The 57,671-nt window shown below is 66.3% G+C and carries 49 protein-coding genes (2 of these 49 only partly in view); 23 read left to right on the forward strand and 26 right to left on the reverse strand.

Annotated features, from left to right (window positions below; translation table 11 throughout):
• The 5 genes in view from AC5P65_RS07470 to AC5P65_RS07490 are tightly spaced (at most 25 nt apart) and all read right to left on the reverse strand, a layout consistent with a single transcriptional unit that may run on beyond the window.
• On the reverse strand, positions 1–842 hold the 5' portion of the coding sequence (locus tag AC5P65_RS07470) for a DUF4097 family beta strand repeat-containing protein (protein WP_111099345.1). The gene continues 46 nt to the left of window position 1, outside the view; only the first 842 of its 888 coding nucleotides appear in the window; its start codon is at positions 840–842; its stop codon lies off the left edge, out of view.
• Positions 843–867: 25 nt separating this feature from the next.
• Positions 868–1,896 (reverse strand): ABC-2 transporter permease, encoded by a 1,029-nt coding sequence (locus AC5P65_RS07475; protein WP_019660402.1) that lies wholly within the window; start codon positions 1,894–1,896, stop codon positions 868–870.
• Positions 1,893–2,768, reverse strand: coding sequence for an ABC transporter ATP-binding protein (locus AC5P65_RS07480; RefSeq protein WP_019660401.1), 876 nt, complete (start codon positions 2,766–2,768; stop codon positions 1,893–1,895). The genes AC5P65_RS07475 and AC5P65_RS07480 overlap by 4 nt, the downstream gene beginning before the upstream one ends.
• The gene (locus AC5P65_RS07485) at positions 2,768–3,127 is read right to left on the reverse strand and encodes a GntR family transcriptional regulator (RefSeq protein ID WP_006453095.1); all 360 of its coding nucleotides are present in this window, start codon (positions 3,125–3,127) and stop codon (positions 2,768–2,770) included. Before AC5P65_RS07485 ends, AC5P65_RS07480 begins: the two co-directional genes overlap by 1 nt.
• 2 nt (positions 3,128–3,129) lie before the next feature.
• Positions 3,130–3,375, reverse strand: coding sequence for a hypothetical protein (locus tag AC5P65_RS07490; protein WP_032955307.1), 246 nt, complete (start codon positions 3,373–3,375; stop codon positions 3,130–3,132).
• 364 nt (positions 3,376–3,739) lie between these two features.
• On the opposite strand from AC5P65_RS07490, the gene AC5P65_RS07495 reads away from it, so the two are divergent.
• The 5 genes from AC5P65_RS07495 (at position 3,740) to AC5P65_RS07515 (ending at position 7,703) form a co-directional block, all read left to right on the forward strand.
• Complete coding sequence (locus AC5P65_RS07495) at positions 3,740–4,327, forward strand: glutathione peroxidase (RefSeq protein WP_019660400.1); 588 nt, start codon at positions 3,740–3,742, stop codon at positions 4,325–4,327.
• A 96-nt stretch (positions 4,328–4,423) separates the two neighbouring features.
• Complete coding sequence (locus tag AC5P65_RS07500) at positions 4,424–5,401, forward strand: FKBP-type peptidyl-prolyl cis-trans isomerase (protein WP_019660399.1); 978 nt, start codon at positions 4,424–4,426, stop codon at positions 5,399–5,401.
• Between the two features lie 23 nt (positions 5,402–5,424).
• On the forward strand, positions 5,425–6,774 hold the full coding sequence (locus tag AC5P65_RS07505; RefSeq protein ID WP_019660398.1) for a UDP-glucose dehydrogenase family protein: 1,350 nt from the start codon (positions 5,425–5,427) through the stop codon (positions 6,772–6,774).
• Positions 6,767–7,006 carry a SlyX family protein gene (locus AC5P65_RS07510; RefSeq protein ID WP_019660397.1) on the forward strand — a complete coding sequence of 80 codons (240 nt, stop codon included), beginning with the start codon at positions 6,767–6,769 and terminating at the stop codon, positions 7,004–7,006. Before AC5P65_RS07505 ends, AC5P65_RS07510 begins: the two co-directional genes overlap by 8 nt.
• A gap of 10 nt (positions 7,007–7,016) precedes the next feature.
• Positions 7,017–7,703, forward strand: coding sequence for a DUF2058 domain-containing protein (locus AC5P65_RS07515; protein ID WP_495215480.1), 687 nt, complete (start codon positions 7,017–7,019; stop codon positions 7,701–7,703).
• Between the two features lie 48 nt (positions 7,704–7,751).
• Here the strand turns inward: AC5P65_RS07515 and AC5P65_RS07520 are convergent, their stop codons facing one another.
• From AC5P65_RS07520 to AC5P65_RS07535, 4 genes are all read right to left on the reverse strand, one after another.
• Entirely contained in the window at positions 7,752–8,939 is a 1,188-nt protein-coding gene (locus tag AC5P65_RS07520; protein ID WP_180832396.1) for an MFS transporter, read from the reverse strand.
• A gap of 79 nt (positions 8,940–9,018) precedes the next feature.
• Entirely contained in the window at positions 9,019–11,700 is a 2,682-nt protein-coding gene (gene metH, locus AC5P65_RS07525) for a methionine synthase (protein ID WP_180832397.1), read from the reverse strand.
• The gene (locus AC5P65_RS07530; RefSeq protein WP_180832398.1) at positions 11,697–12,791 is read right to left on the reverse strand and encodes a homocysteine S-methyltransferase family protein; all 1,095 of its coding nucleotides are present in this window, start codon (positions 12,789–12,791) and stop codon (positions 11,697–11,699) included. The genes metH and AC5P65_RS07530 overlap by 4 nt, the downstream gene beginning before the upstream one ends.
• Positions 12,792–12,804: 13 nt before the next feature.
• Positions 12,805–13,734 carry an ArsR/SmtB family transcription factor gene (locus AC5P65_RS07535; RefSeq protein ID WP_019660391.1) on the reverse strand — a complete coding sequence of 310 codons (930 nt, stop codon included), beginning with the start codon at positions 13,732–13,734 and terminating at the stop codon, positions 12,805–12,807.
• A 153-nt stretch (positions 13,735–13,887) separates the two neighbouring features.
• Here AC5P65_RS07535 and AC5P65_RS07540 point away from each other — a divergent pair, with 153 nt between their 5' ends.
• Positions 13,888–15,036, forward strand: a complete 1,149-nt coding sequence (locus AC5P65_RS07540) for an acyl-CoA dehydrogenase family protein (RefSeq protein ID WP_180832399.1) — start codon at positions 13,888–13,890, stop codon at positions 15,034–15,036.
• A 45-nt stretch (positions 15,037–15,081) separates the two neighbouring features.
• Here the strand turns inward: AC5P65_RS07540 and AC5P65_RS07545 are convergent, their stop codons facing one another.
• Positions 15,082–15,999 carry a hypothetical protein gene (locus AC5P65_RS07545; RefSeq protein WP_180832401.1) on the reverse strand — a complete coding sequence of 306 codons (918 nt, stop codon included), beginning with the start codon at positions 15,997–15,999 and terminating at the stop codon, positions 15,082–15,084.
• Between the two features lie 151 nt (positions 16,000–16,150).
• On the opposite strand from AC5P65_RS07545, the gene AC5P65_RS07550 reads away from it, so the two are divergent.
• Entirely contained in the window at positions 16,151–16,582 is a 432-nt protein-coding gene (locus tag AC5P65_RS07550) for a hypothetical protein (RefSeq protein ID WP_241744937.1), read from the forward strand.
• 152 nt (positions 16,583–16,734) lie between these two features.
• On the opposite strand, the gene AC5P65_RS07555 is transcribed toward AC5P65_RS07550, so the two are convergent.
• Genes AC5P65_RS07555 through AC5P65_RS07565 form a run of 3 tightly spaced genes read right to left on the reverse strand, consistent with a single transcriptional unit; the run spans position 16,735 to position 21,848 of the window.
• Positions 16,735–19,908, reverse strand: a complete 3,174-nt coding sequence (locus AC5P65_RS07555; RefSeq protein ID WP_019660387.1) for a multidrug efflux RND transporter permease subunit — start codon at positions 19,906–19,908, stop codon at positions 16,735–16,737.
• A gap of 15 nt (positions 19,909–19,923) precedes the next feature.
• Positions 19,924–21,192 (reverse strand): efflux RND transporter periplasmic adaptor subunit, encoded by a 1,269-nt coding sequence (locus AC5P65_RS07560; protein ID WP_111098205.1) that lies wholly within the window; start codon positions 21,190–21,192, stop codon positions 19,924–19,926.
• Positions 21,192–21,848, reverse strand: a complete 657-nt coding sequence (locus AC5P65_RS07565; protein ID WP_019660385.1) for a TetR/AcrR family transcriptional regulator — start codon at positions 21,846–21,848, stop codon at positions 21,192–21,194. The genes AC5P65_RS07560 and AC5P65_RS07565 overlap by 1 nt, the downstream gene beginning before the upstream one ends.
• A 250-nt stretch (positions 21,849–22,098) precedes the next feature.
• On the opposite strand from AC5P65_RS07565, the gene AC5P65_RS07570 reads away from it, so the two are divergent.
• The 3 genes from AC5P65_RS07570 (at position 22,099) to AC5P65_RS07580 (ending at position 29,035) form a co-directional block, all read left to right on the forward strand.
• On the forward strand, positions 22,099–27,075 hold the full coding sequence (locus tag AC5P65_RS07570; RefSeq protein WP_111098203.1) for an NAD-glutamate dehydrogenase: 4,977 nt from the start codon (positions 22,099–22,101) through the stop codon (positions 27,073–27,075).
• Positions 27,076–27,269: 194 nt separating this feature from the next.
• Complete coding sequence (locus tag AC5P65_RS07575) at positions 27,270–28,043, forward strand: NAD kinase (protein WP_021202724.1); 774 nt, start codon at positions 27,270–27,272, stop codon at positions 28,041–28,043.
• Between the two features lie 47 nt (positions 28,044–28,090).
• Positions 28,091–29,035 carry a 5'-nucleotidase gene (locus AC5P65_RS07580; protein ID WP_021202725.1) on the forward strand — a complete coding sequence of 315 codons (945 nt, stop codon included), beginning with the start codon at positions 28,091–28,093 and terminating at the stop codon, positions 29,033–29,035.
• A gap of 61 nt (positions 29,036–29,096) precedes the next feature.
• Here the strand turns inward: AC5P65_RS07580 and AC5P65_RS07585 are convergent, their stop codons facing one another.
• The 12 genes from AC5P65_RS07585 to asnS form a co-directional block, all read right to left on the reverse strand.
• Positions 29,097–29,648 carry a DUF2939 domain-containing protein gene (locus AC5P65_RS07585; RefSeq protein WP_111098202.1) on the reverse strand — a complete coding sequence of 184 codons (552 nt, stop codon included), beginning with the start codon at positions 29,646–29,648 and terminating at the stop codon, positions 29,097–29,099.
• A gap of 42 nt (positions 29,649–29,690) precedes the next feature.
• Positions 29,691–30,671 (reverse strand): aldo/keto reductase, encoded by a 981-nt coding sequence (locus AC5P65_RS07590; protein ID WP_111098201.1) that lies wholly within the window; start codon positions 30,669–30,671, stop codon positions 29,691–29,693.
• On the reverse strand, positions 30,671–31,357 hold the full coding sequence (locus tag AC5P65_RS07595) for a DUF2461 domain-containing protein (RefSeq protein ID WP_021202728.1): 687 nt from the start codon (positions 31,355–31,357) through the stop codon (positions 30,671–30,673). Before AC5P65_RS07595 ends, AC5P65_RS07590 begins: the two co-directional genes overlap by 1 nt.
• A complete protein-coding gene (gene sbcB, locus AC5P65_RS07600) occupies positions 31,354–32,793 on the reverse strand; it encodes an exodeoxyribonuclease I (protein WP_111098200.1) in 1,440 nt (479 codons plus the stop codon). The genes AC5P65_RS07595 and sbcB overlap by 4 nt, the downstream gene beginning before the upstream one ends.
• Positions 32,793–34,160, reverse strand: a complete 1,368-nt coding sequence (locus tag AC5P65_RS07605; RefSeq protein ID WP_021202730.1) for an FAD-dependent oxidoreductase — start codon at positions 34,158–34,160, stop codon at positions 32,793–32,795. The genes sbcB and AC5P65_RS07605 overlap by 1 nt, the downstream gene beginning before the upstream one ends.
• A gap of 31 nt (positions 34,161–34,191) precedes the next feature.
• Positions 34,192–35,466 (reverse strand): kynureninase, encoded by a 1,275-nt coding sequence (gene kynU, locus AC5P65_RS07610; protein WP_019660376.1) that lies wholly within the window; start codon positions 35,464–35,466, stop codon positions 34,192–34,194.
• Positions 35,467–35,633: 167 nt separating this feature from the next.
• Complete coding sequence (locus AC5P65_RS07615; RefSeq protein ID WP_026347065.1) at positions 35,634–36,155, reverse strand: 3-hydroxyanthranilate 3,4-dioxygenase; 522 nt, start codon at positions 36,153–36,155, stop codon at positions 35,634–35,636.
• A gap of 19 nt (positions 36,156–36,174) precedes the next feature.
• Positions 36,175–36,837 carry a carbonate dehydratase gene (gene can, locus AC5P65_RS07620; protein WP_495215483.1) on the reverse strand — a complete coding sequence of 221 codons (663 nt, stop codon included), beginning with the start codon at positions 36,835–36,837 and terminating at the stop codon, positions 36,175–36,177.
• Positions 36,838–36,909: 72 nt separating this feature from the next.
• Positions 36,910–37,548 carry an FMN-binding negative transcriptional regulator gene (locus tag AC5P65_RS07625; protein WP_021202731.1) on the reverse strand — a complete coding sequence of 213 codons (639 nt, stop codon included), beginning with the start codon at positions 37,546–37,548 and terminating at the stop codon, positions 36,910–36,912.
• 7 nt (positions 37,549–37,555) lie between these two features.
• Complete coding sequence (locus AC5P65_RS07630; RefSeq protein ID WP_019660373.1) at positions 37,556–37,870, reverse strand: hypothetical protein; 315 nt, start codon at positions 37,868–37,870, stop codon at positions 37,556–37,558.
• 7 nt (positions 37,871–37,877) lie between these two features.
• Positions 37,878–38,177, reverse strand: coding sequence for a hypothetical protein (locus AC5P65_RS07635; RefSeq protein ID WP_005417403.1), 300 nt, complete (start codon positions 38,175–38,177; stop codon positions 37,878–37,880).
• A 30-nt stretch (positions 38,178–38,207) separates the two neighbouring features.
• Positions 38,208–39,602, reverse strand: coding sequence for an asparagine--tRNA ligase (asnS, locus tag AC5P65_RS07640; RefSeq protein WP_021202732.1), 1,395 nt, complete (start codon positions 39,600–39,602; stop codon positions 38,208–38,210).
• Between the two features lie 128 nt (positions 39,603–39,730).
• Between asnS and AC5P65_RS07645 the strand changes: the two genes are divergently transcribed.
• The 6 genes from AC5P65_RS07645 (at position 39,731) to zipA (ending at position 46,068) form a co-directional block, all read left to right on the forward strand.
• Positions 39,731–40,069, forward strand: coding sequence for a HesB/IscA family protein (locus AC5P65_RS07645; protein WP_019660371.1), 339 nt, complete (start codon positions 39,731–39,733; stop codon positions 40,067–40,069).
• Positions 40,070–40,286: 217 nt separating this feature from the next.
• On the forward strand, positions 40,287–40,724 hold the full coding sequence (gene rpsF / locus AC5P65_RS07650) for a 30S ribosomal protein S6 (RefSeq protein ID WP_005410228.1): 438 nt from the start codon (positions 40,287–40,289) through the stop codon (positions 40,722–40,724).
• A gap of 11 nt (positions 40,725–40,735) precedes the next feature.
• Complete coding sequence (gene rpsR / locus AC5P65_RS07655) at positions 40,736–40,966, forward strand: 30S ribosomal protein S18 (RefSeq protein WP_002804494.1); 231 nt, start codon at positions 40,736–40,738, stop codon at positions 40,964–40,966.
• 104 nt (positions 40,967–41,070) lie between these two features.
• Positions 41,071–41,520: a 50S ribosomal protein L9 gene (gene rplI, locus AC5P65_RS07660; protein ID WP_021202733.1), complete on the forward strand. Its 450-nt coding sequence runs from the start codon at positions 41,071–41,073 to the stop codon at positions 41,518–41,520.
• 260 nt (positions 41,521–41,780) lie between these two features.
• Positions 41,781–45,284, forward strand: a complete 3,504-nt coding sequence (smc, locus tag AC5P65_RS07665) for a chromosome segregation protein SMC (protein WP_019660369.1) — start codon at positions 41,781–41,783, stop codon at positions 45,282–45,284.
• A 46-nt stretch (positions 45,285–45,330) separates the two neighbouring features.
• The gene (gene zipA, locus AC5P65_RS07670) at positions 45,331–46,068 is read left to right on the forward strand and encodes a cell division protein ZipA (RefSeq protein ID WP_019660368.1); all 738 of its coding nucleotides are present in this window, start codon (positions 45,331–45,333) and stop codon (positions 46,066–46,068) included.
• A gap of 95 nt (positions 46,069–46,163) precedes the next feature.
• Here the strand turns inward: zipA and AC5P65_RS07675 are convergent, their stop codons facing one another.
• Positions 46,164–47,288 carry a pyridoxal phosphate-dependent aminotransferase gene (locus tag AC5P65_RS07675; RefSeq protein WP_021202734.1) on the reverse strand — a complete coding sequence of 375 codons (1,125 nt, stop codon included), beginning with the start codon at positions 47,286–47,288 and terminating at the stop codon, positions 46,164–46,166.
• Positions 47,289–47,568: 280 nt separating this feature from the next.
• On the opposite strand from AC5P65_RS07675, the gene ligA reads away from it, so the two are divergent.
• From ligA to AC5P65_RS07710, 7 genes are all read left to right on the forward strand, one after another.
• A complete protein-coding gene (gene ligA, locus AC5P65_RS07680; protein WP_180832425.1) occupies positions 47,569–50,040 on the forward strand; it encodes an NAD-dependent DNA ligase LigA in 2,472 nt (823 codons plus the stop codon).
• Between the two features lie 47 nt (positions 50,041–50,087).
• On the forward strand, positions 50,088–50,573 hold the full coding sequence (locus AC5P65_RS07685; RefSeq protein WP_019660365.1) for a GNAT family N-acetyltransferase: 486 nt from the start codon (positions 50,088–50,090) through the stop codon (positions 50,571–50,573).
• On the forward strand, positions 50,570–51,526 hold the full coding sequence (gene epmA / locus AC5P65_RS07690) for an EF-P lysine aminoacylase EpmA (protein ID WP_021202737.1): 957 nt from the start codon (positions 50,570–50,572) through the stop codon (positions 51,524–51,526). Before AC5P65_RS07685 ends, epmA begins: the two co-directional genes overlap by 4 nt.
• 141 nt (positions 51,527–51,667) lie before the next feature.
• Positions 51,668–52,396: a DUF3011 domain-containing protein gene (locus AC5P65_RS07695; protein WP_021202738.1), complete on the forward strand. Its 729-nt coding sequence runs from the start codon at positions 51,668–51,670 to the stop codon at positions 52,394–52,396.
• 47 nt (positions 52,397–52,443) lie between these two features.
• Positions 52,444–53,508 (forward strand): S-methyl-5-thioribose-1-phosphate isomerase, encoded by a 1,065-nt coding sequence (mtnA, locus tag AC5P65_RS07700; protein ID WP_111102642.1) that lies wholly within the window; start codon positions 52,444–52,446, stop codon positions 53,506–53,508.
• A 261-nt stretch (positions 53,509–53,769) separates the two neighbouring features.
• On the forward strand, positions 53,770–56,484 hold the full coding sequence (gyrA, locus tag AC5P65_RS07705; protein WP_111098195.1) for a DNA gyrase subunit A: 2,715 nt from the start codon (positions 53,770–53,772) through the stop codon (positions 56,482–56,484).
• 310 nt (positions 56,485–56,794) lie between these two features.
• Positions 56,795–57,671, forward strand: partial view of a membrane-bound PQQ-dependent dehydrogenase, glucose/quinate/shikimate family gene (locus AC5P65_RS07710; protein WP_495215484.1) — the start only. 1,646 nt of this gene lie beyond the right edge of the window; 877 of the gene's 2,523 nt are visible here — the first part of the coding sequence; its start codon is at positions 56,795–56,797; its stop codon lies off the right edge, out of view.

The raw sequence follows: 57,671 nt of genomic DNA on the forward strand, positions 1-57,671 counted from the left end.
TCGACGTCACCGCTGCCGCTGCGATCGACGGTCAGGGTGCCGCGCACCCCGTCGACGTGGATGTCGCCCGAACCGTGGCTGCGGACATGCACATTGCCGCCGATATCGGCCAGATCGACCCCGCCGGAGCCGACCACGCCCACTTCAACGCTGCCCTGCACACGCTTGAACTCGATGTCACCCGAGCCCACGGTATCCAGCCGCGCGTTGCCACGCACATCGGTGATCTTCAGGTCACCGGAGCCGACGGTACCGGTGCTGGCGTCGCCGGTGATGTTGCGTACGGTGACGTCGCCCGAACCCAGCGACAGCAGGTTCAGGGAGCCGCCGCCATCGATGTTGAGGTCGCCCGAACCCACTGCGGCGTGAATGCTGCCACGGGTTCCGCGGGCCACGGCGTCACCGGAACCGACGTCCACGCTGAGTGACTGCGCGTTTTCCACGCTGGCATCGCCGGAGCCGACCTTCAGCTGCAGCGGCAGGTTGTCCGGCACGCTGCCACGGATGTCCAGCCAGGCATAGCTGCTGCCCAGGCTGATGCCGCTGTCGCGGCCTTCGCGGCGCAGGCTGACCACCAGCTTGTCGCCTTCCTTCCGCTGATCCAGCACCAGCTGGTCCAACCATTCCTGGCTCGAGGCGCAGGCGCGACCATCCAGCTGGCCACCGCCCTTGCTGGCGACCACCTTCAGGTCATGCTGGTTCACCTCGAACACCACCGCCTTGGCGCCGGATGTCTCCAGCTTCAACGTACGGGCAGCGGTGAACTTGCAGTTAGGGGCATCGGCGGCCAGCGCCGACAGCGGCAACAGCAACAACGCAGAACAGGCGAGCAGGGAACGCATGGGTGGTGCCTCCGGATGGGTGGAGTCAGATCTCGCCGGCGCGCTTGCGCAGGCGGATGGCGAGGAAGATGAACACTGCACCGACGGCCGCACCGATCCACAGTTCCGGCATCGCCAGCGACTTCAGCTGCGAGGCAGGGGACATCAGGCTGACCACCGAGTCCAGATCGCGGCGCGACCCTTCACCTGCGCCGAGGCGATACAGCAGGTCCATGCCGGGTACGCCGCCCAGCAGCAGGCGGCCGACGATGTTCTGCCAGAACCAGCCGGTGGTCAGACCGAACAGCGGCATGATCTTGGTGGTGCTGACGATGACGCCGGCAAACAGCGGCAGCATCACCGCCCACAGGAACGGCTTGCTCTTGGCCCAGGCCGAGCACAGCAGCAGCCAGCCGGCGGTGGGCAGGGCCCACAGCGCGTAGACCGGAATCCAGCTCAGGTGGCCGGCAGCCAGGGTCAACGGGCTGGCCGGGCCCCAGATCAGGGTCATCGGGCTGCCACCGTGCATCAGCGCGACGATGCTGATGACCAGCATGAAGCCGAGCATGGTGATGATGCCAGCGATCACCGCGATCAGCGGGGCCACGATCAGCGCACTGATCAGCTTGGACAGCACCGTCTGGGTGTCCGACAGCGGCAGCGACTTCCAGAACAGGATGCTGCGGTCGCGGCGGTCATCGTACAGGGCGCCCAGGCAGTAGAAGAACACCACGAAGGCCAGGACCAGGAATGGCCACGCCGAGCTGAGCACGAGGGTCAGGTCGAGGCCGTTACCGAGATCGGCCAGGTCCTTGGCACTGATGTCGCGGGTGAGCAGCGCCAGGTCCAGGCCATTGATGTTCACATCTTCGCCGTCGATGTGCAGGCCGCCGTCGCGCGCGGCACGATGCAGCGCGAACAGGCCGAACGCGATGCCGATGGTGCTCATCACCAGCGAGATCAGTCCGGCGATCAACGGTGCATAGAGGAAGCCGCCGCGGTTCTCCCAATACTCGCGCTTGAGCAGCCAGCGCAGGGTGCCGATCGGGCTGACGGGGTGGTTGACGGCGTTCATGCGTAGGTCCCCTTCATGATGGCGACGAACAGGTCGGCCAGGCCCGGGATGCGGGTCTCGCCGAGGGAGGAAAGCTGGGCGCGCGGCACGCCATCGAACAGCATCACCGTCTTGCCGAACGCCAGGCTGCGCTCGTCGATCGGCTTCAATGCGCGGGCGGTGTCCAGCTGTTCGGCATTGACCAGCAACTCGGTATAGCGCTGGCCGACGTCGTCCATTTCAGCGTCGAGCACGATGCGGCCATCACGGATGAACATGACGTCGCTGAGGATATGCTCGATTTCCTCCACCTGGTGGGTAGTGACGATGATCGTCTTCTGTTCGTCGAAGTAGTCTTCCAGCAGGCGCTGGTAGAACTCCTTGCGGTACAGGATGTCCAGGCCCAGTGTCGGCTCGTCCAGCACCAGGATGCGGGCATCGATGGCCATCACCAGCGCCAGGTGCAGCTGCACGATCATGCCCTTGGACAGCTCCCGCACGCGCTGCTTCGGCTGCAGCTTGGTGTTGGCCAGGAAGCGTTCGCAACGGGCGCGGTCGAAGCGCGGGTGAACGCCAGCGACGAAGTCGATCGCTTCGCGGACCTTCAACCAGCGCGGCAGCACGGCGACGTCAGCGATGAAGCAGATGTCATTCATCAGTTCGTCGCGGTGCAGTCGCGGGTCACGCCCGAGCACGCTCAGGTCCCCCTCCACCGAGGTCAGGCCAAGAATGGCCTTCAGCGCGGTGGTCTTGCCGGCGCCATTGGGCCCGATCAGGCCGACGATGCGCCCGCTTGGGATGCTGAAGCTGGCGTTGTCGAGGGCAACCGTGGTCTTGTAGGCCTTGCGCAGGCCTCGGGCGGTGATGACCGCTTCACTTGCAGTGCTCTTCATCAGACTTTCCCCTGGGGCAGCAATTCGTCGAGGCTCAGGCCCAGGCGCTGGATGCGCTCCAGGACCGCCGGCCATTCTTCGTTGAGGAAACGGTCGCGCTCGCTGCTTCGCAGCTGCGTAGCCGCCTGCTCGGTCATGAACATGCCCAGGCCGCGGCGCTTCTCCACCAGGCCTTCGTCAGCCAGTTCCTGGTAGGCGCGCGAAACGGTGATGGGGTTGAGTTGATAGTCGGCGGCCACCTGGCGCACCGAAGGCAGGGCATCGCCCGGCTTGAGGATTCCGTCGAGCATCATGGCGATCACGCGCTCCTTCAACTGACGGTAGATGGGAGCGCCGTCGCTCCACTGGATGTCGCTCATGTTCAGCTCCGTGGGATCAGCGGCTGGGCGAACGAGAAATACGGCATGGACAGCGCGCTGTGCAGCCGACGCGGGGGAGGGGGGGAGGAGGGGGTGGCATTCCCTGCCGGGGAGAGCGTCGCGTCCTGCGCACTTTCGGCAGCGGCAGAAGCAGGGGCGGTGGGCGTGGCCCACCAGGCCAGCACGAGCAGGGTCGAAACAGCGACGGCCGCGTGTGCGGTGAGGTTGCGACGGATCCGGACGTTCATGGCTTCCCCCTGTCTCAGGTGACTGGTGTTGTATGCAACTATAACACCGGCACGCCGGGGTGCAAGCCCCCACATCACCCAACTGATGGCAGGGGCGGTCAAGAACGCGCCATATCCATCCAGGCAATTGATAATAAAGGAAAAATTGGTTGTGAAACCGGCTTCCCTGACCGCCTTCCATTCAGTCACGTCAATCCTATGTCAATGACGACGCGCCGCGGCCGTTTCCCACAGGCTGTCGCCAAGCCCGGCAAAGCTGTGCCACGGCGGGGCCGACAGGTGCCACAGGGCCCGGTGCTATAGTTCGGCCGATTCCCGGCCGATGCTGGCCGGACCCTTGAAACGGCTATTGCGGAACGTTCCCATGCCCCTGTCGACCGCCTTCCCGCACCGCTTCCGCGGCCTGTCCCTGTTGACTCTGCTGGCCCTCGGCCTGGCAGCCTCGGCCAATGCGCTGGCCGCCGACCTGCTCGACGTCAGCTATCGGCCGCTGGCTGGCAAGCAGCAGGTCAACCTGCAGCAGCGCTACCACGGCCAGGTGCTGCTGGTGGTCAATACCGCCAGCAAGTGTGGCTATACCCCTCAGTACGAAGGCCTGGAGGCGCTGCACAGGCAGTACGCCGGCAAGGGCTTCGCGGTGCTCGGCTTCCCGTCCAACGATTTCAAGGGCCAGGAGCCCGGTGACGAGAAGCAGATCCAGGACTTCTGCACCCTGACCTACGGCGTCAGGTTCCCGATGTTCGAGAAAGTGCATGTGGTCGGTCCGCAGGCCACGCCGCTGTACCAGCGGCTGACCGCAGCGACCGGCGTTGCGCCGGCCTGGAACTTCCACAAGTACCTCGTGGGCCGCGATGGCAAGGTCATCGCCCAGTTCGCCAGCAAGGTGACGCCGGACGATCCGCAGCTGATCGCGGCCATCGACAAGGCGCTGGCGGCCGCCGCCACGCATTGATATCCGGCACGCATGCCTCGACATCGACGGCATGCGTGCGACAATGATCCTTTTCGCGCCGACGTCGGCGCCCAGACACTTCCAGGAATGCAGCGAATGAAGATGGGAATGCGCGGCGCCGCGGCGTCGGTTCTGATTCTGGCGATGGGCACTTCGGGTGTCGCTCTGTCGCAACAACCGGCTGCCCCCGCAGCCGCCAAGGAGACCGCAACCTTGAATTCCCCCAAGCAGAAGCTGGGCTACGCCATCGGCCTGGACGTGGCCAAGTCGTTCACTCCGATCGCCGATGAGATCGACGTGGCCGCGCTGCGCACCGCCGTGGAGCGTTCGTTCGAAGGCCTGCAGCCGCAGATCACCCAGGAACAGGCCAAGGCCACCGACGCGGCCCTGCGCCAGGTCGTGATGGCCCGCAGCGGCCAGCAGGTGCCGGGCGTGGCGCCGGGTTCGCAGCCGCCGAAGGTCGACCGCGTCAAGGTCTCGCAGATGATCGGTTCCTACTCGGTGGGCCCGTCGCTGGCGCAGCTGAAGGATGACATCGACGTCGCCTCGCTGTTTGACGCGATCAGCACCGGCCTGAGCAAGGGACAGCCGAAGATGACGGAAGCTGACGCGACCGCCACCATTCAGGCCTTCATGGGCAGCAAGCAGGCCGAAATGCAGGCCAAGGCCGCCGCCGCTGCGCAGACCAACCGCGAGGAAGGCAATGCGTTCCTGGCCAAGAACAAGACCCAGCCGGGCGTGGTGACCACCGCGTCGGGCCTGCAGTACCAGGTGATCCGCCCGGGTAGCGGCGAGCGTCCGCTGCCGAGCAGCAAGGTGCGCGTGAACTACGAAGGCAAGCTGCTCAACGGCACCGTGTTCGACAGTTCCTACGGCCGCCAGCCGGCTGAGTTCGGCCTGGACCAGGTGATCAAGGGCTGGACCGAAGGCGTTGCGCTGATGCCGGTCGGTTCGAAGTACCGCTTCTGGATTCCGGGCGAACTCGCCTACGGTGAGAACGGCACTCCCGGCGGCCCGATCGGCCCGAACGCGACTTTGACGTTCGACGTCGAGCTGCTGGGCGTCCTGCCGTAAGTCATCGAGGAGCGAATACGGATATGCGCGTTGCGATTTTTGGTACGGGTTACGTTGGACTGGTGACCGGTACCTGCCTGGCCGATGTCGGTCATCAGGTGGTCTGCGTCGATATCGACCAGGCCAAGGTAGATGGCCTCAACCAGGGCGTCATTCCCATCTATGAGCCTGGCCTGGAGCCGATGGTGAAGGCCAACCACGCCGCGTCGCGGCTGGCATTCACTACCGATGCCGCGTCGGCGATCGCGCATGGCCAGGTAGTGTTCATCGCCGTGGGTACCCCGCCGGACGAGGATGGCAGCGCCGATCTGCAGTACGTGCTGGCCGTTGCCCGTACCATCGGCCGGCACATGAGCGTGCCCACCGTGGTGGTCAACAAGTCGACGGTGCCGGTGGGTACCGCCGACAAGGTGCGCGCCGCCATTGCCGAAGAGCTGGCCGCGCGTGGCGCGGACATCACCTTCGACGTGGTGTCCAATCCGGAATTCCTGAAGGAAGGCGACGCAGTCGCCGATTGCATGCGCCCGGACCGCATCATCATCGGTGCGACCAGCGATGAGTCGGTAGCGGTCATGCGCCGCCTGTACGCGCCGTTCAACCGCAACCACGACCGCGTGGTCGAGATGGACGTGCGTTCGGCCGAGCTGACCAAGTACGCCGCCAATGCGATGCTGGCAACCAAGATTTCATTCATGAACGAAATCGCCAACATTGCCGAACGCGTCGGTGCCGACGTCGAGCAGGTCCGCCAGGGTATCGGCTCGGACCCGCGCATCGGCTGGCACTTCATCTACCCGGGCGCCGGCTACGGCGGCTCGTGCTTCCCGAAGGACGTGCAGGCATTGGCCCGTACGGCCCAGCAGCATGGCCTGGAGCCGAAGCTGCTCAATGCAGTGGAAGCGGTCAACGATGCACAGAAGGGCCATCTGTTCGCCCTCATCCAGCGTCATTACGACAAGGGCGAGGACGAAGGGGTGCGCGGCAAGACCTTCGCCGTGTGGGGCCTGGCCTTCAAGCCGAACACTGATGACATGCGTGAAGCCTCCAGCCGTCGCCTGCTGGCGCAGCTGTGGGAAGGCGGTGCCACGGTGCGTGCCTACGATCCGGAAGCAATGCACGAATCGCAGCGCATCTTCGGCGAACGCGATGACCTGGTGTTCTGCAGCAATGCTGACGAAGCGCTGCAGGGCGCGGATGCCCTGGTCGTGGTGACCGAGTGGAAGCAGTTCCGCAGTCCCGATTTCCAGAAGCTGCGCGAGCAGCTGAAGGACGCGGTGGTGTTCGACGGCCGCAACCTCTATGAGCCGGCCGAAGTGGAAGCCGCCGGCCTGGCGTACTACGGCATCGGCCGGGGGCGTTCGCTGCATGTCTGATCTACCGACCGAACGCGAGCAGGCGCTGGAAGCGCGCCTGGTCGAGTTGGAGATGCGCGTGTCCTTCCAGGAACAGGCGCTGGCCGAGTTGAGCGATGCGCTGGCTGATGCCCGCATGCAGGGCATGCGCAATGCCGATGTGCTGCGCGTCCTGCTGGAGGACCTGGGCAAGGTCCGCAACGCACTGAATTCTTCCGATCCGGCGAGCGAACCGCCGCCGCCGCACTACTGATCCGAATCCTATGAGCGATACCCTCCGCGACCAGCTGATGGGCCTGGGCTTCAAGCCCGCGCCCAAGCCCGAGCGCAAGAATGATGGCCCCCGCCGTGACGGCCGCCCGCAGGGCAAGGGTGGCAACGGCAATGCAAAGCCGCAGGGCGCAGGCAAGAGCGAGCACAAGCCCGGCGAGCGTCGCGGGCATGGCCATGGTGGGGCGGGCAAGCCCGGTGGGCAGGCGCGTGGTGGCCAAGGGCAGCAGGGGCCGCGCAAGCCGCGCAGCGCCGAAGAGATGGACCTGGCCAAGGCCTATGCGATCCGTGCGCAGCGGGAGAAGGAAGAGCGCATCGAGGCCGAGCGCCTGAAGCAGGAAGAAGCACGCGTGCGCCGTGAGGCGAAGGCCAAGCTGGAAGCGCTGCTGCAGGGCAAAAGCCTCAATGCCGAGGAGGCGGACATTGCCCGCCACTTCCCGTACGGCGGCAAGATCAAGCGCATCTACGTGACCGCCGAACAGCTGACCGCGCTCAATGCGGGTGAACTGGGCGTGGTCCAGCTCAACGGCCGCTACCTGCTGGTGACCGCCGAGGTGCTGGCACAGTGCGAGGCAGTGTTCGCCCCGTCGGTGGCGCTGAAGGTCGATCCGAATGCGCCGGCCGAGGAAGATCCGTACGCGGACCCGCAGTACCAGGTGCCGGACGACCTGGTCTGGTAACTGCATCTGCCGCATGATGAAAACGCCGGGCCCTGCCCGGCGTTTTCGTTACCGGGCGCACGCAGTTCTGCGGCGCGCGCGTATCAGCGGCAGGCTCAGCGCGAAGAAGCAGAGCAGGGCGCCGATCAGGGCAAACCCGCTACCCGCCAGGAATGCGGTGCGGCCATCGTCGATCTTCCACAGCTGGCCGGCAATAAGCGCGCCCAGCACCCCGCCGACACCCGACGAGAATCCATAGAGCAGTCCCTGGCCGTGGCCATTGAGACGACCGGGGAAGTAGGTCGCCAGCATCTGCATCGCCGCCGCAAAGAACGCGGCAAAGCCCAGCGCGTGCGCGGTCTGCGCCAGCAGCATTACCGGCAGGTTCTCCGGGAACAATGCGGTCACGGCCCAGCGCAGGCAGGAACTGACCAGTGCGATCAGCAGCATCCAGCTGGCGTCGTAGCGGCGGAAGAAGCGGCCGATGGTGAAGAACACGCCCACTTCGAAGACCACGCCGATGGTCCACAGCAGGCCCAGGGTGGAGGTACGGTAACCGTGATGGTCCATGTAGACCGAGAAGAACGTGTAGTACGGGCCGAACGACAGCTGCTCCATGAACGCGGCCAGGAAGAACGCCAGCACCGGCGGTCGGCGCACGATCTGCCAGAAGCCGCTGGCATCCCCCGCCGTCCTGCCGATGTCGCGCGCGTAGTGGTTGCTGAAGGCCGAGGCAACCAGCAGCACGAACAGGGGCAGCATCATCCAGGGCAACAATCCGGCGTGGCTGCCGGCGCCATCGCCTTCGATCAGCCAGCCGAACAGGGTGACCACGGCGATGAAACCGAGCGAGCCCCAGACCCGGATAAGCCCGTAGCGATGGCTGTCGGTGCCCAGGTGGGTGAGGGTGATCGACTCGAACTGCGGCATCACCGCGTTGTAGAAGAAGCAGAACACGATCATCGCCGGGTACATCCACGGCTGCGGCAGGGGCTGCAGGAAGGCGGCGAAGCTGAGCAGGGTCAGCACGCAGCCGACGCGCAGTAGGCGGATCGGTCGCGGTGATGCGGCCGCCAGCGAGGTCCAGGCACTGGGTGCGATGACGCGGGTGGCGTACCACAGGCCCATCATCACGCTGATCGCGGTCACGCTCATCCCGCGCGCGGTCAGGAACAGGCTCCAGTACGGCGTGAACGCGCCGAGCGCCGCGTAGTAGAACAAGTAGAAACTTGAGAGGCGGGCAACGGGAACGGTCATCGCGGGAATAATGCACGGTAGCGCCGGGCCATGCCCGGCGGACGGGAGATGACGCCGGGCATGGCCCGGCGCTACCGCCTCATTCGGGGTCGTAGTCGAGATTGGAGGCCAGCCAGCGTTCGGCCTGGCCGCGGTCCACGCCCTTGCGCCGGGCATAGTCGGTGACCTGTTCGCGGCTGAGCCGTCCGACAACGAAGTACTGGCTCTGCGGATGGCTGAAGTAGTAGCCGGAGACAGCGGCCGTGGGCAACATCGCGAAGCTCTCGGTCAGTTCCATGCCAGCGTTCTTCTCAGCCTGCAGCAGGTCGAACAGGCGGCGCTTCTCGCTGTGCTCGGGGCAGGCCGGGTAGCCTGGCGCCGGACGGATGCCGCGGTACTGCTCGTCGATCAAGGCTTCGTTGTCCAGCGTCTCGGCGCGGTCGTAGCCCCAGAATTCTGTACGCACGCGCTGGTGCAGGCGCTCGGCCAGTGCCTCGGCGAAGCGGTCGGCGAGGGCCTTCAGCAGGATCGCGTTGTAGTCGTCATGCTCGGCCTCGAAGCGCGCGACGTGGGTGTCGATGCCGATACCGGCAGTGACCGCGAACGCGCCGATCCAGTCCTGCTTTCCGCTGTCGGCCGGTGCAATGAAATCGGCCAGGCAGAAATCCGGGCGTTCGGCTGGCTTGTCCACCTGCTGGCGCAGGAAGTGCAGGGTGGTTTCGCCCTGTGCGTGCTGCACGCGGACATCGTCGCCGATGCTGTTGGCCGGCCACAGGCCGAACACGGCCTTGGCCGTCAGCCACTTCTCGCCGACGATGCGCTCGAGCATCGCACGGGCATCCTTGTACAGCTCGCTGGCCTGGGTGCCGACGATCTCGTCGGTGAGGATCGCCGGGAACTTGCCGGCCAGCTCCCAGGCCTGGAAGAACGGCGTCCAGTCGATGTAGTCGACCAGTTCGGCCAGGGGATAGTCGTCGAACACGTGCAGGCCGGGCTGATTCGGTGCCGGTGGCGTGTAACTGTCCCAGCCGCCCTGGAATTTCTGCCCGCGCGCATGTTCCAGCGTGACCAGGCGCTTGGCGTCGCCCCGGTTGCGGTGGCGCGCGCGGATTTCGGCATAGTCGGCTTCGTTGGCGGCAACGAAGGCCTCGCGCAGATCACGCGAGATCAGCGACTGCGCAACGCCAACCGCGCGCGATGCATCCTTCACCCATACCGTCGGCGCCTTGTAGTGCGGGTCGATCTTCAGCGCGGTGTGCGCACGCGAAGTGGTCGCACCCCCGATCAGCAGCGGCAGGTCGAAGCCCTGGCGCTCCATCTCGCGGGCAACGTGGCTCATCTCCTCCAGCGACGGGGTGATCAGCCCGGACAGGCCGATCAGGTCGGCGTTGTGCTCGCGGGCGGCATCGAGGATCTTCTGCGCCGGCACCATCACGCCGAGGTCGACCACGTCGAAGTTGTTGCAGGCCAGTACGACGCCGACGATGTTCTTGCCGATGTCATGCACATCGCCCTTCACCGTAGCCATGATGATCTTGCCGTTGCTCTTGGCGGTGTCACCGCTGCGCGCCTTTTCCGCTTCGATGTAGGGCAGCAGGTAGGCCACGGCCTTCTTCATCACGCGCGCGGATTTCACCACCTGTGGCAGGAACATCTTGCCGGCGCCGAACAGGTCGCCGACGATGTTCATGCCGTCCATCAGCGGGCCTTCGATCACATCCAGCGGGCGGCTGGAGGCCTGCCGGGCCAGTTCGGTGTCTTCCTCGACGAAGGCATCCAGGCCGTGTACCAGGGCATGCGCCAAACGCTGTGCCACCGGCTTTTCGCGCCAGGCCAGGTCTTCGGTCTTCGCCGCGCCCTTCCTGCCCTTGTAGCGCTCGGCGATCTCCAGCAGACGCTCGGTGGCATCGCTTCGGCGGTTGAGGATCACGTCCTCGACGCGCTCGCGCAGGTCCGGCTCCAGGTCGTCGTAGATCGGCATCGCGCCGGCGTTGACGATGCCCATGTCCATGCCGGCGGCGATCGCGTGGTACAGGAACACCGAGTGGATGGCCTGGCGTACCGTTTCGTTGCCGCGGAAGGAGAACGAGACGTTGGAGACGCCGCCGGAGACGTGGCAGTGCGGCAGGGTCTGCTTGATGATGCGGGTGGCTTCGATGAAGTCCACTGCATAGTTGTCGTGCTCTTCGATGCCCGTAGCGACGGCGAAGATGTTCGGGTCGAAGATGATGTCCTGCGGCGGGAAACCGATCTCGTCGACCAGGATGCGGTAGGCACGGGTACAGATTTCGACCTTGCGCGCGCAGGTGTCGGCCTGCCCGTTTTCGTCGAACGCCATCACCACCGCAGCAGCACCGTAGCGCAGCACCTTGCGCGCGTGCTCGCGGAACAGCGCCTCGCCTTCCTTCAGCGAAATCGAGTTGACCACGCTCTTGCCCTGCAGGCATTTCAGGCCGGCCTCGATCACGCTCCACTTGGAGGAGTCGACCATCACCGGGATGCGCGCGATGTCCGGCTCGGACATGATCAGGTTCAGGTAGCGGGTCATCGCCGCTTCCGAGTCGATCAGGCCCTCGTCCATGTTCACATCGAGGATCTGCGCACCGCTGGCCACCTGCTGGCGGGCCACGTCCACCGCTTCTTCGTAGCGGCCTTCCTTGATGAGCTTGCGGAACTGCGCACTGCCGGTGACGTTGGTGCGTTCGCCGACGTTGATGAACAGCAGGTCCGGGGTGATGACCAGCGGTTCCAGGCCGGACAGGCGGGTGAGAGGCGTGCTCATGCGGCGTGCTGCTCCCGTGCGCCCGGCAGGGCACGCGGTGCCAGCCCGGCCACGGCCTGGGCGATCGCGCGGATATGGTCGGGGGTGGAACCACAGCAGCCACCGACCAGGTTCAACAGGCCATCCTCGGCGAAGCCCCGCAGGGTGGTGGCCATCTCTTCAGGGGTTTCGTCGTACTCGCCGAACGCGTTGGGCAGGCCGGCGTTGGGGTGGGCGCTGACGTAACAGTCGGCGACCTGCGAGAGGGTTTCCACATGCGGGCGCATCGCATTGGCGCCCAGCGCGCAGTTCAGGCCGATCGACAGCGGTCGCGCATGCGCCAGCGAGGCGTGGAAGGCTTCGGCAGTCTGTCCGGACAAGGTGCGCCCCGACGCGTCGGTGATGGTGCCGGAGATCATCACCGGCAACCGCGCGCCACGTGCATCAAAGGCCTCTTCCAGCGCATACAGCGCGGCCTTGGCATTGAGCGTATCGAAGATGGTCTCGACCATGAGCGTGTCGGCGCCGCCGTCGATCAGGCCTTCGATGGCTTCGCGATAGGTGTCGCGAAGCTCGTCGAAGCTGGTGTTGCGGAAGCCCGGATCGTTCACGTCGGGACTGATCGAGGCGGTGCGGCTGGTCGGGCCGATCACCCCGATCACGAAGCGCGGCTTGCCGGGCGTGGTCGCTTCCGCCGCGTCACAGCAGGCGCGCGCGACGGCCGCACCGGCCTTGTTCAGTTCGTACACCAGGTGCTCGAGGTGGTAGTCAGCCTGGCTGACCGAGGTGGCATTGAAGGTGTTGGTCTCGACCAGATCCGCGCCTGCCTCCAGGTAGGCGGTATGGATGTCGGCGACGATCTGCGGCCGGGTCAGCAGCAGCAGATCGTTGTTGCCCTTCAGATCATGGCCTTCGGGCACGCCGTGGTCACAGCCGGGGCCATGCGCATGGTCGTAGCCACCGGCGAATCGCTCGCCACGGTAATCGCCTTCCTGCAGGCCATGGCGCTGGATCATCGTGCCCATCGCGCCGTCGATGATCAGGATCCGCTCGCGCAGGGCGTCGAGCAGCGCGTTGGCACGATCGGGATGCAACCAAGGCAGGGCAGGCATGGCGGTCTCGGGCTCAGGGCTTGTTGGCGATCAGCGAAATCACTTCAAAGTGCGGCGGGCGTTTCTCGCGGGTGACCGTCTCCAGGCTGGACACCTGCAGGCCGGCCTTGTCGACGAACCTGCGCAGCTCCTTGTCGCTGAAGCCGAGGTTGACATGGCCATAGGCCTCCACGGCGGCCTTGTGCTCGTGGCGCGCCAGGCTGCACAGCAGCAGCCGGCCACCGGGCCGCAGCACGCGCGCGGCTTCGGTCACCGCCTGCGCCGGCTTGCTGGCGTAGGTCAGCGCGTGCATCAGCACGACCAGATCGAAGCTGGCATCCTTGAACGGCAGTGCATGCATGTCGCCCTCGCGCACTTCCACGTTCGGCAGGCGGCGCAGGCGTTCGCTGGCGGCGGCGACCACGCGCGCGCTGGTGTCGATGCAGATGTAGCGCTTGGCATGTGGGGCTACCAGTTCGGCCAGCACGCCGTCACCGGAAGCGATATCCAGCACGTCGCCGGTCTCCAGCAGCGGCAGCGCGGTACGCGCCAGTGCCTCCCAGGTGCGGCCAGGTGAGTAGTGGCGTTCCATGTCGCCGGCCACGCTGTCGGCCCAGTTCTGGTCCGAGGCGCGGTGCGCCAGCACGGCGGCGACGCGTTCGGCATCCTGGCGCAGCAGCGGGTCATCGCTTCCGTTGCTCAAGGCATGCCACAATGCACGCTGCGCCGGGTCCAGCTGGGCCTCGTCGAAGCGGTAGTACGCCGACACGCCAGCACGGCGGTCGCGGACCAGGCCGGCTTCCTTCAGGCGTGCCAGGTGGGTGGACACGCGCGGCTGCGCCAGCCGGGTGATCGCCGACAGTTCGGCCACGGTCAGTTCCTCCTGCTCCAGCAGCGCCAGCAGGCGGACGCGAGTGGCATCGGCGAACACCTTCAGGCGGGTCGACCAGTCTTCCAGATCCATAAACATCTACCTATCGCGATATAGAGATATATTCGCCGAGAGGGCCTGTCGCGGTCAAGTCGGCAGCGTACGGAAGCAGCCGGCCCCCGGTACAATCGAGGCACCTGGGCGCGCCGTATGCGGCCCATAACTTCATGTACCCGGGAGGGTGTTGTGGATTTCAGCTTTACCGAAGAGCAGTTGATGCTGCAGGACGTGGCGCGGCGTATCGCGCAGGAGAAGATCGCCCCGAGCGCGGAGCATCATGACCGTACCGGCGAGTTCCCGCTGGACAACATTCGCCTGTTGGGCGAGAACGGCCTGATGGGCATCGAAGTGCCGACCGAATACGGCGGCGCGGGCATGGACCCGATCGCGTACGTGCTGGCGATGGTGGAGGTCGCCGCCGCCGACGCAGCCCATTCGACGATCATGTCCGTCAACAACTCGCTGTTCTGCAACGGCATCCTCACTCACGGTTCCGAGCAGCAGAAGCAGAAGTACGTGCGTGCCATCGCCGAGGGCGAGGCCATCGGCGCGTTTGCGCTGACCGAGCCGCAGTCCGGCTCCGACGCCACGGCCATGCGCTGCCGCGCGGTGAAGCAGGCAGACGGCACCTTTGTCATCAATGGCAAGAAGAGCTGGATCACCTCCGGCCCGGTGGCAAAGTACATCGTGCTGTTCGCGATGAGCGAGCCGGACAAGGGCGCACGCGGCATCACCGCCTTCCTCATCGACACCGACAAGGCCGGCTTCGGCCGCGGCAAGACCGAGCCGAAGCTGGGCATCCGCGCCTCGGCTACCTGCGAGATCGAGTTCAACGATTACGTGGCGCGGGGCGAAGACGTGCTGGGCCAGGAAGGCGAGGGCTTCAAGATCGCCATGAGCGTGCTCGATGCCGGCCGCATCGGCATCGCTTCGCAGGCCATCGGCATCGCCCGTGCCGCCTATGAAGCGACTCTGGAATACGTGAAGGAGCGCAAGGCGTTCGGCGCGGCCATCGGCACTTTCCAGATGACCCAGGCCAAGATCGCCGACATGAAGTGCAAGCTGGACGCAGCGCTGCTGCTGACCCTGCGCGCGGCGTGGGTGAAGGGCCAGGGCAAGCGCTTCAGCAATGAGGCTGCCATTGCCAAGCTGACCGCCTCTGAGGCGGCAATGTGGATTACCCACCAGGCCGTGCAGATCCACGGCGGCATGGGGTATTCCAAGGAAATGCCGCTGGAGCGCTACTTCCGTGATGCCAAGATCACCGAGATCTACGAAGGCACCTCGGAAATCCAGCGCCTGGTGATCGCACGCAACGAGACCGGGCTGCGCTGATGGACACGACGGGGCGGCGATTGCCGCCCCGTTTCCTCTGCGCTGTCAACGTGGCAACCGGCAAACGATATCCTTTCCATTCCATTCACAGACGGTCTGAAGGGATTCCCGTGGCATTCCCGGATGCATGGTCACGCCGTAGAGCCGGGCGGAGTCAACCCATCGTTCGAGCTCGCCGGCATCGTCAAAGCGATAGTTGCCGATGAAGCTCCGGGCCATCTCTGGATCGGTTGCCGCACCATCCGGAATCTTGTTGCCCTTGGCGTCACGGCTTTCACCTTGCACATAGCGGGCTTGATCAACCGCAGAAGGCGTGATGACCAGCGTGGTTTTTGAACCATCGCGCCATGTGATCCGATAGATGGCGCTGTCAATGCCGACGGTCTTGCTGACGAAGCTCAGGCCGATCGAGGAAAGGAATGTTGCCATGCCGTTCCAGGCGGCCGACGATGTTGTCGCCCCCGTGAAGGCCTTGCCGATGTCACCTTCCAGCCTTGATCGCTCAGTGGCCATCTGAACGACATCGTAGGCGTTGAGGTTCTTGTGCTCTTCCGGGAAGCTTATGCCGTTGGCGTATTGCGGGTCATCAGGATGAACCTCGTACTGGACTCCTCTTCCGGCCCGCTGCCGCGGCGCGAACTGTACGGTTGGCACGTTGTTGTCGAGCATGCCCATGATCCGATTGAAGGATGCGTTGATTGGCCCGGGAATCTGCGCCCTTGTTGCGCGATAGCGCCGTAGCTCGCGATCGTATTCCACATCGAAACCATGGATCCGGCGCTGCTGGAAGTCGGCGACGATGGTCGGCCCCGTACCCGAGGAAAGCGCCAATGCGCGCGGGTCACGACAGTTGTCGCAGACGAGGACGCCTGCCGCGTGGCTGTCCTGGATGCTGCTGGCCGCGAGTAGCGCGCCAAACAGCAGGGCAGGGCAGCTGAAGAATCGTAGTGGTGCTCTTTCCATGATCAGTCTCCTGGAGGGCTTCGGATCGATTGCCGTCGAGACATCTGGATAGCAGCGATCCGGGCGTGCCGCATTTCTGTGTGCCCATGAATCCGGGGTGGGTGGCTTTCTGCGAACACGGTAGACGCCTTGAGCGCTTCGGTGTCGGGTGATGCCTTCCGGCGCAGCGGTCGAGGCTTCTCAATACAGTCCGTATGCGACCGGTCTCCGTGCAGTCGATGTGTCAGCGATCCATTGGCATTCCGGCTCGATGAGCGCAGAATGCTCCGCCGTTCATGGACACCACCACATGCTCATCTATCGAGGCGCGGGGCTGCTGATCCTGCTCACACCGATCGCTGCCGTGCTGCTCATCCTCATCCTGTTCCCGGATCCAGTGGTGGGTCGCGGCAATACTTCACTCGGCCAGGTCCTGGTGGCGTTCGGCCTTGGCTCAGCAATCAATACGGTGCTGGGTTTTGTGCTCAATCGAAAGCCGCGTGCACATGGCCTGCATGCTCCGCATCACTTCTTCTTCCTGCCGATGCAATGGCCTGCGATGGCGGTTGTGGCGGTGTGCGTGGTGGTGGCGCTGCTGCGCTGAGACGTTGCCCGAACAGCGCCAACCAAGGTTGGCGGCTACCGGGCATGCCGTTGCTCCGGTAGATGCCAACCTGGGTTGGCATGGATGCAGAAGCGGCAACAAAAAAGGCCCCGGATCGCTCCGGGGCCTTTTCGTTTCAGCGCACCGCCGGATCAACGATCCGGGCGGTGGGCGGACTCTGCGTCGCGCTGGCGCTCCATGAACTCCTTCGACGGTTCATCCAGCTTGTCGCCCAGCATGCGGCGCACGACCACGAAGAACACCGGGATCATCAGCAGGCCGAGCAGGGTGGCGAACAGCATGCCGCCGATCACGCCGGTGCCGATGGCGTGGCGGGAGTTGGCGCCGGCGCCGGTGGAGATCGCCATCGGGATCACGCCCATGATGAACGCGAACGAGGTCATCAGGATCGGGCGGAAACGCAGGCGGGCCGCTTCGATGGTGGCATCACGCAGGTTCTTGCCTGCTGCGCGCTGCTCCACCGCAAACTCCACGATCAGGATCGCGTTCTTCGCCGCCAGGCCGATCACGGTGATCAGGCCGATCTTGAAGAACAGATCGTTGGGCAGGCCGCGCAGCATCGACAGGCCGAGGGCACCCAGCACGCCCAGCGGCACGACCAGCAGCACCGCCACCGGGATCGACCAGCTTTCATACAGGGCGGCCAGGCACAGGAACACCACCACGATCGACAGCACCAGCAGCAGGGTCGCCGCGTTGCCGGCCAGGATTTCCTGGTAGGACATGCCCGACCAGTCGTAGCCGAAGCCGGCCGGCAGGTCGTCGTTGACGATGCCTTCCATGGTCTGCATCGCCTCACCCGAGCTGGTGCCCGGTGCCTGCGAACCGACGATGTTGATCGCCGAATAGCCGTTGTAGCGGCTCAGCGACGGCGGCGCCGACACCCATTCGGACTTGACCACCGTGTTCAACGGGATCATCGCGTTGGTGCCATCGGCGTTCTGGGTCAGGCTGGACGGGCTGTAGAAGCTCTTCAGCGATTCCTGGCCAGTGCGGTACGGACCATCGGCCTGCATGGTCACGCGCTTGATGCGGCCTTCGTAGAAGAAGTCGTTGACGTACACCGGGGCCAGCATCAGCTGGATGGTGCTGTACACGTCCGACACCGACATGCCCATCGACTGCGCCTGCACGCGGTCCACGTGCAGCTGCAGCTGAGGCGCGTTTTCCAGACCGTTGGGGCGCACGCCAACCAGGTGGTCCGGCTTCTGCGCGGCCTGGCCGAGCAGGATGTTGCGGGCCTGGGTCAACTGTTCGTAGCCGGCACCGCTACGGTCCTGCAGCCACATGTCAAAGCCACCGAACTGGCCCAGGCCCTGCACGGTGGGCAGGTTGACCACGAAGATCTGCGCTTCCTTGATGCCGTAGAACGCGCCGTTCATGTTCTGGATGAACTCGGGCGCGGTGAACTTGCGTTCCTCCCACGGCTTCAGGCGGATGAAGCCCATGCCCACGTTCTCGCCGGAACCGACGAAGCTGAAGCCGGCCACCTGCAGCATGCCTTCATAGCCATCCTGCTTTTCCAGGATGCCACGCATCTGCGCGAACACTTCGTTGGTCTGGCCCTTGGTCGAGCCCGGCGGCAGCTGCACGATCGCCAGCGCATAGCCCTGGTCTTCTTCCGGCAGGAAGCTGCCCGGCATGCGGGTGAACAGGAAGCCGCACAGCGCGGTCAGCACCACGAACAGGATCATCCAGCGCGGCGCATGGCGCACCGCAGAGGTGATGTGGCCCACATAGGTGTGGCTGATCTTGTCGTAGTACTTGTTGAAGGTGCGGTAGACGATGTTCGGGTTGTCGTTGTGCGTCGGCTTGAGGAAGGTCGCGCACAGCGCCGGCGTGAAGCCCAGGGCCAGGAACGCCGAGAATGCCATCGAGATGGCGATGGTCAGCGCGAACTGCTTGTAGATCTCACCGGCGGCACCGCCCTGCAGGGCGGAGGGGATGAACACCGCGGCCAGCACGACGGTGATCGCCACCACCGCACCGGTGATCTGGGTCATCGCCTTCTGCGTGGCAGGCTTGGGCGCCAGGCCCTCCTCGGTCATGATGCGTTCGACGTTCTCGATCACCACGATCGCGTCGTCGACCACGATGCCGATCGCCAGCACCATCGCAAACAGCGTCAGCTGGTTGATGGTGAAGCCGATCATCCACATGCCCAGGAAGGTACCGAGCAGGGCGACCGGGATCACCAGGGTCGGGATCAGGGTGGCGCGGAAGTTCTGCAGGAAGATCAGCATCACCAGGAACACCAGCAAGACCGCTTCAAACAGGGTCTTGACCACTTCCTGGATCGAGATCTTGACGAACGTGGTGCTGTCGTACGGCGAGAACCAGGTCACCCCGGACGGGAAGCTGGGCTGCAGCTCATCCATCTTGGCGCGCACCGCTTCGGCCACGTTCAGGGCATTGGCGCCCGGCAGCAGCTGGATGGCGAAGGCGCCGGTCGGCTTGCCGTTGTACTGGGTGTCGAAGCCGTAGTTGTTGGCACCGAATGCGACGCGGGCGATGTCCTTCAGCAGCACGCGCGAACCGTCAGCGTTGGCGCGCAGGATGATGTTCTCGAATTCCTGCGGCGAGCTGAAGCGGCCTTCGGCCGAGACCGTGGCGGTGAAGTGCTGGCCTTCCGGCGACGGGTCCGAACCCAGCGCACCGGCGGCGAACTGCACGTTCTGCGCACGTACCGCGGCCAGTACCTGGCTGGCCGACAGGCCATAGCCCTGCATCTTCTCCGGGTTCAGCCAGATGTTCATGGCGTACTCGGAACCGAACTGCTGGGTGCTGCCGACGCCGGGGATGCGCGAGACCTGGTCGAGCACGCGCGAACCGACGATGTCGTTCAGGGCGTCACGGTTGATGGTCGGGGTATCGGACTGCAGCGCCACCACCATCAGGAAGCCGGCGTTGGCCTTGGCCACCACCACGCCCTGCTGGGTCACTTCCGAGGGCAGGCGTGGCGTGGCCAGCGAGACCTTGTTCTGCACCTGCACCTGGGCGATGTCCGGATCGGTACCGGTCTCGAAGGTCAGGGTGATCTGCGCACGGCCGTTGGACGCGGACGAGGAACTGAAGTACAGCAGGTGATCGATACCGGTCAGCTGCTGCTCGATCACCTGGGTGACCGATTTTTCCGTGGTGTCGGCACTGGCACCCGGGTAGGTCGCCGAGACGGTGACCTGCGGCGGGGCGATGTTGGGATAGGACTCCACGCCCAGGTTGAGGATCGCGATCACGCCGCTGAGCGAGATCAGGATCGCAACCACCCAGGCGAAGACTGGATGTTCGATGAAAAATTTAGGCATGACGGAAGGTTCCCGTTACTGCTTGTTCGAATCGGTGGCGGCCGGCTTGGCCGCATCGGCCTGCTCGGGCTTTGCAGCGTCGGCCGGTGCCTTGCCTGCGGCCGGTGCCGCGCCCGCCGGAGCGGCGCCGCCTGCGGCAGGCTTGCCGTTGGCGTCTTGCCCCGGGGTCCACGGCTTGGCCACCGCCGGTGCACCTTCCTTGACCTTCTGCACGCCGGCCACGATCACCTTGTCACCGGCGGCCAGGCCGTCGCTGACCAGCCAGTTGCCGTTCTGCGCGCCATCGGTCTTCACGTTCTTGCGCACGACCTTGCCGTCGGCGCCGACCACCATCACGTAGCCGCCGGTGGTATCGCGCAGCAGGGCCTGCTGCGGTACCAGGTAGGCGTTGTTGCGCTCGCCCAGGTTGGCCTGGAAGCTGACGAAGGCACCTGGCAGCAGGATCTGCTGCGGGTTCGGCAGCACAGCGCGCAATGACACTGCACCGGTGGCCGGGTCGACCGTAGTGGAGGAGAAGTCCAGCGTGCCCGGCTCGCTGTAGATGCTGCCATCGGCCAGCTTCACTGCCACCGTCGCCTTGCCGTCGCCGGACAGCGCCAGCGCGCCCTTGGCCTGCTGCGCGCGCAGCTGGGTCAGTTCGTCCACGCTCAGCGAGAAGTTCACGTACAGCGGGTCGAGCTGATCGACAGTGGTCAGCAGGGTCACATCGCCCTGGCCGACCAGCGCGCCCTCGGTGACCTGCTGCTTGTTGGCCACGCCACTGATCGGCGCGGTCACTTCGGCGTAACCCAGGTTGATCCGCGAGGAGGTCACGGCGGCTTCGGCCTGCTTGACCGCGGCCAGCGCGGTGCGCTCGGCCGACTCGGCGTTGTCCAGGTCGGACTTGGAGACGAACTGCTGCGGCGCCAGCGAGCGTGCACGGTCGGCGGCCACCTTGGCGTTGGCGTAGGTCGCGCGGGCCGAGGCCAGCTGCGCTTCAGAGGCATTGAGCGAGGCACGCAGCGGCGCCGGGTCGATCAGGAACAGGGTCTGGCCCTGCTTGACCTGCGAGCCTTCCTGGTAGACGCGCTTGAGCAGCACGCCCGGCACCCGCGCGCGCACGTCGGCACTGCGGAACGGCGACAGGCGGCCGACCAGCTCACGCTGCAGCGGCAGGGTCTGCGGCTTGGCGTCGATCACGCCCACCTCCGGCGGCGGGGGCGTCTGCTGTTCCGGCTTCTTGCAGGCAGCCAGCGCGACAGCAACGGCGCACGTCAAGGCAAGGGTGCGGAGTGGGGCGGTCATCAGGAGGAACTCCGGGGTTGGTTTGTAGACGGGGCCGCCGACGGCTGTGGCGCGAAGGCGCGCAGGAAGCTGTCGACGGAGAACTCTGCCCAACGCCGACGCAGCAGTGCGTCATCACGGTGGGGGGTATGGAAACGCTGTTTGTCGAAATCCTGACCGGCAATCATGCTCAGCAGCAGTTCGGCCATGAAGTGCGGGTCGTCATGCCGGAGCTGGCCACGCATGCAAACGGTTTCAATCCATTCAGCAAGATGAAGCGTCAGCGCGCCGGCACCGTGCCGGTACAGCGTACGCGCCTCTTCGGGAAACTGGGCCGCATCGGCGGCAATCAGCCGGCAGGCCTGGCCCACGTGCGGTTGGTTGAAGTGCTCCAGGAAGTCAATGGCGAACTGGAGCAGGCTGGCACGCAGGTCGTCAGTGCGGAGTGCACGGACCATGGCGCCGGTGGCGTGGCCCACATGGCGCTGCATCACTCGGCGCAGCAGCTCCTGCTTGCTGCCGTAGCGCGAGTACAGGGTCTGCTTGGAGCAGCCCGCATGCTGGGCCACTGCGTCCATGCTCATCTGCATGCCCTGCTGGGCCAACAGCTGGCGCACGGCTTCGAACACGCGCTCATCGCGTGCGTCGAGGGCAACGGGGAGGTAGGCCGGATTCACGCGGTGGACTATACCGTCCAGTTCAGGATTGTGGAATCGAAACGGCGTTGCCGCGTGTGTCTTCCGGTAACACGCTTTGCCAATCCTGTCGCCAGAGCCGAACCGGGCGCCATCACCCTACCGGCGCGAACTGAATAGGCGTCTAAACCGCAGCAAACCCGAATCTGCTTATTCCGTCCTGCAGCAAGGCCTTTTCCCGCGGTAGGGCTACAATTTCATTTTCCCAACTGAGCAAGCGCATCGCTCTGCCATGAAACCGCAAAAAACCGCAGCCAAGACCGTGAAAAACAAGACCAAACCAGCAGAAGCGGAGGTCGCAGTGACCGCTGGTTTCTCCCTGGAGCCGGTGTACACGGCCTTGCGCAAGCGCTACCCCGCGGCCGCACAGGCCGAAGCAGTGGCCTTTGCCACTGACTTCTACAAGCGTATGGAGGCGGACGAGTTCCCGCACCACAGCGCTGAAGAGTGGGCCGCTCTCGCGGCTGAGACGCTGGAATTCGCCCGTGCCCGCAAGGCTGGCAAGGCCAACGTCCGCGTGTTCAATCCGACCGCGAAGGCCAACGGTTGGGAATCGCCGCATACCGTGCTGCAGATCGTCAACGACGACATGCCGTTCCTGGTCGACACCGTCACCATGTCGCTGGCCGAGCAGGGCGTGGGTGTCCACGTGCTGGGCCACCCGGTGCTGCGCTTCACCCGCGACAAGGCCGGCAAGCTGGTCAAGGTCGGCGAGGGTGATGCCGAGTCGGTGATGCTGCTGGAGATCGACCGCCAACCGGCCGACGCCATGGCCGCCATCGAACAGGCCATCAACAAGGCGCTGGATGAAGTGCGTGCGATCGTGCGCGACTGGCAGCCGATGAAGGACAAGGCGCTGGCGCTGGCCGACGACCTGGGCAGCCGCCAGCTGCCGGTCGACGACGCGTCGCGCAAGGAAGCACAGGAGTTCCTGCGCTGGGCCGCTGACAACCACTTCACCTTCTTCGGCTACCGCGAGTACCGCGTCGAGAAGCAGGGCAAGGAAGAGGTGCTGGCGCCGCTGAACGACACCGGCCTGGGCCTGATGCGCGGCAAGGACAAGTCCGCCGCCCGTCCGGTCAAGACCCTGGCCGCGCAGGGCCTGAACACCACGTCCGGTTTGAAGGACGCGCTGATCCTGACCAAGACCAATGCCCGTTCGCGCGTGCACCGCGCCGGTTACATGGACTACATCGGCGTGCTGGAGTTCGACGCCAAGGGCAAGATCATCGGCGAGCAGCGTTTCCTCGGCCTGTTCACCTCCAGCGCCTACAACCGTCGCCCGTGGGAAATCCCGCTGGTGCGCCAGCGCCACGAGCACGTGATGAAGCAGTCCGGCCTGGCCCCGGCCAGCCACAGTGGCAAGGCCCTGCGCCATATCCTGGAAACCCTGCCGCGCGAAGAACTGTTCCAGTCCAGCGAGGACGAACTGTTCCGCACCGCGATGGGCGTGCTGGGCCTGCAGGAACGCGTGCGCAGCCGCCTGTTCCTGCGCCGCGACAAGTACAGCCGTTTCATCTCCGCGCTGGTCTACCTGCCGCGCGAGCGCTTCAACACCGACGTGCGCCTGCGCATCGAAGCGATGCTGAAGGACGCGCTGCACGGCGAGTTCGTCGACAGCTCGGTGGTGCTGGGCGAATCGCCGCTGGCCCAGGTGCACCTGATCGTGCGCCCGAAGCCGGGTGAAATGCTCGACGTCGATACCGCCGAACTGGAGCAGAAGCTGGCCCAGGTCCTGCGCAACTGGCAGGACGACCTGCGCGAGGCGCTGGTGGCCCGCCATGGCGAGACCGAAGGCTTGCGCATCGCCGCCCGCATCGGCAAGGCGCTGCCGGCCGGTTACATCGAAGACAACAGCACGGCTGTTGCGGCCAACGATGTCAGCCAGCTCGACGCGCTGACCGGCCCGGACGACCTGCGCCTGAGCCTGCAGGCCGTGCCGCGCGAAAGCGGCGATGGTCTGCGCCTGAAGCTGTATCGCCAGCTGGACGACATCCCGCTGTCGGACGCGCTGCCGATGATGGAAAACATGGGCCTGCGCGTGATCGCCGAGCGTCCGTACCGCCTGTCGGTCGACAACGCACCGGTATACGTGCAGGACTTCGAGGTCGAGTCCACCGCTGGCGCGATCGATGCCGCCAGTGTCGATGAAGCCTTCGGCGAGACCTTCGCCCGCGTCTGGCACGGCGATGCCGAGAACGATGGCTTCAACCGCCTGGTGCTGGCGGCCGGCCTGCACTGGCGCCAGGTCGCCATGCTGCGTGGCTACTGCAAGTACCTGCTGCAGACCGGCGTGCCGTTCTCGCAGGCCTACGTGGAAGGCACGTTCGCGCGCTACCCGCTGCTGGCCCGTCTGCTGGTCGAGCTGTTCGAAGCCCGCTTCGATCCAGCCACCGGCCACGAGAGCAAGGACGACATCGCCGCCGGCCAGGCCCAGCTGAAGGCCCACTTCGATGTGCTGGCTGCTGGCGACGAGGCCACCCTGAAGGTGCTCAAGACCGTGGTCGACGCCCGCAAGGGCGACCGTGACGCGCAGATGCAGGCCGCGCGCGATGCGCTGCTGAAGCTGATGGACCGCGTGTCCAGCCTGGACGAGGACCGCATCCTGCGCTCGTTCATGGGCGTGATCGACGCGACCCTGCGCACCAGCTACTACCAGACCGATGCCAACGGCCAGCACGGCCATGTCATCAGCTTCAAGTTCGATTCGGCGCTGGTGCCGGACCTGCCGAAGCCGCGCCCGTACCGCGAGATCTTCGTGTACGGCCCGCGCGTGGAAGGTACCCACCTGCGCTTCGGTGCGGTTGCGCGTGGCGGCCTGCGCTGGTCGGATCGTCGCGAAGACTTCCGTACCGAAGTGCTGGGCCTGGTCAAGGCACAGATGGTCAAGAACACCGTCATCGTGCCGGTCGGCGCGAAGGGTGGCTTCTTCGCCAAGACCCCGCCGGTGAACGGCGACCGCGATGCGATCTTCGCCAACGGCGTGGCCTGCTACAAGCTGTTCATCCAGGGCCTGCTGGACATCACCGACAACATCGTCAACAACAAGATCGTGCCGCCGGTGGATGTCGTGCGCCACGACATGGACGATCCGTACCTGGTGGTGGCCGCCGACAAGGGCACCGCGACCTTCTCCGACATCGCCAACGGCCTGGCCGTCGCGCACGGCTTCTGGATGGGCGATGCGTTCGCCTCCGGTGGTTCGGTCGGCTACGACCACAAGGGCATGGGCATCACCGCGCGCGGTGCGTGGGAATCGGTCAAGCGCCACTTCCGTGCGCTGGGCCGTGACAGCCAGAGCCAGGACTTCACTGCGGTCGGCGTCGGCGACATGTCCGGCGACGTGTTCGGCAACGGCATGCTGCTGTCGCGCCACATCCGCCTGGTCGCTGCGTTCGACCACCGCCACATCTTCCTGGACCCGAATCCGGATGCGGCCACGTCGTTCATCGAGCGTGAGCGCCTGTTCACCCTGCCGCGTTCGAGCTGGGCGGACTACGACACCAAGCTGATCAGCAAGGGCGGCGGCGTGTACCCGCGCAGCCTGAAGTCGATCGAGATCACCCCGCAGGTGCGTGAGGCGCTGGGCCTGGACGAGAACGTCAAGGCGCTGTCGCCGAACGATCTGATGAGTGCGATCCTGAAGGCACCGGTCGACCTGCTGTGGAACGGTGGCATCGGTACCTACGTCAAGGCCGCCAGCGAACAGCACAGCGACGTCGGCGACCGTGCCAACAACGCGCTGCGCGTGAACGGTGGCGAGCTGCGCTGCAAGGTGGTGGGCGAGGGCGGCAACCTGGGCATGACCCAGCTGGGCCGCATCGAAGCTGCCCAGGCTGGCGTGCTGCTCAACACCGACTTCATCGACAACTCGGCCGGTGTCGACACCTCCGACCATGAAGTCAACATCAAGATCCTGCTCAACGATGTGGTGCGGGCCAAGAAGCTGACCGTCGAGCAGCGCAACAAGCTGCTGGCCTCGATGACCGATGAAGTCGCCGAGCTGGTGCTCAACGACAACTACCGCCAGAACCAGGCGCTGAGCCTGATGGAGCGGATGGCGGTCAAGCGCCTGGGTTCCAAGCAGCACTTCATCCGCACCCTGGAACAGCAGGGCCTGCTGGATCGCCAGATCGAGTTCCTGCCGTCCGACGCCGAGCTGTCCCAGCGCAAGGCGCGCGGCCAGGGCCTGACCCGCCCGGAACTGTCGGTGCTGCTGTCCTACTCCAAGCTGGTGGCGTTCAACCAGCTGCTGGATTCGGACATCCCGGAAGATCCGTACCTGTCCAAGGAACTGCAGCGCTATTTCCCGACCCCGCTGCAGAAGAAGTACGCCGACGCGATGGAGCGTCACCGCCTGAAGCGCGAAATCATCGCCACGGCCGTGACCAACCAGACCATCAACCGCATGGGCGCCACCTTCCTGATGCGCATGCAGGAAGACACCGGTCGTTCCATCGCCGAGGTTGCCAAGGCGTACACCATCAGCCGTGAAACGCTGGATGCACGCGCGCTGTGGGCGCAGATCGATGCCCTCGACGGCAAGGTGCCGGAGTCGGTGCAGATCGACGCACTGGAAGTGATCTGGAAGCTGCAGCGTTCGTTCGTGCGCTGGCTGCTGTCGCGCCCAGGCGCGATGCCGGGCATCACCGAAGCGGTCAACCGCTACCAGGGACCGTTCAACGACATCCGCGTTGCCTCGGGTGTGCTGCCGGATTCGCAGCGTCCGACCTACGAGGCCCTGGTGGCCGAGTGGAAGGAAAAGGGCCTGCCGTCTGCGCTGGCACAGCAGCTGGCCGAACTGCACTTCCTGGAACCGGCGTTCGACATCATCGAACTGGCCCGCACCCGCAAGCTGAAGCCGGTGGACGTGTCCAAGGTCCACTTCCGCCTGGGCGATGCCCTGCAGCTGCCGTGGCTGTTCGAGCAGGTCGACGCGCTGGAGGTCAACGGTCGTTGGCACGCCGTGGCACGTGGCGTGCTGCGTGACGAGCTGGCCGCCAACCACCGCAACCTGGCCGGCCAGGTGCTGGGCACCAAGGGTGGCAGTGCTGAAGCCAAGGTGGCCGCCTGGATGGGCCGCGACGACAACAGCCTGCGCTTCACCCTGGCGATGCTGGCCGAACTGGCCGAGCAGAAGACCCTGGACTACCCGACCGTTTCGGTCGCAGTCCAGCGCCTGGGCCAGCTTGCTGCCCACGGCGCGTAAGTGACGTAGCGCCGGGCCATGCCCGGCCTGCGTGGAGAAAAGGAGCGGCCCCGCGAAAGCGGGGCCGTTCTGCATTGCCTTGGTAGTGCCGGCCGCTGGCCGGCAACTGCATGAACCGTTATCGGCTGAAGCTGCCGGCCAGCGGCCGGCACTACCGGGTATGCTCTTGCTGGCACACCCACCCGGATCCACCGATGAGCGACACCCCCCGCATCGCTTTCCTGGCCAGCAACACCGAACCGGCGCAGATGGCGCGCGCGGCCATGATCTCGCGTTATGGCGATCACGCGCCTGAGCAGGCCGACGTGCTGTGCCCGCTGGGGGGCGACGGTTTCATGCTGCAGACCCTGCACCGGCACGGGCACCTGGGCAAGCCGGTGTTCGGCATGAAGCTGGGCACCGTGGGCTTCCTGATGAACCAGTACCGCGGCGACGATGACGTGCAGGCGCGCATCGCCCGTGCCGAACCGGCCAACCTGCGCCCGTTGGAGATGGTGGCGCTGACCGAATCGGGCACCAGTACCGGGTCGCTGGCCTACAACGATGTTTCACTGCTGCGCCAGACCCGGCAGGCTGCGCATATCGGCATCGACCTGAACGGCCAGGAGCGCGTGGCCGAACTGATCGGTGACGGCGTGCTGGTCGCCACCCCGGCCGGCAGCACCGCCTACAATTATTCCGCGCACGGCCCGGTGTTGCCGCTTGGGTCGCATACCATCGCGCTGACGCCGCTGGCCCCATATCGGCCGCGACGCTGGCGCGGGGCGATCCTCAAGGCCGACACCGAAGTGCGCTTCCGCGTGCTCGATCCCTACAAGCGTCCGGTCAGCGTCACCGCTGACTCGCACGAGACCCGCGACGTAGTGGAGGTGACCATCCGCGAGTCCAGGGACCGGCGCGTGACCCTGCTGTTCGACCCGGAACACAACCTGGAAGACCGGATCCTGAGCGAACAGTTCGTTTTTTGAGGACAATGGGCGGCCGGCCCTGCCGACCGCTTGAAGGACCCCCACCGATGGGCGACAACTCCCCCCGTTTGCTGACCGTCGCGGTCACCTCGCGCGCGCTGTTCGACCTCGAGGAAAGCCATGCGCTGTTCGAGAGCGATGGCGTGGCGGCCTATGCAGAATTCCAGCGCCAGCATGAGGACGACATCCTCGGACCTGGCGTGGCCTTCCCGGTAGTGCGCAAGCTGTTGGCCCTGAACCAGGGCGCCAGCCCGGAGGACCCGCGGGTCGAGGTGATCCTGCTGTCGCGCAATTCGGCCGACACCGGCCTGCGCATCTTCAATTCGATCCAGCACTATGGCCTGGGCATCATCCGCGCGACGTTCACCGCCGGCGAGCCGACCTGGCCCTACGTGAAGCCGTTCGGCACCGACCTGTTCCTGTCGGCCAACCCGGAATCGGTGCGCAGCGCGCTGCGCCATGGCATCGCGGCGGCGACCATCCTGCCCAAGCCGCCTGGCGAGACCGCAGCCGCAGCGGCCGACCAGATCGACATCGGTCGCCCTGCCGGGCAGCTGCGCATCGCCTTTGACGGTGACGCGGTGATCTTTGGTGACGAGAGTGAACGCATTTCGCGCGAGCAGGGCGTGGAAGCCTTTGGCCGCCATGAGCGCGAACGGGCCCGCGAGCCGCTCAGCGGCGGTCCGTTCCGTGGCTTCCTGTCAGCGCTGCACACGCTGCAGGAAGTATTCCCTGCCGGCGAGAGCGCGCCGATCCGTACCGCACTGGTGACTGCGCGTTCGGCGCCGGCCCATGAGCGGGTGATCCGCACCCTGCGCGAGTGGGGCGTGCGCCTGGACGAAGCGCTGTTCCTCGGCGGCCGGCACAAGGGGCCGTTCCTGCAGGCGTTCGGCGCCGACATCTTCTTCGACGATTCGCAGCACAACATCGACAGCGCCCGCGAGCATGTGGCTGCCGGCCACGTACCGCACGGCGTCGCCAACGAGGGATAGGGCGGATTCGACCGGCAGGTGCCAACCGTTGGTTGGCACTGCCGTCAGGCCACGGGTCCGATCAAGGGCTGCCCGACATCCCCAACTGCAGATCCACCACCTTCCAGCGCAGCCCCTGCGGCTCCAGCACCACCTTCATCGGCGGCTGGCCGGGACCGCGATCGACATCGATCACGAAGCGGTCCAGCGCTTCGAAATGGTGTTCGGCATGCTTCAACGGTCGCGCCGGTTCGGTCGGGCCGAAGGCATCGCCGCCCTGCAGTTCATTGCGGCCGCGCTTCCACAGCACGTGGCCCTGCAGCATCGCGCCGATCCCGGTGGGGGTCACCATGGTGTCCACCGCGGCACCGCCCAGCTGGTCGCCCAGCCCGTACAGCAGGGCACCGAAGGGACTGGCCGCCACGTCCGGGCCGGCCTGGCGCACCAGGTAGTCATTGAGCTGCGCGCGCAGGCTGCTGCGCACGCGCGGGAAATCGACGTAGCGTTCCAGGCGCGCGGTGTCGCGCTGCTCGATGGCCTTGGAAAGGCCATTGACGGTCAGGTAGGGGCCGCCGAACCACCAGGCCGCCAGGGCCAGGACCAGCAGCACAACCAGTGCGGAGAGTTTCTTCATGGCGGACAGACTGCCGCAACGGCGGCAGTGCGGGGTGAAGACTCACTGACTGGGCGAACCACGGCCATCACCGAAGGCATCGACCAGCTGTTGCCGTTCCGCCGGGGTCAGCGCCTCAAGGCGCGTCGCCAGCACTTCGTCCAGGCTGCCGGTGCGGGTGGTGCCCAGAATGCCGCTGGCGACGCCGCGATGGCCCAGGGCGTAGGCAAACGCGGTCTGGGCGGGGCGCTGGCTGTGGATGGCGGCGATGGTGTGGCGCATCCGGCGTGCGCTGTGCATCAGGGAGCGGCTGCTTGGCTTGAGCCAGGCTCTGGCCAGGTACCAGGCGTCGGCCGGGCGCGGCAGGCGGGCCCGTGATGGCAGCAGGTGGCCCTGCGCCAGCACGGTGCCGGCCAGCACGCCGATACCGGCCGCGTGCAGCCGGTCGATGAGGGGTTCACGATCCTGCTGCAGGGCGTTGTAGTCCAGAAGCACCACGTCGAACAGCGTGGGATGGTCGATCATCCAGCACAGGGTCGACGCCGTGTGCGTATTGATGCCGGTGTGCCGGATCAGCCCGCGTTCGCGCAGTCGCTGCAGTGCGGCCAGCAGGTCATCGTTGATGTCGTGCTGGCTGGCACCGTGCAGCTGGTAGATATCGAGGTAATCCAGGCCGAGGTTGCGCAGCGAGGCTTCGCAGCTGGCGGTGATGGCCGCTGGCGAAAAATTGCGCTGCTCGGCGCCGCTGACGCCGGCCTGGCCGGTCAGCGTGCCGCCCTTGCTGGAGATCACCAGCGAATCGCGCGGGTATTGCTTGAGCAAGGAGCGCAGGATGCGGCCCAGCCGCGGCTCGGCGTGGAAACCGGAGTAGTTGTGACCGGTGTCCAACAGGTTCACGCCCTGTGCCAGTGCATGCTCGACGACGTGCGCGGCCGACTGCTCCGGGAAGCGCCGATGCCCCCAGAAGCCGGAGCACCCAAGGCCGACCGGCGAAACCGCCAGGCCGGTGCGGCCCAGCGTGCGCCGTTGGTGCGCCAACGGCATCAGAATTCCAGGTCCAGCGCTGCGCACAGATAGTCGACGAACGGGCCGAGCGCGGCCAGATCCTTGCCCAGCGTGGACAGCAGGCGTGGGCCGGTCATGGTGGCGTCATCCAGCGGGCGCCACATCACCCAGTTGCGGTGCTTGAGGTCGTCGATGAACTCGAAGTCGGCCGGGAAGCCGCGCGGCGGACGCACCAGCTTTTCGCTCTCCTCGAACTCGAAGCGCCTGCGCAGCGCAGGTGCATGGGCCGCGGCCTTCCAGCTGCCCGGATTGTCGAGGATGAAGTGGCGCACGCGGCGCTGGGTTTCCGGTTCCGGGTGCCACAGGCCGGCACCGACAAAGCTCTCGCCTGGCTGCAGGTGCACATAGAACGAGGGCGCGGCCACTTCGCGACGGCGCTCATGGAACAGGCGCGCACCCTGCCAGGTCTTGTAAGGCGATTTGTCGTTGGAGAAACGCGCGTCGCGGTGGATGCGGAACAGTGAGCCGCCGACGCCGCGGGTATCGGCGCGGAAGTGTTCGCTGACCTCGGCAAGGGCTGGCTGAAGATCACCCAACAGGCGCAGGAACGGCTGTCGCACATGCTCTTCGTACTGCTGGCGGTGGTCGTTGAACCACGCCTTTTCGTTGTGGCGCGCCAGGCTGCGCAGGAACTTGAAGCTGGCGTCCGAGAAATAGGTACTCACAAGGTCTCCTGCAGGTGCTGGCCCCAGTCGCGCAACGATTGCAGCAGGGCCTGGCGCCGCGCGTCGTCGGGCGACTCGGCGGCCAGCGCATCGAGCTGCTGCTGGTACTGGGGCAGGTTGAGTTCGCCCAGGCCGCCGTCTCCCAGCAGGCGCTGGCGCCGGTAATCCTGCCAGCGCTGGCGTTCAGCCGGCGCGAGGCTGTCCGGATGATTGCGCGCACGGTAGCGGAACAGCAGCTCCGGCAGGCGCGGGTCGCGGAAGCGGCCTTCCAGCGCGGCCAACTGCTCCGGTGCGGTGGTGCGGGCCAGCGCCAGCAGCGGTTTGTCGCCGTTGCCGAGGAAGCCGTCGTACAGGGAGGCATCGACGTCGGCCACGGTGGCCGCGCGCGGCTGGTTGTAGACCTGGCGCGCCTTCTCGGCAAGCTGAGGGGCGAACCCGCGCAGCCGTTGAACCTTGGCCTCGATCGCGGCCACGTCCAGGCCCAGGCGCGCGTGGTCGTCGCCACGAAGGTGGTTCCAGGCGACCAGGGCGGGCACCTTGTTCAGGTGCACTTCCTTCAGCGGCACCCGTGCCACGCCCTCGGGCAGTTCACTGGCGCGCAGGTACAGGCGCTGTGCGATCACCTCGGCCGGCAGGGCCAGCAGGTCGTCGATGTCGCCGTCCAGGTCGAACACGATCACCCGGTTGCTGATCGTCGGGTGCACGGACAACGGCAGCACCGGCGCCGCGCACAGACGGCTGGCGGGGTAGCGCATGGAAATGTGCAGCACCGGCGTCATCGCGGTGACATCCAGCAGGCTGCCGACGAAACGCTTGTCGCGCAGCTTCAGGGCGTAGTCCCACAGGCGCGGCTGCGACTGCTTGAACAGCCGTGCCATGCCGATCGTGGCTCGCACGTCGGATAGCGCTTCGTGCGCATCACCCTCGCGCACGTTGTTGGCTTCGGCCAGGTGCTCGAGTTTGAACGAGGTGGCACCGTCCTCGCGCAGCGGCCACTGGATGCCATCCGGGCGCATCGCGCGCATCAGCCGCAGCATGTCCAGCAGGTCCCAGCGCGAATTGCCGTTGCGCCACTCGCGTTCGTATGGGTCATGGAAGTTGCGGAACAGGCCGTAGCGGACGAATTCATCGTCGAAGCGCAGCGTGTTGTAGCCCAGGGCGCAGGTGCCGGGTCGCGACATCAGTTCGTTGATGCGGTCGAAGGCTTGGGACTCGCTGATGCCTTCGGCCAAGGCCTGCTGCGGGGTGATGCCGGTGACCAGGGTGGCCATCGGCGAGGGCAGCAGGTCATCGGCCGGGCGCACGAAGAAGCTGACCGGTGTGTCGATCTCGTTGAGGCCGGCGTCGGTGCGGATGGCGGCGAACTGCGAGATGCGGGTGCGCCGTGGATCCTGGCCGAAGGTTTCCAGGTCGTAGAACAGGAAGCTGTCAGCCATCAGTGCGCACCCTCCAGGACCGGTAGCTGCGCGTGGATCTGCGCTTCCAGCGCCGCCCAGTCGATGTTGTCCAGCGACTCGTGGCCGACCGTGGCCGCCACCAGCAAATCGCGCTGCAGTTCGGTACGGCGCAGCGCTTCGGCGTACGGCGTGTGCAGGAAGGTGACCATCGTGTAGTGCGGTACGAAGCGGGTCGGCCAGCGCCGCTGCAGTTCCCGCTCCAGTTCGCGCTGCAGCAGGAACGAGGGATCGGCCACGCGGTCGCGCATTTCCAGGTAGTTCTCCAGCGCCATCTGCTGGATCGCGCGTGCATTGGGTTTGCGCTCGGCCTCGAACGCAGCGAACGCACTTTCCAGGTCATCCGCCTCCATCAGGTGACGGGCCAGCGCAACGCAATCCTCGAACGCGCAGTTCATGCCCTGGCCGTGGAACGGCACCATTGCATGCGCGGCGTCGCCGATCAGTACGGCGCGACCCTGCTGGTGCCAGCGCTCCAGGGTGAGCGTGCCGAGCAGGCCCGGCGGGTGCTGTTCCCAATCCACGCGCAGGTTCGGGATCAGCGGCAGCGCGTCCGCGAACTCGCGAGCGAACAGCGCCTCGGCCTGCGCACCGGTATTGATCGTGGCAAAGCTGGGATCGCCCTGGTTGGGCAGGAACAGGGTGACGGTGAAGGTGCCTTCATGATTGGGCAGGGCGATGCACATGTAGTGGCCGCGTGGCCAGATGTGCAGCGCGTTGCGCTCGATGCGGAAGCCCCCGTCTTCGGCCGGCGGAATCTCCAGCTCCTTGTAGGAGTGATCGAGGAAGGCGATGTCCTCGCCCAGCGGCGCGCGCCGGTTCATTGCCGCACGCAGCGCCGAACCGGCACCGTCTGCACCGATCAGGGTGTCGAAGCGGATGTCGTGCGGGCTGTCATCGCGGTCATCGATGAAGCGGGCGTAGCCGGCATCGAAATCAACGGTGTGCAGGCGGCGATGGAAATGCACGGTGGCCCCTGCCTGTTCGGCCAGTTCCAGCAGCGTGGTGTTCAGGTCGCTGCGGTGGATCGACCAGATCACTTCGCTGTCATCACGGCCATAGCGCTGCAGCTGCGGTTCGCCGTCGCGTGGATGCACCATGCGTCCGCGCATCATCACCGCGCGCGCCATCACCTCGTCTTCCACACCGGCCTGGCGCAGGGCGTTGCGCCCACGCTCGGCCAGCGCCAGGTTGATCGAGCGGCCGCTCTCGTAGTCGGCCACGCGCGGATCGCCGCGGCGTTCGTACAAGGTGATGCGCCAGCCCTGGCGTGACAGCAGGATGGCCAGCAGGGAGCCGGCGAGGCCGGCACCGATAATGCTCAACGAGCGGGAGGCGTGTGCGATCAACGAACTGTCCAGCAGTAGGGGAGGGTCCGGCTCAAAGGCCGGCCCAGGCTTCCACTTCCTCGACGAAGTGGTGCACGTCCAGGTAGCGGTTGTAGAGCGGGGTGGGCGAGATGCGGATCACGTCGGGCTCGCGCCAGTCGCCGAGCACGCCGATGCTGCGCAGGTGCTCGAACAGGGCGCGCCCGCGCTCGCGGCCGCCGATCACGCGCAGCGACAACTGGCAGCCGCGGCGCTGCGGGTCTGCCGGGGTGATGATCTCCAGCACCTGCGGCAGGCGTGCGCGCACCAGTGCTTCGAGCATGCCGGTCAGCGCCAGCGATTTGCTGCGCAGCGCGTCCATGCCGGCTCGCTCGAACAGGTCCAGCGAGGCGCGCAACGGTGCCAGCCCCAGAATGGGCGGATTGCTCAGCTGCCACCCTTCGGCACCGATGGCCGGGGTGAACTGCGGTGCCATCTGGAAACGGGTGGCTTCCTCATGGCCCCACCAGCCAGCGAATCGGGGCAGGGTGGTGTCGCGATGGTGGCGCTCGTGCACGAAGGCGCCGGCAACCGCGCCCGGGCCGCTGTTGAGGTATTTGTAATGGCACCACACCGCAAAGTCCGGCGCCACGTCATGCAGGCGCAGCGGCAGGTTGCCCACCGAATGCGCCAGGTCGAAACCGATGCGCGCCCCCTGCAGGCGTGCGGCGCGGGTGATTGCATCGAGGTCGAAGGCCTGACCGGTGCGGTACTGCACGCCGGGCCACAGCACCAGCGCCAGGCGCGGGCCGTGCTCGGCGATGGCGCGTTCGATCGCGGTCAGCGAGATCGTGCCGTTGGCTTCGTCCGGCTGCACTTCCACCAGGCACTGGGCCGGGTCGAAGCCATGGAAGCGGATCTGTGCTTCGACCGCGTGGCGGTCGGTCGGGAATGCGCCGGCTTCCATCAGGATCACCGGGCGCTGCGTGGTCGGCCGGTAGAAGCTGACCATCATCAGATGCAGGTTCACGCTCAGCGTGTTCATCGCCACCACTTCGCTGGGCAGCGCACCGACCACGCGGGCCAGCTGCGCGCTCACCAGGCGGTGGTAGGACAGCCACTGGGTGGGGCCGGTGAAGTGGCCTTCCACCGCCAGCTCGCCCCACTGCTTCATCACTTCCTGCACCGCGGCCTGAGCGCCACGCGGCTGCAGGCCCAGCGAGTTGCCGACGAAGTAGGTCTGCTCGCCGCCGCCATGGCGCGGAATCAGGAATTCGTTACGCATCGGACGCAGCGGATCGGCGGCGTCCAGGGCAATGGCGTGGGTGCGGCTGAGCAGGTCGGACATGGTCGGGCAACAGGCTGCAACGGGACCGCCAGTGTAGCGCTTGGCGGCGTGCCTGCCGCGCGGCGCGCTCGCCGGGCATGGCCCGGCGCTACCTGGGGATCACGCGCATCGGTAGCGCCGGGCCGTGCCCGGCGGAGGTAACAGCAATCGCCATGCCCACCGGCCTTTCAGCCCGCCGCCGGCACCGGCAGCGGATCCACGTGCCCGCACTGGCTGCAGGTGCGCAGTTCCAGGCTGGCGTGGTAGCGCGCGAACACCTTGGGCAGGTCGGTCTCGATGTTCTGCAGCGCGAAGAACTCTTCGTGCAGCTTGTGGTTGCAGCGTTCGCAGTGCCAGATCACCCCGTCCTTCTCGTGCGGCAGGCGCTTGCGCTCGACCACCAGGCCGATGCCCCCGGGCGGGCGGCGCGGCGAGTGCGGCACCTTCGCCGGCAGCAGGAAGACCTCGCCGGCGCGGATCGGGATGTCACGTACCGCACCGTCCTCCTGCACCTTCAGCACCATCTCGCCCTCGAGCTGGTAGAACCACTCCGGGCCTTCGTCGTAGTGATAGTCGGTGCGCGAATTCGGCCCGCCGACCACCATCACGATGAAATCGCCGTTGTCGATCATCTTGTTGCCCACCGGCGGCTTCAGCAGGTGGCGGTTCTCTTCGATCCAGGCGTGCAGGTTGATCGGCGAAGCGAGCATGGTGGTCATCCGTGGGGGATCAGTCGCGACGGCCCTTGCGCGGCACGAAGGATAGTGCCTTCTCATATGCCGGCTGCAGCTCTTCCAGCGAGCCTACGTCGATGCCCATTTCACGCACGCGACCGTCCTTCAGGCTGTACACCCAGCCATGCACCATCAGCTTCTGGCCGCGGGCCCAGGCGTCCAGCACGATGGTCGAGCGACAGAGGTTGGCGACCTGCTCGATCACGTTCAGCTCGCAAAGGCGGGCGTGCTTGAGTTCATCGTCTTCGATCGCATCGAGGATGCCCTGGTGCTTCTGAACGACGTCGCCGACGTGGCGCAGCCAGTTGTCGGCCAGGCCGACGCGGGTATTGTGCAGGCAGGCGTGCACGCCGCCGCAGCCGTAATGGCCGACGATCAGAATGTGCCTGACCTTCAGCTGGTCCACCGCGTACTGCACCACGCTCAGGCAGTTCAGGTCGGTGTGGGCGACCACGTTGGCAACGTTGCGGTGCACGAACACTTCGCCGGGTGCCATGCCGATGATCTGGTTGGCCGGAACTCGTGAATCGGAGCAGCCGATCCACAGGTACTCGGGATGCTGCTGCTTGGCCAGCTGGTGGAAGAAGTCCGGGTCTTCCTTCTCGATGCGGTCGGCCCAGTCGCGGTTGTTCTGCAGCAGCTTGTGGATGTCTTTCATGTTCGGATGCCTGGCGTCGGGTGGGGGCGCGCCGCAGCCGTCCGGCTGCGTCGTCGCGGGAATCGGGGGCGTTCAGCCGCTGGGGGTGGCCTGTTCGCGGTGCCAGCGCATCCACTGCGCCAACTCGGTGGAGGAAGGGGTGCCCAGCTGTTCCAGTTCGGCGATCACGGCACGCTGGTTCGCATCGGGGTGGTTCTGGCTCAGCTTCAGCTTCAGCTGCACGTGTTCAACCTGGAAGCGGAAGCCGACGATGGCGCGCAGCTCCGCGCCGTGTTCGGCGCGCGCGGCATCGAAGCGCCAGGCCTGGCCGACGCTGGCTTCGAAACGGTCGCTGATCGCGCCGACCAGTTCGGCCAGCGCATCGGTGTCGTCGAAGGTGTGCAGCTGGCCGCGCAGCTCGGCGGCCGCATAGTTCCAGGTCGGCACCCGCGCGGCGGGCTCCTTGTCCGGATACCAGCTGGCCGAGACGTAGCCGTGCGGGCCATCGACCAGTACCTTGGCCGCACCGCTGTGGCGCGACTGCGGGTTGGCGCGGGCCCAGTGCCCGCGCAGCTCAATGCGCTCGCCCTCGCGCCGGTACAACACCGGCATCCGCGTCAGCTCCGGCAGGCCATCGCTGCCCGGGGTGAGCACGCTGACGAACGGATCGCGCGCCAGCAGGCGGTCCAGCCAGAGCAGGTCGGTCTCGGCGAAGGCGCGCGGGGTGAACATGCCAGGGTCAGGCGCGCCCGCCCAGCGACTGGATCATGCGGCCACGCAGGCCCTCGTCGCTGTCGGCCTGCGGCGGCTGCACTTCGTGCAGGCTGAAGCCGCGCACCAGCGCGTCCTCCTCGTCCAGGCCGTCATACTCGACGAATTCAGCGTCGAACAGCTGCGAACGGGCGGTGTCTTCACTGTCATAGCTCAGCGTGTTGCCGTCGCTGTCGAGCACTTCGGCGGTGCCGGCAGGGCGCACCCGCAGGCGTGCCCAGATCAGAGTGTTGCCGAGGCTGGCCAGCCACCAGCTGTCGCGCGAAGTGGTGATGTCATTCATAGATGTGTTACCAGAGCGAGGCCAGCCAGAGCAGGGCAGCCATGCCCAGTCCGGCCAGCAGGGTCAGCAGCGATACCCAGGCCGGCGTCGCCAGCCCGGACAATGATCGGTCCGGCTGCTGGCGATAGTCGCGGCGCAGCAGCCAGGCCAGGGCATCGGGCTTGAGGAAGGCGCCGCTGCCGAAGCGCTCGGCGAGCGCCGGATGGCGGTCGCGCACGTGCACCAGGGTCAGCGGCCAGAAGATCACGAAGGCACTGAACCCGGCCACTGCAACGCCAACGAAACAGAGGGCGAAGAACAGGGTCATGGGGGCAGCACCTCCGTGGTCGTTTGGGGCTTAGAAGTCCGCGCTGCCCGGGGCGCGCGGGTAGGGGATCGCATCGCGGATGTTGGACAGCCCGCAGACGTAGACCACCAGGCGCTCGAAGCCCAGGCCGAAGCCGGCGTGCGGCACCGAACCATAGCGGCGGAAATCGCGGTACCAGCTGTAGTGCTCGCGATCCAGGCCGAACTGGGCCATGCGCGCATCCAGCACGTCCAGGCGCTCTTCGCGCTGGCTGCCGCCGATGATCTCGCCGATGCCCGGGGCCAGCACGTCCATCGCGGCAACGGTCTTGCCGTCGTCGTTCAGGCGCATGTAGAAGGCCTTGATGTGCTCCGGGTAGTTGGTCACCACCACCGGGCGGCCGACGTGTTCCTCGGTCAGCCAGCGCTCGTGCTCGGTCTGCAGGTCCAGGCCCCATTCCACCGGGAAGTCGAACTTCCTGCCGGACTTCTGCAGCAGGCTGACCGCATCGGTGTAGTCGATGCGCTCGAACGGTGCGTTGATGAAATCTTCCAGCTTGGTGATCGCGTTCTTGTCCACGCGCTCGGCGATGAAGGCCAGGTCGTCGCTGCGCTCGTTCAGCACCGCGCGGAACAGGTACTTCAGGAACTCTTCGGCCAGGCGTGCGTCTTCGGCCAGGTCGGCGAAGGCGATTTCCGGCTCGATCATCCAGAACTCCGCCAGGTGGCGGGTGGTGTGGCTGTTTTCGGCGCGGAAGGTTGGGCCGAAGGTGTAGACCTTGCTCAGCGCCAGGCAATAGGCCTCGACGTTCAGCTGGCCAGACACGGTCAGGAAGGTTTCCTTGCCGAAGAAGTCGCGGCTGAAATCGATCGCGCCCTTCTCGTCGCGCGGCAGGTTCACCATGTCCAGGGTGGACACGCGGAACATCTGGCCGGCGCCTTCGGCGTCGGAGGTGGTGATGATCGGGGTGCTGATCCAGTTGAAGCCGTTCTCGTGGAAGAAGCGGTGCACGGCCTGGGCCAGGCAGTTGCGGATGCGGGTGACCGCCCCGAACAGGTTGGTGCGCGGGCGCAGGTGCGCCACTTCGCGCAGGAACTCCGGCGACATCGGCTTGGGCTGGATCGGATAGGTGAGCGGGTCTTCGACCCAGCCGACCACTTCAAGCGTGCTGGCCTGGATCTCGAACGACTGGCCCTTGCCCTGCGACTTCACCAGGGTACCGGTGGCGATGACCGAGCAGCCGCTGGTCAGGCGTTTGATCTCGTCGAAGTTGCCCAGGGTGTCGTTGGCCACGACCTGGATCGGGGCGAAGCAGGAGCCGTCGCTCACATTCACGAAGGCCAGATTCGCTGAACCGCGCACCGTGCGCACCCATCCGCGTACCGTGACTTCGCCGCCTTCCGGGATCTTCCCGGCAAGCGCATGTTCAACGCTGACCACCGTCATGACTTGAATCCTCTGCTGATCGACTCGATCTGTGAACACGGGAGTTTACCGGTTGCAGCGTTCTGCTTGCGAGGCATTTTTCGCGGCCACAGCTCCTTATAATGTCCCCGTACCTCTGGAGTAGCCCCATGGCCGTCAGCCTGACCCCCGTTGCCTTCGAGCGCGTGCAGCGCTTTGTCGCCCAGACCCCCGGCGCGCTGGGCCTGCGTTTCGGCGTGACCAGGACCGGCTGCTCCGGCTGGGGCCACATCACCGACCTGGCCCGCGATGAGCGCGAGGGCGATACCGTGTTCGAGCAGGACGGCGTGAAGATCTATGTCGACGCCAAGAGCCTGGCGCTGGTGGACGGCACCGTGATCGACTTCGGCAAGCACGGCCTGAGCGAGACCTTCACGTTCAGCAACCCGAACGCCACCGCCGAGTGTGGCTGCGGCGAGAGCTTCACCACTGACGCCGACAAGGCCTGACGGCCGGCCGGGGCCTGATCGTTCTGGTAGCGCCCAACCCGGGTTGGGCGCTCGCCCCCGGTTCAGGGTGTCAGGTGGCCCACCGGTTGCCCGGCCACCCCATCTGCGCCATAATGCGCGGCTTCCTGCCTCCCTGGCGGGAACCCTTGCCCCACCGCGGTCTCAACGGCGGGGGGCTGTCCGGCCGCAAGGCCACATCCGAAAGGTAGAAAAAAACATGAGTCGTCATTACGAAATCGTGTTCATGGTCCACCCGGACCAGAGCGAGCAGGTCCCGGCCATGATCGAGCGCTACAAGTCGCTGGTCGAGAACGGCAACGGCACCATCCACCGTCTGGAAGACTGGGGCCGCCGCCAGCTGGCGTACCCGATCCAGAACCTGGTGAAGGCCCACTACGTGCTGATGAACATCGAAGCCGACCAGGCCGTTCTGAACGAACTGACCGAGAGCTTCCGCTTCAACGACGCCGTGCTGCGCAACCTGGTCATCAAGCGTGACGAGGCTGACACCGAGCAGTCGCTGATCATGAAGAGCAAGGACGAGAAGGGTGACAAGCCGGAGCGCGGTGAGCGCCGTCGTCGTGACGACGAAGAAGGCGAGTCCAACAACACCGCTGACAACGAAGCCGGCGACGACGCCGCTTCCGCCGCCTAAGGAGCCTTCCCATGTCCAAGTTCTTCCGTCGCCGCAAGTTCTGCAAGTTCACTGCTGAAGGTGTGAAGGAGATCGACTACAAGGATCTCAACACCCTGCGCCAGTACCTGACCGAGAACGGCAAGATCGTGCCGAGCCGCGTCACCGGTACCAAGTCGAAGTACCAGCGCCAGCTGGCGACCGCCGTCAAGCGCGCTCGCTTCCTGGCCCTGATCCCGTACACCGACAACCACGACGTCTGATGCAGGCGGGGCGGCCCGACGCCGCCCCCGCTGTGCCAGCTATTCGGACAGCCTTTGTTGCGGGGCGTTGCCTCGCTAACGAATAACTTATCTGGAGCAATACCATGCAGTTGATCCTCCTGCAGAAAGTCACCAACCTCGGCAACCTGGGCGACCTGGTTGATGTGAAGCCGGGCTACGGCCGCAACTTCCTCGTGCCGCAGGGCAAGGCCGTGCCGGCCACCGAGAGCAACAAGGCCGAGTTCGAAGCCAAGCGCGCCGAATACGAAGCCAAGGCCCAGGCCATCCACGCCGACGCTGAAGGCCGCAAGGCCAAGCTGGAAGGCGCGAGCGTGACCATCGCCGCCAACGCTTCGACCGAAGGCAAGCTGTACGGCTCGGTTGGCCCGCGCGACATCGCCGAGGCCTTCACCGCCGCCGGCCTGCCGCTGGAAAAGAGCGAAGTCATCCTGGGCGAAGGCGCCTTCCGCAACATCGGCGAATACGACGTGCTGATCCACCTGCACGCCGACGTCGAGACCACCGTCAAGGTCGTCGTCGTCGCCGAAGCCTGATCCCACGCCGCAAGGCCTGGCATCACCGCAGAACGGGCGCCCGCAAGGGTGCCCGTTTTGTTTTATGGCTCCCGCTCCAGGGTGTCGAGGCCGGCCGGGCCGACGGGGCAGGGCTGGACAATGTTCCACGTCCATTCGTAGAACACGGCCACATCGGTATACTCAGGGCGTCACACCCGTTCCACGGTCATCGATCCCAACAGGATCAATGACTTGGAGGGTAAACGCAGGCCGCTTGCCGGCCCCAGTCCGGAACCCCTATGCGTCTTTCCACGATCAAGCTGTCCGGCTTCAAATCGTTCGTCGATCCGACCACCCTGCACCTGCCGACCAACATGACCGGCGTGGTGGGGCCCAATGGTTGCGGCAAGTCGAACATCATCGACGCTGTGCGCTGGGTCATGGGCGAGAGCTCGGCCAGCCGCCTGCGTGGCGACTCGCTGACCGACGTGATCTTCTCCGGGTCCAATGCCCGCAAGCCGGTGTCACAGGCCACCGTCGAGCTGATCTTCGACAACTCCGACCACACGATCTCGGGCGAGTACGCCTCGTTCAACGAAATCTCGGTCAAGCGCACGGTCAGCCGCGACGGCACCAGCAACTACTACCTCAACGGCACCAAGTGCCGTCGCCGCGACATCACCGATCTGTTCCTCGGCACCGGCCTGGGGCCGCGCAGCTACTCGATCATCGAGCAGGGCATGATCAGCCAGATCATCGAGGCACGCCCGGAAGACCTGCGCGTGTACCTGGAAGAGGCGGCCGGCATCTCCAAGTACAAGGAGCGCCGCAAGGAGACCGAGACCCGCATCCGCCACACCCGCGAGAACCTGGACCGGCTGGGCGACCTGCGCGACGAGATCAGCAAGCAGCTGGAGCACCTCAAGCGCCAGGCCAAGCAGGCCGAGCAGTACCAGGCCCTGCAGGAAGAGCGCCGGGTCAAGGACGCCGAGTGGAAGGCGCTGGAATTCCGCGGCCTCGACGGACGCCTGTCCAAGCTGCGCGAAGGATTGTCGCAGGAAGAAACGCGGCTGCAGCAGCTGATCGCCGACCAGCGTGATGCCGAAGCCCGCATCGAAACCTCGCGCGCGCGGCGCGAAGAGGCTGCCGACGCGCTCAACACCGCACAGGCGGCGGTCTACCAGGTTGGCAGTACGCTGGCGCGCCTGGAACAGCAGATCCAGCACCAGCGCGAGTTGTCGCAGCGCCTGCACAAGGCACGCGATGAAACCCAGCAGGCCCTGGCCGAACTGGGGCAGCACATCAGCGGTGATGAGGCCAGGCTGAGGGTGCTGCGTGAGGCGGTGGAGGCCGCCACTCCGCAGCTGGAAGCACTGCAGGAAGAAAACGAGATCAAGCAGGAAAGCCTGCGCGAGGCCGAAGAGCGGCTGGCCAGCTGGCAGCAGCGCTGGGAACAGCACACCTCGCAGAGTTCGGAAGCCTCGCGCGCCGGCGATGTCGAGCGCACGCGCGTGGACTATCTGGACAAGCAGATCCTCGATGCCGACCGGCGTCGTGAGGCCCTGGCCGCCGAGCGCGCCGGGCTGGATGTGGATGCGCTGGAAGAGGCCTTCGAGCAGCTGCACCTGCAACACGACACGCAGAAGGCTGCGCTGGATGAGCTGAGCGAAGACGTCGAGCTGCGCAAGCAGGGCGTGGCGGCGGTGCAGGAACAGCAGCGCAATGGCCAGAACGAACTGGCCGAACTGCGCAAGCAGGCCAACGGCCTGCGTGGCCGCCTGGCCTCGCTGGAGGCCCTGCAGCAGGCCGCGCTGGGCCAGGAGCAGGGCGCGGCAGTCGCGTGGCTGAAGGCGCGGGGGCTGGATTCTGCGGCGCGTGTCGGCGAGCGCCTCGACGTGGATGCCGGCTGGGAAAACGCGGTGGAAAGCGCGCTCGGCCACTTGATCGAAGGTGTGCTGGTCGATGACCCGGCCAGCCTGGTCGATGCCCTGGGTGAGCTCGGCGATGGTCACCTTGCGCTGGTCGCCAACGGCGATGACGAGCTGAAGGTCGCCCCGACCTCGCTGGCCGCGCGCGTGCGTGGCCCGGTGGCGATCCGTCGCCTGCTGGCACACCTGCATGCTGCCAAGGACCTTTCCGAAGCGAAGGCGTTGCAGGGCAGCCTGCCGGAAGGTGATTCGGTCATCACCCAGGGTGGCGAGCGCCTGGGCCAGGGCTGGCTGCGCGTATCGCGCTCCGGCGCGGCCCAGCAGGGTGCGCTGCTGCGCGAACGCGAGATCCAGGAACTTCGCGAGCAGATCGAACAGCTGCAGGACCGCGAGGCCGAGCTGGAAGAACAGCTGGCCGGTTTCCGTGAGCAGCTGCACGCTGCCGAACAGCAGCGTGAAGACGCGCAGCGCGCGCTGTACCAGGCCCATCGTGCGGTCTCCGAACTGGCCGGCCAGTTGCAGGGCCAGCAGGGCAAGGTGGAGGCGGCGCGCACGCGCATCGACCGCATCGAAGGCGAGCTGAAGCAGCTGCAGGAAACCATTGAAGCCAACAACGAGCAGGCGCGTGAAGCACGCTCGCGGTTGGAGAGTGCGGTCAGCAGCATGGGCGACCTGGAGTCGACCCGGCAGCGGCTGGAGGGCGAACGCCGCCAGCTGACCGAAGCCCGCGACCTGGCCCGCGATGCCGCCCGCGCGGTACGCGAGCGCGCGCATTCGTTGGCCCTGACTTTGGAATCGCAGCGGGCGCAGCTGGCCTCGTTGAGCCAGGCGCTGGAACGCATGGGCACCCAACGTGGACAGTTGGATTCGCGGCTGGGCGAACTGCATTCGCAGCTGGACGAAGGTGATTCGCCGATCGAAGCACTGCAGGCTGAGCACCAGAATGCGCTGGAAGAGCGTGTGCGCGCCGATCGCGTGCTGACCGAGGCGCGAACGCTGCTGGACGGCATCGACGCTGAGCTGCGCAATTACGAGCAGACCCGCCACCAGCGCGACGAGCAGGCGTTGGTCCAGCGCGAGCGCATTTCGCAGCGCAAGCTCGACCAGCAGGCGCTGGTGCTCAGTGCCGACACCCTGCAAGCGGCGGTGGAAAAGGCCGGCTTCGTGCTGCAGGACGTGCTCAACGCACTGCCCGAGGATGCCCGCCTGGGCGACTGGGAGCAGGCGGTCCACCAGATCGATGCTCGAATGCGCCGGCTGGAGCCGGTCAATCTGGCGGCCATCCACGAGTATGGCGAGGCGTCGCAGCGCTCGGACTACCTGGATTCGCAGCACGCCGACCTGACCACAGCGCTGGAAACCCTGGAAGACGCGATCCGCAAGATCGATCGCGAGACCCGCGGCCGCTTCAAGGACACCTTCGACCGCGTCAACGCCGGCGTGCAGGCGCTGTACCCGCGCCTGTTCGGCGGCGGCCATGCTTACCTGGAGCTGACCGGTGAAGACCTGCTCGATACCGGCGTGACCATCATGGCGCGCCCGCCGGGCAAGCGCGTGTCCAGCATCTCGCTGCTGTCCGGCGGTGAGAAAGCGATGACCGCGGTGGCGCTGGTGTTCGCCATCTTCCAGCTGAATCCGGCGCCGTTCTGCCTGTTGGATGAGGTGGACGCACCGCTGGACGAAGCCAACGTCGGCCGCCTGGCCAACATGGTCAAGGAAATGAGCGAGAAGGTGCAGTTCCTGTTCGTCAGCCACAACAAGGCGACGATGGAGGCCGCGCACCAGCTGTCCGGCGTGACCATGCGTGAGCCAGGCGTCAGCCGCCTGGTCAGCGTGGACCTGGAAGAGGCCGCGCGATTGGCGGGCGCGGCCTGACGTGCCATCCTAGTTACCTGAATGAACTAGCCGGAGAACCTATCGAATGTCCGACACGGCACTGTTGCGCATCGGCATCCTGGCCGCCGGCCTGCTGTTGATCGCCGCGATCTTCCTGTTTGGCCGTCCGAAGAAAAAGCCCCAGGGGCGCCGCGTGGAAAGCGCGGAGCCCACCAGTGGCGAGCGCCGTGAGCCGGTGCTGGGCGACGACGGCGTCGCCGTGGCCGAGGGTCGCGTCGAACCGGGCATGGGCACGGAGGGCGAGCAGGCCGAACTCGGCCTGACCGATACCGACCCGGGCGCCAGCGACCTCGGCAAGCGCGCCACCCAGGATTTCGACAAGATCGTCTCGCTGTTCGTGGCCGCCCGGGCCGGCGAGCAGCTGCGTGGCGAGGACATCGTGGTGGCCGCAGAGAAGACCGGCCTGGTGTTCGGCCACATGAACGTGTTCCACCGCCTGGTGGAAGGCCACCCCGAACGCGGGCCGATCTTCTCGATGGCCAGCATCATGAAGCCGGGCAGCTTCGACATGGCCAACATCCGCGCCATGGAAACCCCGGCCATCGCATTCTTCCTGACGCTGCCGGCGCCGCTGACCGCGCTGGACGCCTGGGAGAAGATGCTGCCGACCGTGCAGCGCATGGCCGAGCTGCTCGATGGCGTGGTGCTGGATGACAGCCGCAACGCCCTGGGGCGCCAACGCATCGCGCACATCCGTGACGAGCTGCGCGCCTACGACCGCCAGCACCAGGCACCGCCGCTGACCAAGACCCCTCGCTGGTAAGCGCCATGGTGTGCCGACCAACGGTCGGCACCCACAACAGTAGATCCACGCCATGCGTGGATGGGGCGAACCAAGGTTCGCCCCTACCAACAGGGTCAGGCCGGTACGCCGGCCACCTTGGCGAACGCACGGCGGAATGCGGCCATCTCCTCTTCGGTGCCGACCGTTACGCGCACGCGCTGCGGCCAGATCGGCCAGCTGCGCCCGATCACCACGCCGTTCTCCGCCATTGCCTTGGCGAACGCGCTGCCATCGCGCTGCACGTCGACTATGAAGCAGTTCGCCTCCGAGGGTACGCAGCTGAACCCGCGCTTGCCGAGCCAGGCGATGGTGGCCTGCCGCATCGTGGCGTTCTGCAGGCGCCGCTGGGGGATCAGCTGCGGGTCGCGCAGGCTGGCCAGTGCCGCCGCCAGCGCCGGAACCGGCAGCGGGTTGTCGCCCAGGCTGGCCAGTTCGCGCAGACGGTCGGGATGTGCGGCCGCCACGCCCAGGCGCAGGCCGGCCATGCCGTACAGCTTGGAAAACGTGCGCAGCACGATCAGGTCATCGCGCTGCGTCACCTGGGTGATCAGGCTGGGCTGATCGCTGTACTGCAGGTAGGCCTCGTCGACCAGCACGCGGGTCGATGCGGGCTTGTGGGCCAGCAGCCAGGCAAGCTCATCTGGCGGGCTGATCGACCCAGTCGGATTGTTCGGGTTGCACACATACAGCAGCCCGGTCGGGCGCGCGTGCGCGGCAGCGACCATCGCACGCAGGTCATGCGCACCGTCCTCGCGCAGCGGCACCTTCTGCACATGCGCACCGTGGGCGGCGGCGACCTCGCCGAGCGTCTCGAAGGTCGGGTCGGCGACTACAAGTCCCGCCTGCGGCCCGGTCCACAGCACGGCGGCACGGTTCAGCGGTTCGCTGGAACCCGGATAGAGGCGCACGTGATCAGCCGGGATGCGCGCCTGCTCGATGAAGGCATCGCGCACTTGGCCTGCCAGCGCGAAGCGGTAGCGACCGCATCCGGCGATGCTGTCGCGTGCTGCCTGCTGGGCTGCAGGCGAGGGGCCGTAGGGACATTCGTTGAAATTCAGCAGCACCGCACCTTCGGCGGGGGCGGGAGCGGCGGCTGTCGCCGGTTGGGTATGGCCAAGCTGCGGCAGCCCGCTGCCAGCGACGGCGAGGCCAGCACCGGCCAGTTGCAGGAAGCGTCGACGGGAAGCAGGCAGGGTCACGGGCACGATTCCGAAGGGCAGACCGTCGCACGCTAGCGCTGGTCGCGGTGGGCGGCAAGCCCGCTTTTTGTAGTGCCGAGCCATGCTCGGCTGCAGGTGTGCCAACCAAGGTTGGCACCTGCCGGGGCGGGGAGAAGGTCGGCACCTGCCGGGAGGGGAGAAGGTTGGCCACCAGGGCAGGGGAGCGGCCGTCGAGCATGGCTCGACGCTGCGAAGGCAGGGCGTTACAGGGCCTGACGGCCGGGCGCGGTAGAATCCCCGGCCATCCCAGAACCACCGGATCCCGATGAGTCCCAGCCCCGCCGAACGCGCCGACGACCTCCGCCGGCAGATCGCCCAGGCCAACCGCGCCTACCATGAGCTGGACGCGCCGGAGATCCCCGACGTCGATTACGACCGGTTGGTGCGCGAACTGGAAGCACTGGAGCGCGAACATCCTGAACTGGCCCGCGCCGACAGCCCGACCCAGCAGGTCGGTGCGCGTCCTTCCGGCCGCTTCGCCGAGGTGCGCCATGCTGTGCCGATGCTGTCGCTGTCCAATGCGTTCAGCGACGAGGAGGTGGCTGATTTCGTGCGCCGCATTGACGAGCGGCTGGGGCGTCGCAGCCTGCGGTTTTCGGCCGAGCCGAAGATGGACGGGCTGGCGATCAGCCTGCGCTACGAGGACGGTCATTTCGTGCTCGGCGCGACCCGTGGCGATGGCACGACCGGCGAGGACGTGACGGCCAATCTGCGCGAGATCGGCGACATTCCCAAGCGCCTGCACGGCAAGGACTGGCCGGATGTGCTGGAGGTGCGCGGCGAGGTGTACATGGCCCGCGCCGACTTCGAGGCCTACAACGAGCGTGCGCGCCTGCACGGCGGCAAGGTGCTGGCCAATCCGCGCAACGCGGCGGCCGGTTCGCTGCGCCAGCTCGACCCGAAGATCAGTGCGCAGCGCAGGTTGAGCTTCTTTGCCTACGGTACCGGTGAAGTGCAGGGCGGCGAGCTGCCCGATACCCATTCGGGCACCCTGGCCCAGCTCGGCGCCTGGGGCTTCCCGGTCAGCGAGCTGTGCAAGGTGGTGGAGGGCACTGATGGCCTGCTCGGCTACTACCGCGATATCGGTGAGCGCCGCGATCGCCTGCCGTTCGACATCGACGGCGTGGTCTACAAGCTGGATGACCGCGCCGGCCAGCAGGCCATGGGCTTCGTTTCGCGCGCGCCGCGCTGGGCCATCGCGCACAAGTTCCCGGCGCAGGAACAGAGCACGACGGTAGAGGCCATCGAGATCCAGATCGGCCGCACCGGTGCCGCAACACCGGTCGCGCGACTGGCACCGGTGGCCGTGGCCGGCGTGATCGTGTCCAACGCCACCCTGCACAACGCCGACCAGATCGCACGCCTGGATGTGCGCGTGGGCGACAGCGTGATCGTGCGCCGTGCCGGCGACGTGATCCCGGAAGTGGTCAGCGTCATCCTCGATCGCCGCCCACAGGGCACTATGCCGTGGCAGATGCCGACGCGCTGCCCGGTGTGCGGCTCGGAGATCGTGCGCGAGGAAGGGGCAGCGGCATGGCGCTGCTCGGGCGAACTGTCCTGCCCGGCGCAGCGCAAGGAAGCCATTGCCCATTTCGCCTCGCGTCGCGCGATGGACATCGATGGCCTGGGCGACAAGTACATCGAAACCCTGGTCGACGCCGGCATCGTCAGGAGCGTGGCCGACCTGTACCGGCTCAGTCGTGACCAGCTGCTGCACCTGAAGCTGGTGCTGGATGCGGAAGACCCGTCCGCACTGGCCGCTGCGCTGAAACCGCATCTGCCCGCCGAGGGCAGTGGCGCGGTACTCAACGCCGTGCTGAAGCTGGACGGCAGCGATCCGGGCTGGCGCGCGCAGGCGCTGGCACAGCCCGCCAGCTTCGAATGGAACACGAAGAAGATCGCCACCAAGTGGGCCGACAACCTGATCGCAGCAATCGACGCCAGTCGTGCCGCCACGCTGGAACGCCTGCTGTTCGCGCTCGGCATCGAACACGTTGGCGAGAGCACCGCCAAGGCCCTGGCGCAGTGGTTCGGTGACCTGGAACTGATCCGCCATCTGCCGTGGCCGCTGTTCAAGCGCGTGCCGGACATCGGTGGCGAAGTGGCGCGCTCGCTCGGTCACTTCTTCGAACAGCAGGGCAACCAGCAGGCCATCGATGACCTGCTGCAGGTCGGCCAGGTGCACATCAGCGATGTACATGCCCCCAGTGCCAAGCTGCGCGAGGGACTGGACCTGGCGCAGCTGCTGGTCGAATCGGAGATCCCCGGCATCACCCGTCTGCGCGCCGAAAAACTGGTGGCAGCGCTCCCGGGGGCACAGGCGGTGCTCGATGCCGAGCATGGCCAGTTCGTCAATGCCGGCTTGCCCGATGACACCGCGCGCGGACTGGCGGAGTGGCTCGATGCCGATGGCCATGGCGAGATGTTGCTGGCGGCCGAGAAGGCGATGCAGCAGATCCTGGCCAAGGCGCCGGCGCTGGCCGAGATCGTCGCGGGCCCGCTGGACGGGCAGACCGTTGTGCTCACTGGCACCCTGGCCCAGCTCACCCGCGATGTCGCCAAGGAGCGCCTGGAGGCGCTGGGCGCCAAGGTTTCCGGCAGCGTGTCGAAGAAAACCAGCTTCGTGGTCGCCGGCACCGAGGCCGGCTCCAAGCTGGACAAGGCGCAGTCGCTGGGCGTGCCGGTGTGGGACGAGGAACGCCTGCTGGCCTACCTTGCCGAACACGAATGACGATCCCGCCGGGTGCCGCGCCTGGCATGCAGCACAAAGGAACACAGATGCAGACCGCCCCACTGGATTTCCGCCTGGCCACCCGTGCCGACGAGGAATTGTTGATCACCTTGATGCGCGAGTTCTACGCCGAAGACAGGATCGACTTCGATGACGCGCGCGTGCGTCGCGGCGTGGACGCGCTGCTGGCCGATCCGCGCAATGGCGAAGTGCTGTTGTGGCTGGACGAGGCGGGCGAGGTGGTCGGCTACGCGGTGATCGCGATGGGCTTCAGCCTGGAGCAGGGCGGCCACTTCATGCTGCTGGACGAGCTGTACCTGAGCCATCGCGCGCGCGGTCGTGGCCGCGGCAAGCAGGCGCTGGCCATCTGCGAACAGCGCGCTCGCGGTCGTGGCGTCAGCCGCCTGCGCCTGGAAGTGAACCACCACAACGAACTGGCACGCCGCCTGTACCTGGCCAGCGGCTACATCGACGATACGCGCGATCTGCTGACCCTGCCGCTCGACCATCCGCGCCCGGAGGGCATCCTGTGAGCGAGGCCCTGCTGCGCGCGCTGCAGCAGCGCGCCGCGCTCAATGCGCTGGTGCGCCGCTTCTTTGCAGAGCGCGATGTGCTCGAGGTGGAGACGCCGATCCTGTCGGTCGCGGGCAACACCGAGCCGAACATCGACAGCTTCCATACCGACTTCACCGGCCATGTCGATGCCGGCGGACGCCGCCGATGGCTGCGCACCTCGCCGGAGTATCCGCTCAAGCGCCTGCTCGCTGCCGGCGTGGGCGACTGTTATGAACTGGGCCGGGTGTTCCGCAATGGCGAGGCCGGCGGCCGCCACAACCCGGAGTTCACCATGCTTGAGTGGTACCGGGTCGGCTGGGACCACCACCGGCTGGTGCAGGAAACCGCCGAGCTGGTAGGCCAGGCGTTGGCCCTGGTCGGGCGCCATGCGACGCTGCATGTGCTCAGTTACCGGGAGCTGTTCCAGCAGTACGTGGGCGTGGATCCGTTCGAGGCCGATGAGGCCGCGCTGCGTGCCGCGCTGGGCGAGGTGCACATTGACCCGGTCGGGCTGACCCGCGATGACTGGCTGGATCTGCTGATGACCCACCGTATCCAGCCGCGCTTCGATGGCGATGTCATGACCGTGGTCCACGACTGGCCGGCCAGCCAGGCAGCATTGGCCCGCGTCCGCCCGGGCACGCCCCCGCTGGCCGAACGTTTCGAGCTGTACCTGGGCGCGGTGGAACTGGCCAACGGCTACCACGAACTGAACGACGCCGACGAGCAGCGCGCGCGCTTCCAGCGCGATCTGCAGCGCCGCCACGAGCGCGGCCAGGTGCTACCGGCCGTGGACGAGGCGCTGCTGTTGGCGCTGCCGTCGATGCCCGCCTGCGCCGGGGTGGCGGTGGGTGTCGACCGCCTGTTGATGGCGATGAACCGCACGCCGCGGATTGCTGATGTGCTGGCCTACGACTTTGCCCACGCGTGAGTGCGGCGCACGTTCCTGAACGTTGAAGACTGAACGGATTGCCGCGTTTCCGCGCTTGCTTCGGTAAGCGGGATGATGCTCTTATCACGGCAGATGCGGGACACTGGCATCGGAATTCGTCCACTCCTGTTGGGGAAGGCATTGGTCAAGTGGTTTGCGGTCGTGGCGGCACCGGTGTACTCCATCGCGCTTTGGGGTACCTGGCTGCCGTCATCGGCGTCGGCCCAGCAGGCAGGCTATGACGGCGAAGTGGTGACCTGCGAATCGCGCGACATGGGCTGGGTGCACTGCGATATCGATGTGGACAACGGCGTCGATCTGGTGCGCCAGCTGTCGAGCAACAGCTGCATCCGCGGCAGCGAGTGGGGCACCGACCGCAGCGGCGTGTGGGTCACCCTTGGCTGCCGCGCCGAATTCCGGGCGCGCCGTGCGCAGGGTGCGGCGCCTGCGGCAACGGAAGGCAAGCGCCTGGTGCGCCGCGTGGTGCGCTGCGAATCCAATGGCCGTCCGCAGAGTTGCCCGGTACGCCTGGATGGCGCGCCGGTGCGCCTGCTTCGCCAGTTGTCGGTGCTGCCGTGCCGCGAAGGCCAGGGATGGGGCTACAAGCGCAATGAAGTCTGGACCAGCCGTGGCTGCCAGGGCGATTTCGAGGTGGCCGACGAGGAGGGCCGCTTCGTCGATGTGCCGCGCCGCCTGACCTGCGAATCGAAGTCGAAGAAGCGCCGCTTCTGCGGCGCCAGCATTTCGGTGGGTGCTGTGGTCTCCGAGCAGCTGTCCAGCACGCCCTGCGAGGAAGGCAGCACCTGGGGCTGGAACCGCAACGGGATCTGGGTGGACGGCGGCTGCCGCGCCGAATTCTCGGTGAATTGAGCCGGGGCAGGCTCCAACCACGCGGGGCGTGGCCCTACAATGGGCCCATGAACACTGCCTCCGACATCGACTACGCCCGTTACGACCACATCCGCCCGATCCTGTGGACCGGCGATGCCTTGCAACTGCTGGACCAGCGCAAGCTGCCGTTCGTGGTCGAGCACGTGGTCTGCCATGACAGTGACGAGGTTGCCAGCGCCATCCACGCGCTGACCGTGCGTGGCGCGCCGGCGATCGGTATTGCCGCCGCGTGGGGCGTGGTGCTGGCGGCACGCGAGGTGCAGGCCGCCGATGGCGCGCATGCGCTGCAGCAGCTGGAGCCGGCCCTGCAGCGTCTCAATGCGTCGCGCCCGACGGCGGTCAACCTGGCCTGGGCGCTGGCGCGCATGCGCCGTTGCCTGAACGCCGCCGGCGCAGACTGGAAGGCGTTGCTGGAGGCGGAAGCGCAGGCGATTGCCAATGAAGACCTGGCCGCCAACCGCCACATGGGGGCGCTGGGTGCTGGCCTGATCGAGGCCGGCAGCGGCGTGCTGACCCATTGCAATACCGGCTCGCTGGCCACCGCAGGCTTCGGCACGGCGCTGGGCGTGATCCGCGCTGGCATGGCCCAGCACCGCATCGCCCGCGTGTTTGCCGGCGAGACCCGGCCCTGGCTGCAGGGCGCCCGCCTGACCGTGTGGGAACTGCAGCAGGATGGCATCGACGCTACCCTGATCGCCGATTCGGCTGCCTCGCACCTGATGAAGACCGGCGCCGTGCAGTGGGTGATCGTCGGCGCAGACCGCATCTGCGCCAATGGCGATACCGCCAACAAGATCGGCACCTACCAGCTGGCCATCGCGGCCCGCCATCACGGCGTGAAGTTCATGGTCGTAGCGCCGTCCTCGACGGTGGACATGGACACCGTGGACGGCAGCCAGATCGAGATCGAGCAGCGCGATCCGGGCGAACTGTACGGCGTGGGCGGGACCCGCACCGTGGCCGAGGGCATCGCCGCCTGGAACCCGGTGTTCGACGTCACCCCGGGCGAGTTGATCGACGCCATCGTGACCGAGCGCGGGGTGATCCTGAACCCGACCGCCCACAACATGCGCACCGCCTTCGACGGCTGAGGCGGGACAGGATCGAGGATGTCTGTAGAGCCGAGCCCATGCTCGGCTCAGCCAGCGAATCCGCCGCAGCCGAGCATGGGCTCGGCTTTACAGGGCGGTATGGGGCCCTAAGTTCCTGATTTGTGCCGGTAAAATCCCCATGAAGGGAGGCGGAAAACGGCCTGTTGTGGTAGTATCCACAGGTTGAATCGAGGTTCCGGCGCGACCCCCTCCCGCAGAGGGCTGCGCCGGACTGGACCGCTACCAGACAACGGAACCCGAATGGCAGAAACCGCCAAGGAAATCATCCAGGTCAACCTGGAAGACGAGATGCGCAAGAGCTACCTCGATTACGCCATGAGCGTGATCGTGGGCCGCGCGCTCCCGGATGCGCGCGACGGCCTCAAGCCGGTGCATCGTCGCGTGCTGTTCGCGATGAACGAGTTGAACGCGCACAGCAACAAGCCTTACTTCAAGTCGGCGCGTATCGTCGGTGATGTCATCGGTAAGTACCACCCGCATGGCGATCAGTCGGTATACGACACGCTGGTGCGCCTGGCTCAGCCGTTCTCGCTGCGCTACATGCTGGTCGACGGCCAGGGTAACTTCGGTTCGATCGACGGCGACTCCGCTGCGGCGATGCGATACACCGAGGCGCGCATGTCGCGCCTGGCGCATGAGCTGATGGCGGACATCGACAAGGAAACCGTCGATTTCCAGCCCAACTACGATGAAAAGGAACTGGAGCCGACGGTCATGCCGACCCGGTTCCCGAACCTGCTGGTCAATGGTTCGGCTGGCATCGCGGTGGGCATGGCGACCAACATCCCGCCGCACAACCTGAGCGAATCGATCAACGCCTGCATCGCGCTGATCGACAACCCGGACATCGATGTCGACGGCCTGATGGAATACATCCCGGGCCCGGATTTCCCGACTGCCGGCATCATCAACGGCACCGCCGGCATCGTCGCCGGCTACCGCACCGGCCGTGGCCGCGTGCGCATCCGTGCCAAGGCCGATATCGAAGTGGCCGACAACGGCCGCGAATCGATCATCGTCACCGAAATTCCTTACCAGGTGAACAAGGCGCGTCTGATCGAGAAGATCGCCGAGCTGGTCAAGGAAAAGAAGATCGAAGGCATCAGCGAGCTGCGCGATGAGTCCGACAAGGACGGCATGCGCATCTACATCGAGATCAAGCGCGGCGAATCTGCCGAGGTTGTGCTGAACAACCTGTACCAGCAGACGCAGATGGAATCGGTGTTCGGCATCAACATGGTGGCGCTGGTCGATGGCCGCCCGCAGTTGATGAACCTCAAGCAGATGCTGGAGGCGTTCGTCCGCCACCGTCGCGAAGTGGTCACCCGCCGCACCGTGTTCGAGCTGCGCAAGGCGCGCGCCCGTGCCCATGTGCTGGAAGGCCTGACCGTCGCACTGGCCAACATCGACGAGATGATCGAACTGATCAAGACCTCGCCGAACCCGAATGAAGCCCGCGAGCGCATGCTGGCACGCGTGTGGGAGCCGGGCCTGGTCGGTGCGATGCTGGGTGCCGCCGGTGCCGAAGCATCGCGTCCTGAAGACCTGCCCAAGGGCGTGGGCCTGATCGAGGGCGGCTACCAGCTGACCGAGATCCAGGCCACCCAGATCCTGGAAATGCGCCTGCACCGCCTGACCGGGCTGGAGCAGGACCGCCTGACCGACGAGTACAAGCAGCTGCTGGAAGTGATCGCCGGGCTGATCCACATCCTGGAAGATCCCGATCGCCTGCTGCAGGTCATCCGCGAGGAGCTGGTCAACGTCAAGGCCGAGTTCGGCGACGAACGTCGCACCGAAATCCGCCACAGCGAAGAAGACCTGGACATCCTGGACCTGATCGCGCCGGAAGACGTGGTGGTCACCGTGTCCCACGCCGGCTACGTGAAGCGCCAGCCGGTCAGCGTGTACCGCGCGCAGCGCCGCGGCGGCCGTGGTCGCAGTGCGGCGGCGACCAAGGAAGAGGATTTCATCGAACAGCTGTGGCTGGTCAACACGCACGATACGCTGCTGACCTTCACCAGTTCGGGCAAGGTGTTCTGGCTGCCGGTCTACCAACTGCCGGAAGCGGGTTCCAACGCCCGTGGCCGTCCGATCATCAACTGGATTCCGCTGGAACCGGGCGAACGCGTGCAGGCCGTGCTGCCGGTGCGCGAGTACGCCGATGGCCAGTTCGTGTTCTTTGCCACGAAGAACGGTACGGTCAAGAAGACCCCGCTGGGCGAGTTCGCCTTCCGCCTGGCCCGCGGCAAGATCGCGATCAATCTCGATGAGGGCGATGCCCTGGTCGGCGTCGGCCTGACCGACGGCCAGCGCGACATCCTGCTGTTCGCCTCCAATGGCAAGACCGTGCGCTTCGGCGAGGACAAAGTCCGCTCGATGGGCCGTACCGCAACCGGCGTGCGTGGCATCAAGATGCCGGCCGGCGAGGAAGTGGTCAGCCTGATCGTGGCCGAAAGTGCCGGTGGCATCGAGGACGAGAACGACGACGACAACGGTGTCGAGGAAGCCACCGCCAATGGCGATGCGGTGATCGATAGTGCCGATGACGCCAGCGTGCAGTACATCCTGACCGCCACCGAGAACGGCTATGGCAAGCGCACCCCGCTGCCGGACTACCCGCGCAAGGGCCGTGGCACCCAGGGCGTGATCGGCATCCAGACCACCGAGCGCAACGGCAAGCTGGTCGCTGCGGTGCTGATGGGCTCGAATGACGAAGTCCTGCTGATCTCCGATGGCGGCACCCTGGTGCGTACGCGTGGCTCGGAAATCAGCCGCGTCGGCCGCAACACCCAGGGCGTCACCCTGATCCGCCTGTCCAAGGATGAGAAGCTGCAGGCGGTTGAGCGCTTGGATGCCTCGATCGATGAGGACGAGGACGAGGTGGCGGTCGCCACCCCCGCCACGACCGACGGCGCACCGGCTGCGGCCAGCAGCGAGGACGCCGCGCAGGAATGACCCTGCCGCGAGCCTGAGGTACCCGACGACGCCGGCCCTGTGCCGGCGTCGTCATTTCTGCGGATCTTCCGGTCGTGGTGGATGCTCCGATCGCTGCGGTAGAGTCGACTGTTAGTCGACTGCTCTGCGCACGGCGATGAAAAGCCCGCGCTGCGCGCGATAGTCGACTAACAGTCGACTCTACCCAGCCGACAATCACCCAGTCGGCAACCACCCAGCCGACGATCACCCCGTCAGGTCCACCCAGAAAATACGCGCGCGCTTCACATCGGCGGTGGGATAAGGGCGCATGCTGCCCCGGAGATCGACGATGTCCGCCACGCCGCAGTCCGCTCCCGCCCGCGCCTCCCGGCATCCCCTTGTCACCGTGCTGTCGCTGCTGCTGGTCGTGCTCGGCCTGGTCATCGGCGGCCTGGGGGCGTGGCTGCTCAGTCTCGGGGGCTCGGCCTACTACGCCATCGCCGGGGCCGGCCTGCTGGCCAGCGGCATCCTGTTGTTCGGCAACCGCCGCAGCGGGGCGCTGCTGTACGCACTGGTGTTCATTGGTACGCTGCTGTGGACCTGGTGGGAGTCAGGCAGCGACTACTGGCGCTGGGTGCCGCGGCTGGGCCTGGTGACCGCGATCGGCATAGTGCTGGCGCTGCTCGCGCCGACCCTTCGCGAGCCGGTTTCAAAACGCCTGTCGCGCAGCGTGGCGGGCGTGCTGATGCTGGTGTTCGTGGCGGCCTTCGGTCTGGCTTTCGCCCCGCATGGCGAAGTGGATGGGCACTTGCCATTCCCGGAAGGCGCAGCCAGTGCCGGACTGGAACCTACGCGCGATACCACTGGCCTGCAGCCGGCTGACCAGCCCGCCGAAGGCGACTGGCCGGCCTGGGGGCGCAGCAATGCCGGCACCCGCTACTCGCCGCTGCAGCAGATCACCCCGGCCAACGTGGCCACGTTGCAGCTGGCCTGGCAGTTCCGTACTGGCGACATGCCGAACAAGCGCTGGGGTGCGGAAACCACGCCGCTGAAGGTCGGCGACCGCGTGTACCTGTGCACCGCGCGCAACCGCCTGATCGCACTCGACGCCGCCAGTGGCAAGGAACTGTGGCGGTTCGATCCAAAGGTGAGGGATGCTTCGATTCCGTATACCGCCGCCTGTCGTGGCGTGAGCTATTACGAGCAGCCCAGCACGCCGACCATTG

The sequence above is a fragment of the Stenotrophomonas sp. YJH_SMC_48-3 genome (genome assembly GCF_059369375.1).

Excerpts from the sequence above, each read along its gene's own strand:
- smc (WP_019660369.1), top strand. The coding sequence starts at position 41,781 with ATGCGTCTTTCCACGATCAAGCTGTCCGGCTTCAAATCGTTCGTCGAT.
- AC5P65_RS07495 (WP_019660400.1), top strand. The coding sequence starts at position 3,740 with ATGCCCCTGTCGACCGCCTTCCCGCACCGCTTCCGCGGCCTGTCCCTG.
- AC5P65_RS07520 (WP_180832396.1), bottom strand. The coding sequence starts at position 8,939 with ATGACCGTTCCCGTTGCCCGCCTCTCAAGTTTCTACTTGTTCTACTAC.
- rpsF (WP_005410228.1), top strand. The coding sequence starts at position 40,287 with ATGAGTCGTCATTACGAAATCGTGTTCATGGTCCACCCGGACCAGAGC.
- AC5P65_RS07625 (WP_021202731.1), bottom strand. The coding sequence starts at position 37,548 with ATGTTCACCCCGCGCGCCTTCGCCGAGACCGACCTGCTCTGGCTGGAC.
- rpsR (WP_002804494.1), top strand. The coding sequence starts at position 40,736 with ATGTCCAAGTTCTTCCGTCGCCGCAAGTTCTGCAAGTTCACTGCTGAA.
- gyrA (WP_111098195.1), top strand. The coding sequence starts at position 53,770 with ATGGCAGAAACCGCCAAGGAAATCATCCAGGTCAACCTGGAAGACGAG.
- AC5P65_RS07590 (WP_111098201.1), bottom strand. The coding sequence starts at position 30,671 with ATGCCGTTGGCGCACCAACGGCGCACGCTGGGCCGCACCGGCCTGGCG.
- AC5P65_RS07615 (WP_026347065.1), bottom strand. The coding sequence starts at position 36,155 with ATGCTCGCTTCGCCGATCAACCTGCACGCCTGGATCGAAGAGAACCGC.
- AC5P65_RS07505 (WP_019660398.1), top strand. The coding sequence starts at position 5,425 with ATGCGCGTTGCGATTTTTGGTACGGGTTACGTTGGACTGGTGACCGGT.
- AC5P65_RS07575 (WP_021202724.1), top strand. The coding sequence starts at position 27,270 with ATGAGCGACACCCCCCGCATCGCTTTCCTGGCCAGCAACACCGAACCG.
- AC5P65_RS07500 (WP_019660399.1), top strand. The coding sequence starts at position 4,424 with ATGAAGATGGGAATGCGCGGCGCCGCGGCGTCGGTTCTGATTCTGGCG.
- AC5P65_RS07645 (WP_019660371.1), top strand. The coding sequence starts at position 39,731 with ATGGCCGTCAGCCTGACCCCCGTTGCCTTCGAGCGCGTGCAGCGCTTT.
- zipA (WP_019660368.1), top strand. The coding sequence starts at position 45,331 with ATGTCCGACACGGCACTGTTGCGCATCGGCATCCTGGCCGCCGGCCTG.
- metH (WP_180832397.1), bottom strand. The coding sequence starts at position 11,700 with ATGAGCACGCCTCTCACCCGCCTGTCCGGCCTGGAACCGCTGGTCATC.
- AC5P65_RS07635 (WP_005417403.1), bottom strand. The coding sequence starts at position 38,177 with ATGACCCTGTTCTTCGCCCTCTGTTTCGTTGGCGTTGCAGTGGCCGGG.
- AC5P65_RS07490 (WP_032955307.1), bottom strand. The coding sequence starts at position 3,375 with ATGAACGTCCGGATCCGTCGCAACCTCACCGCACACGCGGCCGTCGCT.
- AC5P65_RS07475 (WP_019660402.1), bottom strand. The coding sequence starts at position 1,896 with ATGAACGCCGTCAACCACCCCGTCAGCCCGATCGGCACCCTGCGCTGG.
- AC5P65_RS07560 (WP_111098205.1), bottom strand. The coding sequence starts at position 21,192 with ATGACCGCCCCACTCCGCACCCTTGCCTTGACGTGCGCCGTTGCTGTC.
- asnS (WP_021202732.1), bottom strand. The coding sequence starts at position 39,602 with ATGACGGTGGTCAGCGTTGAACATGCGCTTGCCGGGAAGATCCCGGAA.
- AC5P65_RS07685 (WP_019660365.1), top strand. The coding sequence starts at position 50,088 with ATGCAGACCGCCCCACTGGATTTCCGCCTGGCCACCCGTGCCGACGAG.
- sbcB (WP_111098200.1), bottom strand. The coding sequence starts at position 32,793 with ATGGCTGACAGCTTCCTGTTCTACGACCTGGAAACCTTCGGCCAGGAT.
- mtnA (WP_111102642.1), top strand. The coding sequence starts at position 52,444 with ATGAACACTGCCTCCGACATCGACTACGCCCGTTACGACCACATCCGC.
- AC5P65_RS07530 (WP_180832398.1), bottom strand. The coding sequence starts at position 12,791 with ATGCCTGCCCTGCCTTGGTTGCATCCCGATCGTGCCAACGCGCTGCTC.
- AC5P65_RS07515 (WP_495215480.1), top strand. The coding sequence starts at position 7,017 with ATGAGCGATACCCTCCGCGACCAGCTGATGGGCCTGGGCTTCAAGCCC.
- AC5P65_RS07550 (WP_241744937.1), top strand. The coding sequence starts at position 16,151 with ATGCCTTCCGGCGCAGCGGTCGAGGCTTCTCAATACAGTCCGTATGCG.
- AC5P65_RS07510 (WP_019660397.1), top strand. The coding sequence starts at position 6,767 with ATGTCTGATCTACCGACCGAACGCGAGCAGGCGCTGGAAGCGCGCCTG.
- AC5P65_RS07570 (WP_111098203.1), top strand. The coding sequence starts at position 22,099 with ATGAAACCGCAAAAAACCGCAGCCAAGACCGTGAAAAACAAGACCAAA.
- AC5P65_RS07585 (WP_111098202.1), bottom strand. The coding sequence starts at position 29,648 with ATGAAGAAACTCTCCGCACTGGTTGTGCTGCTGGTCCTGGCCCTGGCG.
- AC5P65_RS07555 (WP_019660387.1), bottom strand. The coding sequence starts at position 19,908 with ATGCCTAAATTTTTCATCGAACATCCAGTCTTCGCCTGGGTGGTTGCG.
- kynU (WP_019660376.1), bottom strand. The coding sequence starts at position 35,466 with ATGTCCGACCTGCTCAGCCGCACCCACGCCATTGCCCTGGACGCCGCC.
- AC5P65_RS07535 (WP_019660391.1), bottom strand. The coding sequence starts at position 13,734 with ATGGATCTGGAAGACTGGTCGACCCGCCTGAAGGTGTTCGCCGATGCC.
- can (WP_495215483.1), bottom strand. The coding sequence starts at position 36,837 with ATGAAAGACATCCACAAGCTGCTGCAGAACAACCGCGACTGGGCCGAC.
- AC5P65_RS07545 (WP_180832401.1), bottom strand. The coding sequence starts at position 15,999 with ATGGAAAGAGCACCACTACGATTCTTCAGCTGCCCTGCCCTGCTGTTT.
- AC5P65_RS07580 (WP_021202725.1), top strand. The coding sequence starts at position 28,091 with ATGGGCGACAACTCCCCCCGTTTGCTGACCGTCGCGGTCACCTCGCGC.
- rplI (WP_021202733.1), top strand. The coding sequence starts at position 41,071 with ATGCAGTTGATCCTCCTGCAGAAAGTCACCAACCTCGGCAACCTGGGC.
- AC5P65_RS07480 (WP_019660401.1), bottom strand. The coding sequence starts at position 2,768 with ATGAAGAGCACTGCAAGTGAAGCGGTCATCACCGCCCGAGGCCTGCGC.
- AC5P65_RS07630 (WP_019660373.1), bottom strand. The coding sequence starts at position 37,870 with ATGAATGACATCACCACTTCGCGCGACAGCTGGTGGCTGGCCAGCCTC.
- AC5P65_RS07485 (WP_006453095.1), bottom strand. The coding sequence starts at position 3,127 with ATGAGCGACATCCAGTGGAGCGACGGCGCTCCCATCTACCGTCAGTTG.